The organism is Scytonema sp. PRP1, assembly GCF_036697665.2.
GTDB classification, from domain to species: Bacteria; Cyanobacteriota; Cyanobacteriia; order Cyanobacteriales; family Nostocaceae; genus Kalymmatonema; species Kalymmatonema gypsitolerans.
On sequence record NZ_JBAHYJ020000066.1, the window covers coordinates 1 to 57,671 of the forward strand.

Here is a 57,671-nt window from a genome sequence, read left to right on the forward strand (position 1 = left end):
GATGTCAACGGGAGGTGCTGCTACGAAGGCGATGATGAAGCAGGTGGTTGCTGCAAGCAGGGTGGGGATCATGAGGACGCCGAACCAACCGATGTATAAGCGGTTTTCGGTGCTGGTGATCCACTCGCAGAACCGACCCCATACGTTGGCGCTTTCGCGACGCTGTAAGGTTGTGGTCATGGTTTTATAAGTGCTTTGTTTTTTATGTTCTGTGTAGGTCTTTTTGCCTACCTGTTTATTACATTAAAGGCATTATTGAGATTTGTAAAGATATTTTAATTAAGTATTTCTTATCTAAGCTATTTGATTTGCTTATCAATACCACAGGTTGTTTGTAGAACATGAAGATAGGGTGCGTTACGCTGACGCCCACGCAACCCTACGAGCCTTATGCTGCTTATTTCTTGATCAACCAGGGGGCCATGTCATCTGCCGTCCACCTAGGATATGCAAATGCAAGTGGTAAACGGTTTGACCAGCATCAGGACCAGTGTTGATGACAAGGCGATAGCCGTTTGTGAGTCCAGCTTGTTCGGCAACTCGCTTGACTGTTAATAAAAGATGCCCAAGCAGGGCATCATCCTCAGATTCGGCATCAGCTAGTCTGGGTATGGGTTTTTTAGGAATCACGAGGATGTGAACGGGAGCTTGGGGGTTGACGTCTTTAAATGCCAGCGCTAAATCATCTTCATAGACTATGTCAGCTGGAATTTCCCGACGAATGATTTTGCTGAAAATTGTCTCTGTGGTTTCACTCATGCCAATTTACCTGTTCATCTGCTAGAGATTCTATAGGTTTAGTGTTCTTGATGAAATATTTCGTACATGCTTGCCAGAGTTTGGAGCGCGTCAATTGTCGGCATCGACGCTGTAAAAGTGGGCGTTGAAGTAGATGTGTCGGGAGGTTTGCCGGGAATTGTCGTCTTGGGACTTCCGGATGCAGCAGTTCAGGAAGCACGGGAAAGGGTTAAGGCAACCCTGAAGAATGCTGGTTTTGCCTTTCCTATGCGAAAGATTGTCATAAATTTGACACCTGCCGATTTACGCAAGGAAGGTCCATGTTTTGATTTACCCATTAGCGTGGGAATTTTGGCGGCTTCTGAGCAAGTCAGCGCTCATTTGTTGGGAGATTATCTTTTCTTGGGTGAGGTGTCTCTTGATGGCAGTTTGCGCCCAGTTGTAGGTGTCCTACCTATCGCTGCTACTGCCGAAAAGATGGGAATTGTAGGTTTAGTGGTTCCTGCTGATAACGCACAAGAAGCTGCTGTGGTGCAAGGATTGGCTGTTTATGGTTTCAAAAATTTGTCTGATGTAGCTGATTTTTTGAATCATCCAGAGCGTTACAAGCCTGTGCAGTTGGATAATACTGTAGAGACGCGCCATGATGGGTTTCTACAAACAGCAGATTTGCAGGATGTGAAAGGACAGGCTCATGCTCGTCGTGCCTTAGAAATTGCAGCGGCTGGTGGACATAACTTAATATTTGTAGGACCGCCTGGAAGTGGCAAAACTATGCTGGCACGACGTTTGCCTGGTATTTTACCTGCATTGTCATTCTCAGAAGCTTTGGAAGTCACTCGTATCCACTCGGTCGCTGGGTTATTAAAGAATAGAGGATCATTGGTGCGCGATCGCCCTTTTCGCAGTCCCCACCACTCAGCATCTGGTCCTTCTCTTGTCGGCGGTGGTAGCTTTCCGCGTCCAGGTGAAATTTCTTTATCACATAAAGGTATACTTTTCCTAGATGAGTTAACAGAATTTAAAAGAGATGTTTTAGAATTCCTGCGTCAGCCTTTGGAAGATGGCTACGTGACGATTTCCAGAACGAAACAATCTGTCATGTTTCCTGCTCAATTTACTTTGGTTGCAAGTACCAATCCCTGTGCTTGCGGCTACTACGGAGACACGATAGCGCAATGTACTTGTTCGCCAAGGCAGAGAGAGCAATATTGGGCAAAGCTTTCGGGACCTTTGATGGATAGAATTGATTTGCAAGTTGCAGTGAATCGCCTCAAACCAGAGGAGATTACCCAACAACCTACAGGAGAATCATCAGCAACTGTCAGGGAACGGGTACAACAGGCACGCGCTCGCGCATCATGCAGATTTAAAAATGAACAAAATCTATCTTGCAATGCCCAAATGCAGAGCCGTCATCTTCAAAAATGGTGCAAGCTAGATGATAGCAGTCGCAATTTATTAGAAGGGGCAATTAGAAAATTGGGTTTGTCGGCAAGGGCAAGCGATCGCATTCTTAAGGTGGCACGAACCATTGCAGATTTGGCGGGGGATAATGACCTGAAAACCAACCACGTTGCTGAAGCCATTCAGTACCGCACAATCGATAGAATGCAGTAGTTTTCTCTTGGTGGAGGACTCCTCGCCACGACCAGTTGAGTAATTTTTGGGCGTTGCAGAATAGAAATATGAATTAGAGCGCTCGCTATGCAATTTTTATGTTACACGAGGCTTCGCAGTTTATCCATGTTTTATTGATTCGGGTGATCACCTCGTAAGTAAAACATATATGACACGGGTCGAAGGTGAAAATAGTCGTTTTCAACATTACCTCGCTCGCTTACACCGTAAAACTTTTTGTTACTCTAAGTCCGAAGAAATGCTTAAACTATCCATTCGATTGGTAATACATTATCTCAAATATGGCTCTGTGTCGGTGCGGGCGCTACGCGCCCGCAACGTTGAGGCGATCGCATGATTCATATTTTGATTCAGCAACGCCAAACTAATAATATTTATCAAATAACTGCATAGGTTGATTTCACTTACACTTATTAAGTATAGAAACGGAGGGTAAAGCTTTTGGTCGTCGATCCTTTGGCTGTGTCTACTGCAGTCTTATAACTTTTAGGACTTACGCACTGTACAAAAAGACTGCATTATGAATAACGTGCGCGATGGCACGGAGTGCCCGCCGTAGGCGATCGTCAGGGAAGCATTGTCTGTATCTGCAGATCAATTGCACTGCGGCGGCAAAATTTTTCAGCTATCTACAATCCACGTTCCATCTTCCGCAGATGCATAAGTTGATTTCACTTACATTTATATAAGAAGTAGAAGGAGGGCTTATATCCTCACTAGTTCAAAACCCCGACTTTGTTGAGGTGATTTCTGTCTACTATGGTATAATCCACACAATCAAAATTTTATCAATGCGTAAGTCCTAACTTTATCCAAATCAGGTGGCTTTACTATAAATTCATGACTAACTAAGCTCCAGTTTCCAGAGTGCTTACTATCACAATTGAAAAACGGAGTAAATATCACATGAACCAAAGTGTTTTACCATCTACACAGTTAGAACATGTGTCAACTCAGCAAACTCTAAACTTTGAATATAGTGTTCTAGATGCCGAAACGCGAATCGTTGTTCAACAGCACGCTAACGAAATCAAGGCTTTAATGCGTCGTACTTCTCAAGATATTATCGATATTGGACAGAAGTTAATTGAAGTCAAGCAGCATCTGGGACATGGAAGTTTTATAAATTGGCTCAAATCTGAATTTAATTGGAGTGTATCAACTGCAACAAAATTCATGCAAGTTGGAGAACAGTTCAAATTCGTAAAATTTACGAATTTGAACATCACCGCTTCAGCTCTCTACCTCATCGCTGCTCCCTCTACACCTAAACAGGCTAGAACAGAAGTCCTAAAACGCGCAAGTTTAGGCGAGAACATTAGCTACACTAAGGTCAAGGCAATTGTCTGCGAATATAAGAAAACTGCAAAGTTAAAGCCTGACGAGCTAGCCAGTGTTGAAGTGTCTCCAAATACTACAAAGTGTAATGTTTGCACATCTATAGAAACAACGCGATATGATAAAGCTTTAAATATTACCTCTGCAATGAAGGATTTGACTGGAAAAAAGGCAGGGTCAGAAATGTGTTCACTATTATCGAAAGATCCGCTGCCTTGTACCGCGATTGAAGATAAGGAGATTGCAACTACTGTCAAAAACGTATATAACGAATCCGCACACGTATCAAGCGATACAGTAAATTCTGCTACGATTTCCAACGAGATATTGGATGCAGAGATTAGTGAAATAGCAAGTTGCATCAAAAACTTGACGCCAGAGCAACTGTTTTTGGCCATTAAAAACTCTGCCAACAGTGGATTAAGTGATCTCCATCTAGAAGCTATATTCATAGCATCTCAACAGGCACTCAAGTCTCGTCAAATCTGAGCCTTTTGGCTAACTGCCTTGACCAAGCTGACGACAGTTTCATAAGTCAATTGGGTAATGCAGCTTAAGCCCCGCAGACAACTGCCTTTCACATGAAATTGTACAAGTGTGTGGACTTGGTTTAGCGTTAATCGGCGTTGGTAGTAGATGGTGTCAAAGCTATGTGTGAATGTTTGCTCACATAATTCATACTCTCATTCAGCAACGCCATTTTTCCAGTTATACCAATCCCACTTTTTTTACTGTCAGTAGATCACAAACTTTTGGAAATTGACGGAAAAATGAAGGTTTCAGCCCTCGCAACAAGGAGAATGTGCCTCAAGTTTTGGCTCACCGTTGCGCTTATCTGAATGGATTATTGACTGTTAACCTCACCCAAAAAGGTGACATGATCCCGCCTTAAGTGAACCGTACTGATTTATATTTTTACCCTTTAGACCGTCGATTGATAAGGCAACAAAATTGACTTTATGTTGAGCGCAAGCCGTGATAAAAGGCAGCTGTCAGATTCTTTTGCAAAGCCTTAAAATTAACAACATATCAGCAATCCCGTGTCATAATATTTACGTTTACTTATCAGAAATGATTAGGGTTTGTCATGAAAGAGCATAAGATTAGAGCAATAGTATGGGGTTGTGGTCAGATGGGTCAGATAATCATTAGATACTTGCAGGAGAAGGGCGTTGAACTTGTGGGTGCAATTGATCGCAATGCCTCTCGCGTTGGTAAAGATGCTGGAGAAATCTCGACACTGAAGAGGTTCTTGGGGATACCCATATACCATCCTGATAAGGCGGAGCAGGTGTTTCAGAAAGCGAATGCCAATGTCTGTATAATCTGCACACGCAGCTTGCTAACAGAAATCTACGATTCTCTAGAAATGGCGGCACAACATGGTGTCAATGCTATTACGCTTGGCGAAGAGGCGTTCTACCCTTGGACTACCTCCCGTGACCTTAGTGAAAAATTGGATACTCTCGCAAAAAAGCATAACTGTACAATTACAGGTTCTGGTTATCAAGATGTCTTCGGAGGGCATTTGATTACCAGTGTGGCTGCTGCTTCTCACCGCATTGATCGCATTCAAATTCTTACGCGCTACAACATAGCTCAATATGGCAGCTTTGCGCTTGACCTAAATGGTGTGGGTCTCAGTGTGGATGCTTTCAAGCAAACAATCGCAACCAGTAAAGAACCTTTCGTGAATTGGTATGTCAACGAGTGGTTGTGCTCCCGTTTAGGATGGAGCATTCGCACTCAAAACCAGGAGCTTTTACCTACCACAAATACAGAGATTATCCATGTGACCAGCGCGGGCATTGATATTCCAGTGGGTGATGTGACAGGAATGGAAGCCGTTGTGACCACTGAAACTGAGGAAGGGCCAATCATTGAAAGTCATTTGATGGGAAAGGTCTATACGCATAGTGATATTGACATTTATGAATGTACTCTAATTGGCGAACCGAATACCACGCTCACTATTCGCCAACCCGGTACACCAGAGATTACCTGTGCTAGCCTTGTCAACCGATTGCCACAGTTGATTGATGCACCTCCCGGTTTCCAGACTACAGATAAAATGCCATCGCCCAATTACTGGACTTTACCATTGCATAATTCGTGAAAAGTTAAGGTCGATGCTTATTTGTTAGCAGGCTACTTAATTATGTTCTACATTCCACACCTAGTAATCCGCCACAGAGATTATGACAGGTAGGCAGTTGGATAAAGACTGCTGAGTTTAACTCGTGCATCTTTAGCTGTTGCATTGCAGTGATGCTTTATCCTTTCCGTCAAGTTTACGCCCTTTGATTAATTTGCCACCATCAAATCCATACATATCCTACGAGAGAAAGACTGGAAAAATTAGCCAGTCTTCATGGTTGGTCTGTCAACGAACAGGCTAATCGAGTTGCTAAAAAAGGCTGGCTGTTTTTTTTGTTCCAATCGAGGAAGCCCACCTTCATCTTGATAGCGATGAAGGTTACGGTTCAATACCGTTCAGTTAAGAAGAATTGTAGGTTGGGTAGAGCGCATTAGCGAAACCCAACAAATGCCTTGTACGGTTGGGTTTCGTCCCTCAAACGCCAGTCGCCTGCCTTTGGGTTACCCTCCAAAGGGCGCTGGCTCCCCAACCTACACCCTTTTCTGTTTTTAGCTCTAACTGAACCGTATTGGGTTACGGTTGGGCAATTAACTTACTTTTCACGGTATCTAGAAAACCTCTCTCTAAATCTCTCTCCTTATAGGAGAGAGACGCAAGAATTTTGGGTTTGAAAGTTAGATTTTTTGTGGACTTTTCCACATGACGTGAAAAGTCAGGGCCAATTAAAGGTCTTACTTTTCACGGTATCTAGAAAACCTCTCTCTAAATCTCTCTCCTATAAGGAGAGAGACGCAAGAATTTTGGGTTTGAAAGTTAGATTTTTTGTGGACTTTTCCACATGACGTGACAAGTCAGGGCCAATTAAAAGTGAACGTTTTTGGATTAGTTCCAATTCCCCTGGAAGAACCAAGGTTTCTTTTTATGGAGTCTATGTTTACACCTACGCCAACATCAAACTTTTTCCCTATTTCAAGGATGAGAAAAACTACGGTTTTCAAAGTGAACGTGGTTTTACTACTCAAAGAAAATCAAGTAATTTTGATGGTAGATGTGAGTCATATGACTTTTTTATAAATTACCTCTTCCACTCTAAATTATTTTCTGCTAGAGTATTCAGTAAGAATACCTTTTCCTGACTTCTTGACTACTCACGCTCCAAAAAAAATCTTAGAAGTCATGTAAAAAGTTCAAGTATGGGAGACTTAGACAATGATATTTTTCCGTTTCTTAAGCTTTTTTGTCCTAACTATTGGTTACTCCTTTGGTTATTTGCTGAGTTCAATTGGCAAGAATAAAGAGCAACGTCAGACTCTTCGTGCAAAATGGATTTATAAGTACCTGCTCAGAATGGGACCTTTGTATATCAAAATGGGTCAAATTTTAGCAACTCGCTCCGATCTGATTGACGATGAGCTATCTTTGCAGTTACGCAATCTTCAGGACAATGCTCCCCCTACAAGTGAAAAATATATACGGCAGGTCTTAAAAAAAGAACTTGTCAAACCAACTGAAGAAATTTTTGAAGAATTTTATTTTCAGCCTATTGCTAGTGCATCAATTGCTCAGGTTCACGAAGCAGTTTTAAAGACTGGGCAAAAAGTAGCAGTCAAAATTGTCAAGGAGAATGTTCAGGAGCGACTTGAACAAAATTTGAAGCTAGTTAGGTTCCTCGTATTAGCGATACACCGCCTCAATCCATCTGTTAGATACCTAAACCTTCCTACAAAATTCGAGCAATTGTACGCTTTATTGATTGTTCAAACTGACTTGAAACAAGAAGCAGAAAATCAATTGACTATATACACTAACTTCAAGAATCACCCATATGTACGTATCCCAGCATTAATTCCAGAGCTATGTACCTCTAATATGATAGTGATGGAGTTTATGGAAGGGATTAAAGGAAAGAATGCTCATCAGGTTGAACTACCTCCCTCTCAGCTAGCACGGCGATTACAAGAGACCATTTATTCCATGCTTTACTTTGATGGTCTTTGTCATGGAGACCCTCACCCCGGAAACATATTGTTCAGTAAAGATGGCAAAATAATCCTACTTGACTTCGGGATAACTGTTCAATTAAGCGAAGATGAAAAATGGGGCTTATCTTCATTTTTCTATGCGTGTATCCGTAAAGAGTGGGATATCGCTATTAACCGCTTTACAAAGCACTTTGTAACTGATAAGGGCAATATCCTCAAAGAATGGGCATGTTATCAACAAGATCTTTTGCCTGTCTTGAAGTTCCATCTTGATGTTTCCAATAATCGATGGTCAACCATCTCTTTCTTCAAAGATGTTATTAATGTTCTCAAAAAATATAGTGCACAAGCTACTACGAATTTCACAAAAGTTGACCTGGTTTACTTTTCACTCGAAGGGTTTTTAAATCAACTCGATCCTACTATAGACATTTGGGCTAATGCACGTAAGTTTAATGACAGATTTTCTCCCTATATGAACTTAGAAGTTAAGACAGAGTTCGATAGGTATTTTTCTCAAGCTATTCCTTCTTCACTTGAACTACGTGACCGTGCTGACAACTTTCTTGTTGCCCCTACTCACCTCAATCGGTATTTTTTCCCAAGTACTTATCCCCTCTTCATCAAGAAAGCTGTGGGAAGCAAAATTGAAGACGTTGACGGTAACGTTTATGTAGACCTCGCCTGTGGCTATGGTCCTCATATTCTAGGTTATGCCCATCCTGCTGTTACTACTGCATTAAGTGAAGCGGTGCTCATGGGAAGTGTTAATGCTATTGGTAATTTACCAGAAGTGCAATTAGCAGAAATACTTGTAGATGCCTTCCCAGGTGCAAAGAAAGCCATATTTTCCAACTCTGGTACAGAAGCAGTCCTTCATGCTATAAGGTTGTGCAGAGCTTATCGAAAACGCGATGTAGTGGCTAAGTTTGAGGGGCAGTACCACGGATTTTCTGACCAAGGTATGGTAAGTTCATGGTTTCGTTTTACTGGTCCTAAAGACCGACCGGAGCCTATAGCTGGAACTGAAGGCTGCCATAAAGGCGTTGTTAAAGAGACACTTGTTTTGCAATACGGGCATCCTGCTAGCTTGCAACACCTTCTTGAGGCAAAAGATCAGATTGCAGCTGTGATTTGTGAACCAATGCCTTTATTGCTGGCTATGGAATATAAAACGTTTTTGACGGAGCTTCGGGATCTATGCACAGATTTGAATATTCCCTTGGTTTTTGATGAGGTAGTTACAGGTTTTCGAGTTGCTTACGGAGGAATTCAAAATGTGCTAGGCATTACTCCTGATTTAACTTGTTTAGGTAAAATTATTGGAGGAGGACTTCCATGCGGGGCTATTGTGGGCAGGCAGGAATTGCTGAACATTGCGAAAAGTTCAGGAGATCCATTTATCGACTATGAAAGCAAAGCATTTATTGGTGGAACGATGAGCGGTAACTCTCTGAGCTGTACTGCAGGTTTAGCTGCTTTGACTTATCTTAAAGAGCATCCAGAAATTTACACACGTTTGGAGCAGCAAACAAACTGGTTAGCTCAAGAATTTCTAAAAATTGCTCAGCACCATAATGTTCAATTTAAAATCAAAGCAAATCGGTCCATTTTCTCGATGTCATTCAGTTCTAAAGACATGAATTTTTTACGAGATAAGCAGGCTGGTAGTAACTATAAGGCTAACTTATCTCTAGCCTATTATATGCGTAAGCATGGCGTCTATATGCCGGAATTACATACATTGTTGCTCAATGCTGCTCATACTCAAGAAGACTTAGAAAAGGTTTGTACTGCTTTTAATAACAGTTTGGAAGAAATGGTTAAGGATGGCTTTTTTGTAATGTAGAAAAGCTTGAGGAGCAGTTTTTATTTTCAGTTTGCAAAAGTGCCTGGGGAGCATCTGCGCTTTGTAAATTGACAAGATTGTGGGGTAGGCTTTCCAGCCTACCCCAGATTTAGGACAAGCGAAGTACTGATTGGCCCATTATCAACCCTATTCAGGATTCCGAAACAGAAAAAGTGGTAAAAAGCATAGATACATAATAACTCAGAGCAATATCTATATAAGACAATACGGTTCAGTTAAAGCTAAAAACTCTAAACTAACGTAGGTTGGGGAGCGTAAGCTCCAGGAGGGTAACCCTGCCGCAGGCGACTGGCGTTTGAGGCACGAAACCCAACATCATTAGGCATTTGTTGGGTTTCGCTTACGCTCAACCCAACCTACAATTATTCTTAACTGAACCGTATTGCTATAGAAAATTTAAATATATAAGGAATATAAAAAATATACTAAAATATTTAAAATAATACTAAGAAGCTTGACAGTTTTGATATTAAATACGACTATCCATCAATTGAATATATTTATCTCAATATTTTTTGTATTTTAGCTGATTTGTATGAATATAATTTGCATTAATAATTATTTTAAATAATATATTCTTACAATTTTCAGGTAGAAGATTGTAAGAATATAAAATAAAAATATTTCAATCATTAATATACAAGTGAAATTAATTTTTTGTTTTTTACTTAAACTTTCATGTCATTGATGGCAATTTTGTAGTAAAATAAAAATGAAAAATCAAACACCTACTGATGGGATCATAAGCTGAAAAAGTTACGCATCTAATTTATCGTTCGATTCAATTGAAAGCTGAATAAACATTCAAGACAAGTTTGAAAAAGCAAGAATATAAAATCTTGCTTGTAAGACTTAAGTAGCTCAAAGATTTTTCAACTTGCATAGGTAAGTTTTGCGTGTCTATCGTAAATCACAACTATGTGTGCATAAAGTGTGCAGAAAAACTTTTGCAGGTTCTGTAGTAGCTGGTAGAACTTATCTTCCTGAATTCAGGAACTTACGTGCGCTCTACATGGAGATCATCCAAAAATCAACTAAGAGAATTTGCGCTGCATCGATTTTCCTTAATGTGTAAATAGGAGTATGTCAGAAGATGGAACTTCATCAAAATACCTCTGCAACCTTAGCTAACGATTCTAAAATTTATTCTTTAGAAGAGATTCAGAACTGGTTGAGAACTTATGTAGCTACACAGTTACAGGTTGGCTCAAAGAAAGTGGATATTACTGTTCCATTTGACCGTTATGGATTGGATTCTTCAACCACTGTAGGTATGTTAGCTGACCTAGAAGATTGGTTAGGTTGTCAACTAGCTCCAACGCTAGTTTATGACTATCCAACGATTCAGAGCCTAGCCAAACATCTGTTTTCTGTTTTAGCAACTGCAAAGTAATTGAGGCAAATAAATTCTTTTTGTAACAACTGTAGCAGTCAGCCTATACATGAAGATGCCCAAAAAATTCCCGGAACAATCTTCATTTACCTATTGCCACATTCATTAGAAGACAAACTTGAAGTACATTTGTACACCTTAAGCTGTTCTTAAACACTTTTTAGGAGTAGCGTTTGGCTTTAGTATGTCCGGGTTAGTCGCTGAAACACACCTTATCTTTATCACAAAACAGAACTTCAAACAAATGACTTTTGGTTTCAAATATTCGCTTGAACAATCGCGTGATATGCTGTCTTTGGTAGACATCTTGATCTACAGAGCGCAGCACCAACCTGAGCAGACTGCATATACTTTTTTGGGCGATGGGGATAAAGAAACTGCCCGACTGACATATCAGGAGTTGGACAGGCAAGCCCGAGCGCTCGCTGCATACTTGCAATCTTTAGGCGCTACTAACGAGCGGGCTTTACTGGTGTATCCACCTGGTCTAGAATTTGTCAGTGCTTTCTTTGGGTGTCTCTATGCCGGCGTTATAGCTATTCCAGTAAACCCCCCGCGTCCGAATCGCTCAGTATCAAGACTGCAGGCAATCGTAGTTGATGCATCAGCATCAATTGCGCTCTCCACAGAATCCTTTATAGACACCATAAAACGTCAAATTACCGAAAATCCTAATTTGGCGAAATTAAATTGGGTAGCTACTTGTACAATTGCAGACGAGCGGTCATCGGCTTGGCAAGGCTCAACAGCAAGCAGTGATACCTTAGCATTTCTCCAGTACACCTCTGGCTCTACCGGAAAACCAAAAGGAGTCATGGTCAGCCATAAGAATTTGCTGTCTACTTCAGCAGACATTGACTGTAGATGGGAGCATAACTCAGAGAGTGTTATGGTGACATGGTTGCCGACTTTTCATGACATGGGACTCATCTACGGCGTGCTTCAACCCCTGTATAAAGGGTTTCCAGTCCACATGATGTCACCTCTATCCTTTATAAAGCGTCCGTATTTATGGCTGAAAGCGATGTCACGCGTGCGGGCAACTCACAGTTGTGCTCCCAACTTCGCGTACGACCTCTGCGTACGTAAGGTGGCTCCAGAGCAACGAGCTACTTTAGATCTCAGTAACTGGGGCGTGGCTGTCAATGGATCTGAGCCAGTTAGAGCAGATGTTCTCCGACAGTTTGCTCAAACCTTTGAACCATGCGGTTTTAAAATGACTAGCTTTTGCCCAGGCTATGGCTTGGCTGAAGCAACCCTTAAAGTGACTACTGTACGAAAAGGAGATTTGCCAACATTCTACAAAGTTGACGCAGAAGCATTAGAGCAGAATCAGGTGATTGAGGCAACTGAATCTCAGGAGAAAGCATATACACTTGTTGGATGCGGATATTCTGAGATTGATGCTAAGATTGTAATCGTTAACCCTAAAGAGTTGACCTGTTGTGCACCCTCTGAAGTGGGTGAGATTTGGGTATCAAGCGCAAGTGTAGCTGGTGGCTACTGGAGGTACCCTGAGGAGACAGAGAAGACCTTTCATGCCTACCTTAAAGACACAGGTTCCGGTCCATTCCTACGCACTGGAGATTTAGGTTTCCTCAAAAATGGCGAGCTATTTGTAACGGGGCGCATTAAGGATGTGATTATCATTCGGGGTAGTAATTATTATCCCCAAGATATTGAACTGACGGTTGAACAGAGTCACCCAGCACTGCGAGCTGGTTGTGGAGCAGCTTTTGCAGTTGAGGTTCAGAGTCAAGAGCGGTTAGTCGTCGTTCAGGAAATTGAGCGAAGCTATCTCCATAAGTTGGATGTTGATGAAGTCGTGGGAAATATTTGTCAAGCATTGAAAGCTGAGCATGAGCTGGAGCCTTACGCTACAGTGCTGCTCAAAACTGGCAGCCTTCCCAAAACCTCTAGTGGCAAAATTCAGCGTCAAACCTGCCGAACGCAGTTTTTGGAAAAAACGCTGGATTATGAGCACCTAGTGTTTGGAGGAGGGTTTCTGAAAGAAGAATCATCAAACCGCGAATTATTGATGCAACCTGAGATGAAAATCTAGTTTAGTGCATTATTTCATCTACTAGCTTTGATCTCATCGCCGATATCGAATTATGTCAACTAACCTTTCGTCTTGTAGTTGGGTTACTTGTCCCGAGCCCAATTCTAGAGCAAAGCTGCGCCTTTTTTGCCTTCCTTATGCTGGTGCAAACGCTAGAGTGTTTGGCTCGTGGGCTATGAATTTACCGACAACGGTAGAGGTTTGTCCGATTGAGCTACCTGGACATGGTTCGCGTTGGATGGAAACAGCTTTTACTCAGTTGCAGTCGCTAGTGGAGGCGATCGCTGCTGCTGTTATACCCTACCTAGACAAACCCTTTGCCTGCTTTGGTCATACCATGGGTGCACTTCTCAGCTTTGAGCTGGTTGTTCTCCTGCGGAAGCAGTATGGTATGAATCCGAGGCACCTGTTTATTTCTGGTCGCCGAGCTCCCGAGATTCCCAGTCCGGTTGCTTCCATTCATGCTTTAAATGATAATGCCTTCATTGATGGGTTGCGCCACTATAATGGTATGCCTGAAGCAGTACTACAAAATACCAAATTTATGGAGTTGTTACTGCCTACGCTGAGAGCAGATTTTGCCTTAGTAGAAACTTATGAATATGTTCCTCAGCCACCACTAAACTGTCCCATTACCACCTTCGGTGGTCTGGAAGATTCGACAGTGAATAATGGCTCCCTCAAAGCTTGGAGAAAACATACCCATGCTGCATTTACAACCGAGATGCTTCCTGGCAATCACTTTTTTATCCATTCATCTCAGCAACTGTTGCTACAGTTACTGAGTCGAATTTTGCATACCATCTGTTGAACTGTAAATTGACCGTATCTCAGTCACAATACACAGCTTTCTTATCCGCAGGAACTACGAGCTATCAACTAAATTGAGTTAGACTTCTAGCTTTTTCGTCAATTTTGTATATTTTTTTGTATAAAAAAAACTATGGAAAAGCAAATTCCGCAGACAATCACTACTTGTTCTACAGAAAATAATTCGGTAAAACTACTTAATTACAACAAGACAGAGCAAAGTGCAGATGAAGTACTCATTTGGAGCGATAAAAACCAGTATGTTGAGGATTTACAGTTGGAGATTTGGAATTTCCACACTGTAAGTTATCAGATTTGTAAAAATTGGCTGAAAAATCGTCAAGGCGGTCTCCTTAACAACGAGGATACTCAGCACTACCAGCATATTATTATGGGATTGCAGGAGATAGCTAAGTTAATAGAAGAAATTAAAATGGGGATTCAGTTGGAAAAGTTAAAAAAGCTGAAAGTTTTTGAAAAAGTACGATCTATTGTTGCAGAGAAATTAGAAATAGAGCCAGAAAAAGTCACTCCAGTAGCAAATTTTGCTACTGACTTAGGAGCAGATTCTTTAGACATGGTAGAACTAGTTATGGCTCTGGAAGAAGCCTTTAAAATTGAAATTTCTAATCAAGTTATAGAGCCACTTTTGACGATACAACAGATTATCAATTACATTAGTCAAAAAGTTGATTTTGCTCTTTAATTTTGCTTTTTGACTAACTTGACATTAAACTGAGCTATGCTCATACTCAAGTTAACTTGACAAGCATAGACAAGTACGCCTTTTCCTACTCGTTGAAAATATATAAATTAAATTGTATCAGCTTAGTATGGAACCTGTAGCAATTATTGGCATTGGCTGTCGTTTTCCTGGCGCTAGAGACCCAGAATCTTTCTGGAATTTGTTGAGGGAGGGTCAGGACTTAATCACTGAGGTGCCGTCAGATAGGTGGGATATTGACGCGTTTTATGACTCAGATCCAGCTAAGCCAGTCAAAATGAGTACTCGATGGGGTGGCTTTCTTAAAAATGTAGACAAATTTGATCCCAGTTTTTTGGGATCGCCCCCCGAGAAGCACAACAGATTGATCCCCAGCAAAGACTAGTGTTGGAAGTCGCTTGGGAAGCCCTAGAAAATGCCGGACTGATGTCGGACAAGCTAGCTGGTAGCCAAACTGGGGTGTTCATTGGAATTAGCAACGGTGACTATCATCAGATTCTGTGTCAAGATTTCATTAACTTAAGTGCACACAGTGGCACTGGTATTAGCCGCTCAATTATAGCCAATCGCCTATCCTATGTACTAGACTTGCGTGGACCCAGTTTAGCTATAGATACTGCTTGCTCCGCTTCTTTGGTAGCAGTACATTTGGCTTGTCAGAGTTTACGCAGTAGAGAGTCTCATCTAGCACTAGCTGGAGGCGTAAACCTGATTTTGTCTCCACACCTGAACATTATTTTCTCTAAAGCAAAAATGATGGCATCTGACGGTCGTTGTAAGACCTTTGATGCCAGTGCCGATGGTTACGTGCGGGGGGAAGGCTGTGGTATAGTAGTTCTCAAGCGCCTTTGTGATGCTCTTAGAGATGGAGACAATATTCTGGCGATTATAAAAGGCTCAGCAGTTAATCAAGATGGTCTGAGCAATGGGCTCACGGCACCTAATGGACTTTCTCAACAAGCAGTCATTCGCCAAGCTTTAGAAAACGCTCAGGTGCAACCAGGGCAAATTAGTTATGTTGAGGCTCATGGCACTGGTACTGTTTTGGGAGATCCAATCGAAGTTCAATCTTTAAAAACAGTGCTCATGCAAGAACGCTCAAAAGACCAGCCCTGTTGGATTGGTTCGGTGAAAACCAATATTGGTCATTTGGAAGCAGCTGCTGGCATTGCTAGTTTAATTAAGGTAGTACTGTCTTTGCAACATCGGGAAATCCCACCGCACTTACACCTCAACCAGATGAATCCGTATATTTCTCTGGAAGGAACGCCCTTGTCCATTCCTACTAAATGCCAACCTTGGTCTGCTGGTACGGATTGCCGATTAGCAGGGGTAAGCGCGTTTGGCTTTGGCGGCACCAATTGCCATATTATTCTGGAAGAAGCACCTGTACCTACTGCAGTAGCAAGTGATATTGAACGCCCTCTGCACCTTCTGACCCTGTCAGCAAAAAGTGAAAAGGCACTACAGGAGTTAGCACAAGATTATAAAGATTATTTTCAGTCCCATCCACAAGCCTGTTTGGCTGAAGCTTGCTTTACGGCGAATACAGGGCGATCGCATTTTGCTCACAGACTAGCCGTCGTCGCTGAATTTACTGAGCAGTTACAACAGGTACTGAGTGATTTTGCCAATGGAAAGCCGACTGCTGGGCTAGTAAATGGAATGGCTCAAAGCTGTGATCCCCCCAAAATAGCATTCCTATTTACGGGGCAAGGTTCACAGTATGTGGGCATGGGACACCAACTATACGAAACACAACCCACCTTCCGGCAAACTCTCGACTATTGTGATGAAATTCTGCGACCATATCTGAAATTGCCACTGCTGGAAGTTTTATACCCAGCAGATGGAGAGAATTCTCCCCTGAATGAAACTGTTTACACCCAACCTGCCTTATTTGCTCTCGAGTATGCCCTGTACCAGTTATGGCAATCCTGGGGAATTATCCCACAGGTGGTGATGGGTCATAGTTTGGGGGAATATGTTGCTGCAACTGTCGCAGGAGTATTTAGCTTAGAAGATGGTTTGAAGCTTGTTGCCCAGCGGGCGCTTCTTATGCAAGCCTTGCCTCAAAATGGTGAGATGGTAGCAGTGTTTGCCCCAGAGGTAGAGGTGCAAGCAGCCATTCAACCCCACTTAAAACAGGTTTCGATTGCCGCCATTAACGGTTCAAACAATATAGTAATTTCAGGTCAGCGTCAGGCTGTGCGGCAAGCACTGACCACTCTGGAAAGCCAAGGCCTAAAAACGATAAAGCTTCCAGTGTCTCATGCGTTTCACTCACCGTTGATAGAACCAATGCTGGCGGAGTTTGAGGAAGTTGCTCGACAGGTAAACTACTCTTGCCCACGCATAGATTTGATTTCCAATGTAACAGGGAATTTTGTGAATGCAGAGATAGCGACTGCTGAGTACTGGTTAACTCACCTGCGTCAGCCGGTGCAATTTGCTGTTGGCATGCAGACCCTTGCTCAGCAAGAGTATGAGGTATTTTTAGAAATTGGTCCAAAGCCAACCCTACTAGGAATGGGTCGCCAATGTCTACCAGAAAAAGCGCAAGTGTGGCTTCCGAGTCTGCGCTCTGGCTATAAGGACTGGCAAGCTATGCTCCAAAGTTTGGCGGAACTTTACGTGCATGGTGTGCCAATGAACTGGTCTGGCTTTGACCAAGACTACTCACGTCGTAAAGTTGTGCTGCCGACTTATCCATTTCAACGGCAGCGCTATTGGGTCAAAACAACTGAAGATGAACACCAATTTTCAGTGTCTTGTCAAGAGAATGCCTCAACCTCAATTATTAATCTTTTCAATCAGGGCAATACTAAACAGTTAACTCAGCAGTTAGAAAAAGTAGGAAAACTTTCAGAAGAGGAAATAAAAGTACTACCTAAGCTGTTAGATTTATTAGTTCAGCAGTATGAACAACAGCAAACAGCATCTGTTATTAAAGATTGGCTTTATCAACTAGAGTGGCAACCCAAACCACGTGACTTGAAAACTGTTTTAAAGACTACCAACGACTTGGAATCTCACCATTGGTTGATTTTCGCTAATCCAGATGGGATAGGGCAAGCGTTAGCAAAATCTTTGCAGGAGCAAGGTCAAAGCTGCACTTTGGTCTATGCTGGAGATGCCTATCAAAAGCTGGAAACAGGAATTTTCTGCCTCAACCCTTCTAGTCCAACAGATTTTGAGCAGTTGTTCTGTGAGATTACGAGCAAAAGTGAGTGCTTTTTAAAGGGAATTATCCATCTGTGGAGTCTAGAGGCGACATTTTCGGATGAGTTGACTATCTCTGCCTTAGAACAGGCACAGAAATTAGGATGTGGTAGTGTGCTGCATTTGGTGCAGGGGCTACTCAAGCATTGTCAATCGGTTTTACCTCGATTGTGGTTAGTAACGCGAGGATCTCAGCCAGTTGAGCCAGATACGAGATCAAGAGCGTTAGCTCAAGCTCCCTTGTGGGGATTGGGTAAAGTCGTTGCCCTAGAATACCCCGAACTGTGGGGAGGAATGATTGACTTAGCTCCTGAAACATCGAAAGATGAAGATGAAATAGCAATGATAATAACAGAGATGCAAGACTCTCTTGGTGAAGACCATCTTGCTTTTCGTCGAGGACAGCGATACGTAGCTCGCCTGGTGCAGAGTCAGTTGTCAGTATCCCAGGAAGTGTTGTTTCAATCAGATGCTACCTACTTAATTACTGGAGGTTTAGGATCTTTAGGTCTCAAAGTTGCTGAATGGATGGTCGAGCAGGGTGTCCGGTATTTGGTTTTAACTGGGCGTCATGGAGCTTCTGCTCAAGCCAAGGCATTTGTCACCCGCATGGAGCAAGTCGGAACCAAAGTTTTAGTGATTCAGGCTGATGTATGTAATCAGGGAGATATGGTTAAGGTGCTGGAGGATATAAATTCCTCTATGCCATCTTTGCGAGGGATTATACATGCCGCTGGCCTCGTTGCACAGCAAGCCATAAATGAGATAGATCTCAACAGCTTAGAGTCGGTATTGCGTCCTAAGGTTGTGGGGACTTGGATTTTACATCAACTCACACAGAAAATCAAGTTGGATTTTTTTGTAAGTTTCTCCTCAATAGCTTCAGTATGGGGTTCTAAGGGACAAGCACATTATGCAGCAGCAAATCATTTTCTAGATGTGTTTGCTCATTATCGTCAGGCGCTTGGGATGAAGACTTTAAGTGTGAATTGGGGTCCTTGGACTGGCGGTGGTATGGCGGTACCAGAAGCTCAGACTTGGTTATCTCGGATGGGAGTAAAAGCCTTGCCACCACAGCAAGCGGTTAGTGCCTTAGGTTATCTGCTTGGGGCTAGTTGTATTCAGACAACTGTGGCTGACGTTGATTGGACCTTGTTTAAAGACCTCTATCAAGCAAGGGGACAAAGGTCACTCCTGGAACATATTGCAACACAGCTACAGGAAACTATAAAGCGGCACTCAGATCAAAAGTCGAAGATTTTAGAACGACTGGAGGCAGCAAAACAGAGCGACAAAGAAGGCATTTTGATAACTTACATTCAAGGAGAAGTTGCTCAGGTGCTAGGGTGTGACCCATCCCAGTTAGATCCACAACAAGGTTTTTTCGACATGGGCATGGACTCTTTAATGGCATTTGAACTTAAAAAACGACTCGAAAGCAGTTTCAGTTCTTCTCTTCCTTCCACTTTAACCTTTGAATCGCCGACCATTAAAAAACTATCTAGGTATTTAGCCCAAGAGGTGCTGGGTTGGAAGTTACCGAAAACACCTGATGCAGACCAACTTCAAAGTAAAAACGAGAAAGTTAAAGCTTTGTCTGCAGTAGAAGAACTTACCGACGATGAAGTCGAAGCATCAATAATATCCCAGAAATTAGCAAAGCTGGAATTCTTAGTTAAAGGTAACTAAAATGACGAATTTTTCTGAAAGTACGCACCAAATATCTTCAAAAAGACTGGTTGTTGCCCTAGATAAAGCAGTTGCTCAACTTGAGGCAGTTGAGCGTTCTAAAAGGGAACCCATCGCCATTATTGGCATGAATTGTCGGTTTCCTGGAGGTGCCAATGACTTAGAATCTTTCTGGCAGCTATTAAAGGATGGGGTAGATGCTATCACGGAGATTCCTTCACAGCGCTGGGATATTGATAGTTACTATGACCCCGATCCTGGTACTCTAGGCAAAATGTACATCCGCCACGCTGGACTTTTACAACAGGTAGACGAGTTTGACCCTCTCTTTTTTGGAATCTCCCCTCGAGAAGCAGTGAGCATGGATCCGCAGCAGCGCTTGCTGTTAGAGGTCAGTTGGGAAGCCCTGGAAAATGCTGGAGTAGCACCAAATCAACTTACTGACAGCCAAACTGGTGTTTTCCTTGGAATAGGTCAAAATGATTACGCAAGATTGCAACTAAACTCTGGCGATCATGCACGCATCAACGCTTATGATGGCACAGGAAATGGCTTTTGCTTTGCCTCTGGTCGATTGTCGCATATTCTGGGTTTACGAGGTTCTAATATAGCGGTAGATACAGCTTGTTCCTCTTCTTTAGTAGCAGTGCATCTGGCTTGTCAGAGCTTGCGTGCTGGCGAGTCTAACCTTGCCCTAGCAGCTGGGGTACAACTCATCTTGTCACCTGAAGTTACAATTTTTTTATCTAGAGCGCAAGCTTTATCTCCTGATGGTCGCTGTAAAACCTTCGATGCTGCTGCAGACGGTTACGGGCGAGGCGAAGGATGTGGGGTTATTGTACTAAAACGTCTTTCTGATGCCATTGCTGATGGTGATAACATTCTGGCACTGATTCGAGGTTCAGCAGTTAATCATGATGGACAAAGCAGTGGGCTAACAGTTCCGAATAAAGAAGCACAACAAGCACTCATTAGTCAAGCCCTGGCAAATGCCAAAGTAGAGCCATCTCAGGTGAGTTATGTGGAGGCACATGGTACAGGCACATCTCTAGGAGATCCAATTGAGCTCAGAGCTTTAGCAGCAGCATTAGGTGAAGGGCGATCAAAAGACCAACCTCTGATTGTTGGTTCAGTCAAAACTAACATCGGTCACTTGGAAGCTGCTGCTGGTATAGCGGGTTTGATTAAGGTAGTGTTATCCCTTCAAAACAAAGAGATTCCACCGCATTTACACTTCCAAACTCCTAGTCCCCATATTAACTGGAATAAACTCTCACTAAGGGTGCCTGAATCACGAATGCCCTTACAAGGAAAACCGCGCATTGCTGGGGTGAGTTCCTTTGGCATGAGTGGCACCAATGCACATGTGGTGCTGGAAGAAGCACCACATTTAGAGCCTGTCACACAAGCAGTGGATCGGCCCCTGCATTTGCTGAGCTTATCAGCAAAGACTGAAGAAGCTCTTAAGCAGTTGGCTCTTCGCTACGAGCAATACATAGCTGCTAACCCAGCTTTAGCCATCCAAGATATCTGCTTTAGTGCTGCTACAGGTCGCTCGCACTTTTCGCATCGACTGAGTGTAGTCGCCGAATCAACGAACCAACTCCGGGAAAAACTGGCTGCTTGGAAAGCAGGACAGGACGTCACAGGAATAACGCAAGCAATAGTACCAAATACCCGTCAGCCCAAAATAGCCTTCCTGTTTACTGGTCAAGGGTCGCAATATGTAGGTATGGGACGCCAACTCTATGAAACCCAACCCACCTTCAGACAAACTCTTGACTACTGCGATCGCATTTTGCGTTCTTATCTCGAAAAGCCCCTGCTGGCAGTTCTGTATCCCGAGCCGGGAATGAGTTCGCTACTTGATGAGACCGCTTACACTCAACCAGCTTTATTTGCTATAGAGTATGCGCTTGCCCAGTTATGGAAGTCCTGGGGCATAGAGCCTTCTTCTGTCATGGGTCATAGTGTAGGAGAATATGTCGCCGCAACTATAGCGGGGGTGTTCAGCCTAGAAGATGGTTTGAAACTAATTGCCGAACGGGCGCGTTTGATGCAAGCCTTGCCTGAGGAAGGTGCGATGGTGGCAGTGTTTGCTCCTGTAACGCAGGTGGAAGCAGCTATTGAAATCTACTGCCAAGATGTCTCGATTGCCAGCATTAACGGTCCGGAGAATATAGTGATTTCTGGTAAGCGTCAGGCAGTAGAGTTAGTGGTTACTAACCTGAAAGCAAATGGAGTTGAGACGAGACAGTTGAGGGTTTCTCATGCCTTCCACTCGCCCATGATGGAACCAATGCTTGCGGCTTTTGAGCAGATTGCAGCACAGGTAACTTTTTCATCCCCGAAAATCGACTTCATTTCCAATGTAACTGGTGGGTTAAGCACAACTGAAATCATCACTCCTGAATATTGGTGTCATCATGTACGGCAGCCAGTCAGATTTGCTTCTGGCATGGAAAAACTTGCTGAGCTAGGTTATCAGGTGTTTGTAGAAATCGGACCAAAGCCGACATTGTTAGGAATGGGACGCAACTGTATCGCAAATTCTCAAAATCAGGTGGAGCACTTGTGGTTACCCAGTTTGCACCCAGGACAAGATAACTGGCAACAGCTACTCCAGAGTTTAGGGGAGTTGTACGTCAGAGGATTGCCAGTAGACTGGTCAAGCTTTGAGCGAGATTATCACCGACGCCGCCTGCCACTGCCAACCTACCCCTGGCAACAACAGCGCTACTGGGTGGATACCGCTGACCTTGTCAATCGTAAAACGAGATTACTTTCCACAACCAACAATGGTGCTAGCAGCCTTCACCCCTTACTAGGTCGGCCGCTGGAATTAGCAGGAAATTCGCAGCAGATTTATTTCGAGTCCCAAATCAGCCAAGAAGTACCTGCTTTTTTAGCTGACTACCTTATCTATCATAAAGCTATTCTTCCAGCAGCCGCGTACTTAGAAATGGCTTATTCGGCTGGGGTGAGCGTTTTCAAAACAAATAATTTGGTAGTAGAGGAAGTCCTCATCCAGCAGCCTCTGATTTTGCCAAAAGATTATCTTAAAACCATCCAAGTCATTTTGGCTCAAGAGGGGACTTTAAAGTATTCTTTCCAAATTTTTAGCCTTAATCAGTTGGATGAGGACAACACTAAGTCGTCTTGGACACTTCATGCTACTGGCAAGGTGCTTGTGGCGGAAAAAGACCAACAAATACCTCAAACGAACTTAGTTACTTGGCAAACACGGTGTTCGGAAGAGATTTTGGTTCCACAATACTACCAACAGTGGCGAGACTACTCAATTGACTATGGCTCGAGTTTCCAAGCTTTGAAACAGATTTGGCGATCGCCTCAAGGCAGCCAAAAAGATCAATCTACAGGAGAAGCCCTCGGCGAGGTTCGCTTACCAGAAGCCTTGTTCTTGGAAGCCGGGGACTACCAGTTGCACCCAGTCTTACTAGATGCCTGCTTCCAGGTTGTTGGAGCAACTTTTTCTGATTTGGGCAAGGAAAATATTTATCTACCAGTGAGTGTAAAACGTCTGCAGGTCTACAGTCGTCCTCACCTGTGTTTGTGGAGCTATGCTCAAGTACATCCAGTTAACAGCTCAAATCAGCAGACCCTGAGTGCAGATGTACGCCTGTTTGCACAAGATGGACAGGTGATAGCAGTAGTGGAGGGACTGCAGTTCAAGCGTGCCAATCGTGAAGTCTTGCTGGGAAGCACACAACAGTCCCTGTCTGATTGGCTCTATAAAGTTGAGTGGCGACCCCAGGTGCTTTGGGGTAGGCAATTACCATCCAACTACTTGCCTACTCCCAAACAAATCAGCGATCCCCTAGAGCCGTACTTCACTGAGTTGATGACCCAACCTGATTTAGAAATTTTTTATGGAGAAGTACTCTCACAATTGGAAGATTTAAGCCTTGCTTATGTCGTAAGCGCTTTCCAGCAAATGGGATGGGAGTTTCATCTAGAACAGCGCTTCTCAACAGCAGCGTTCGCCGCACAGTTGGGCGTGGTTAGCCAGTACCAACGCTTGTTGAGCCGCCTGCTGGAGATGCTGACCGAAGCTGGTCTGTTACGCCAAAGCGGTCAAGAGTGGGAAGTCACTCAAGTACCTCCTCTTCAAAACCCCCAAGAGCAAATAAGTACCCTTATAGCCAAATACCCAGTGGCTGTAGCAGAGTTGACTATGCTAGGGCGTTGCGGGTTAAACTTGCCATTGGTACTACGGGGAGAGTGTGACCCGCTACAGTTGTTGTTCCCTGAAGGAGATTTAATCTCTGCTGCTCAGATTTATCAAGATTCACCAAGGGCAAAGGCCATCAACACTTTGGCTCAAAAAGCGGTTTTATCAGCATTGGAGAAATTACCTAAAGGGCGAGGGGTGCGAGTGCTAGAAATTGGAGCCGGTACTGGGGGGACAACCTCTTATATTTTGCCGTACCTAAACCCCGAACAGACAGAATACGTATTTACCGATGTGGGGGCGTTCTTTACGACTCAGGCCCAGAAGAAGTTCCAAGACTATCCTTTTGTACGCTATCAAATTTTAGACATAGAACAAGATCCTTCTTCCCAAGGATTTGAAAATCATCAGTATGATTTGATTGTGGCAGCTAATGTGCTGCACGCAACTGCAGATTTGCGACAAACCTTGCAGCACATACAGCAGTTGTTAGCGCCTGGGGGAATGGTACTCTTAATAGAGATAACCACTCGCTTGCGCTGGGTGGACTTATTCGCTGGGTTAACAGAAGGTTGGTGGAGATTTGCTGACTTGGATTTGCGACCCAAACACCCATTGCTGTCTGTTTCTCAATGGTTAAAACTGTTTCAAGAAGTGGGATTCCAAGATGCTGTTTCCGTTGGGTCTGAGCTAGAAAATCAAGGAATTGTATCTCATGAGTCAGTTATACTAGCACAAGCATCCCAGTTTAAGCAAGAAGAGGTTAATTCTGAGCCAAGAAGCTGGCTAATTTTCGCGGATGAGCGCGGGGTGAGTCAGCAGTTGGTCGCAAACCTACAGTCCAAAGGAGAAGAATGCACCCTTGTCTTCCCTGGGAAGGAGTATGAACAGTTAAGCAAGGGAGAGTACAAGATAGATCCTATGTGCCCAGCCGACTTTAAGCGGGTGTTAAAGGAGGTCTTGAGGACAAATAAGCCTCACTTACAGGGGGTGGTACACTGCTGGAGCTTGGATGCAGTGAAGGCAGAAGAGTTAACTAGTTTGGACTTGGAAGCGGCTTCAAAGCAAGGATGCGGTAGTACCTTGCACTTAATTCAAGCTTTGGCAGAAACAGAATTTACCCAACCTCCTTCTGTTTGGTTAGTAACCCAGGGCGCTGTACCAGTCACAATCTCAGCGTCTCAATCGCCATTTACCAATGACTATGTTCCTGGGTTAGCTCAATCTCCCTTATGGGGAATGGGGAAAGTAATTGCCAAAGAAAACCCAAAACTCAAATGTGTGATGGTGGATTTAGATCCACAGGCGACAGGGGATCGGGCACAAGCTCTCTTTGAAGAAATATGGTCAGAGGCTACGGAAGACCAAATAGCTTTCCGTGGGCAGAGTCGTTATGTTGTTAGGTTAGTGCGTAACCGCCAAACTCAAGACACTACAATTCAATCTGGCAAGATTGTGGGTTCTCAGCACTCAACAGCAACAGACACAAATCCCGATCTCCCTTCGATAGCAGGAGACAGCACCTACTTAATTATCGGTGGTCTGGAGGGCTTAGGTTTGCTTGCGGCTCGCTGGATAGTGGAGAAAGGAGCGCGGCATTTGGTGCTCGTAGAACACACTGAAGCTAGCTCAGTTGTCAGGAGTCAGTCAAGGGAATTCAACCTCTCCGGTGCTGAGGTCATTGTGTTCCAAGCAGATGTGTCTGACGTTGAGCAAGTCGCCCAAATACTGGCAACAATTGAGGAATCTCTTCCACCCTTGCGGGGAATTATTCATTCTGCCAATGTGCTGGACGATGACATTTTACCACAGCAGAACTGGGAACGCTTCAAAAGGGTCATGTCTCCTAAAGTGCAAGGCTCCTGGCATCTGCACACTTTGACTCAGAATTTGCCCTTAGACTTTTTTGTGCTGTTTTCTTCTGTTGCTTCTGTATTGAGTTGTTCAGGTCAAGCCAACTATTCAGCTGCTAATGCTTTTCTGGATGCCTTAGCCTATTATCGTCGAGCTCAGGGGCTAGCTGGATTGAGCATTAACTGGGGAGCGGTGGCTGAGGTAGGAGTCGATGCCAACCGCCAAGCAGGCGAGCGGATGAAGGCACAGGAAATCCCAACTATAGCTCCACAACAAGTCTTAGAAGCGCTGGAACAATTGTTTTCACAGTCTTCTGTCCAGGTTTGTGTAACACCGATCGACTGGTCGCAGTTCAGGGAAAAATCTGCTGCCACACCATTCCTAGCTGAATTCTTGCAAGTATCGCGGCAGCCGTTGGAGCAGCAATTTGAGTTTCTTAAACACTTGGAGACAGCGACTGCGGAGGAGCGCCGTACTTATCTACTAGCTTATGTCCGCTCTCAAGTTGCTAAAGTTTTGGGTTTAAATCCATTACAATCAATAGATTCACAGCAAGGGTTTTTCGACCTTGGAATGGATTCTCTGACTTCTGTGGAGTTGAAAAATCGCCTTCAAGCGGATTTAGGATGCTCCTTGCCTTCAAGTTTAGCCTTTAACTATCCAAACGTGGAAGCTTTGGTGAATTATCTAGACAAGGAAGTACTTGATTGGCAATCACCTGTTATCAATGACACAAACTTACAAAAAGGTGAAGATGAGCGAACTGCAGTTTTAGAAGAAGTAGAACAGCTTTCCGAAGATGAAATTGAAGCATTGCTTGCTCAGGAACTCGCAGGACTAGAAACGCTACTAAGGTAAAATTAAAATGGATAATCTTTCTGAAAGAATAGATAAGCTTTCTTCATCACAACGGTTGCTTCTTTCTGTTAAGGAAGCACGAACCAAACTTGAGGCAATTGAGCGTGCCAAGACAGAACCAATAGCGATCGTTGGCATGGGTTGTCGATTTCCTGGAGGAGCGGATAACCCAGAGGTTTTCTGGCAACTACTACATAATGGAGTGGATGCCATCACCGAGGTGCCAAAAGACCGATGGGATATTGATGCCTACTACGATCCCGATCCAGAGATTCCAGGCAAGATGTACACCCGGTTTGGTGCGTTTGTCAATCAGATAGATGAGTTCGCTCCGTATTTCTTTGGGATCTCGCCTAAGGAGGCTGTCAGTCTTGACCCTCAGCAACGTTTGCTTTTGGAGGTAAGCTGGGAAGCCCTTGAAAACGCAGGTCTGGTACCCCAGCAGCTTACTGGGAGCCGAACGGGGGTATTTATAGGCATCTGTAGCAATGACTATTGCCATCGCGCCTTTAGTAGAGATATTACTGAGATAGATGCTTACTTAGCTACAGGGAATTCCCATAGTGTGGCATCGGGTCGCTTGTCTTACTTTTTAGGTTTACAAGGACCGAGCCTATCAGTGGATACAGCTTGCTCTTCATCATTGGTAGCAGTTCATTTGGCTTGTCAAAATTTACGCAATGAAGAATGCGATTTAGCTCTAGCCGGGGGTGTAAACCTGATCCTTTCACCAGAAACTAGTGTTAATTTCTCAAAAGCCCGAATGCTAGCTCCAGATGGTCATTGCAAGACCTTTGATATGGCAGCTGATGGCTTTGTTCGTGGAGAGGGGTGTGGGGTGATAGTACTCAAGCGTCTGTCGGACGCTGTGGCTAACAAAGACAACATTTTGGCGCTGATTCGAGGTTCTGCTGTTAACCAGGATGGTCATACTAGTGGTTTAACAGTGCCTAATGGATTGTCACAGCAAGCAGTGATTCGCCAAGCTTTAGAAAAGGGTGGCGTGAAGCCAGCAGAGTTAAGCTATATAGAGGCTCATGGCACTGGTACATCTTTGGGAGACCCCATTGAGGTAGAAGCTTTAGACGCTGTATTCGGCAAAGAGCGTTCCCAAGACCAACCGTTAGTGATTGGTTCACTAAAGACTAACATTGGTCATTTGGAAGCAGCAGCAGGCATAGCGGGTTTGATTAAGGTAGTACTTTCGCTACAACACAAAGAAATTCCACCCCATCTGCATTTTAAACAACCTAATCCTCATCTTAATTGGGATCGATTGTCAATGACGATCCCCACTCAGCCAATGCCGTGGCTTGTAGGTGAAAAAAAACGAATTGCGGGAGTCAGTTCATTTGGCTTTAGTGGTACCAATGCTCATATTGTGCTAGAAGAAGCACCAGTATCCGAGCCTGTGCAAACGCAAATTGAACGTCCTTTACATCTGTTAACCCTATCAGCTAAAACAGAAGAATCTTTAAAACAGTCGTCATTGCGGCATGGTAAATACTTAGCTGCCAATCCAGCTTTAAGTATAGGGGATATCTGCTTTACAGCAAATACAAAGAGATCGCATTTTACCCACCGACTAGCCGTAGTTGCTGAATCGACTCAGCAGTTGCATCAGACACTAAGTGATTTTGCCAATCTCAAGCAGGCTGCTGGGCTGGTAAGTGGAATTGCAGATAGTGAAACTCCTCCCAAAATAGCCTTCCTTTTCACGGGACAGGGATCGCATTACGTTGAGATGGGACGTCAACTCTACGAAACTCAGCCAATCTTCCGTCAAGCACTTGAACGCTGCGATGAAATTTTACGTCCTTACTTGGAGCGGTCCCTCCTGTCAGTCCTCTACCCGCAACCGGGTGAGACTTCGCTACTAGACCAGACAGCTTATGCCCAACCTGCCTTATTTGCGCTTGAATATGCTTTGGTAGAGCTTTGGAAAGCTTGGGGTGTTCACCCTGATGCAGTCATGGGTCATAGTGTCGGGGAATATGTTGCCGCAACTGTAGCAGGAGTCTTGAACCTAGAGGATGGACTCAAACTGATTGCCGAGCGTAGTCGCTTGATGCAAAACCTACCGCAAGAGGGTGAGATGGTAGCAGTGTTTGCCAACGAGGCTGCAATTCGTGCAATCACTGAAATTGATGAACAAAAAGTAGCATTTGCTGCTCTCAATAGTCCTCAAAATACTGTAATTTCTGGAGAATTGCAAGCAGTGAGGGCAACTTGTACTGCGCTGCATAAGGCAGGAATTAAGACGAAAAAGCTTGCAACTTCCCATGCCTTCCACTCACCACTGATGGAGCCAATATTGGCAGATTTCCGCCAAGTTGCTGCCAGCGTAACCTACGCATCTCCTAAAATTGACGTCATCTCTAACGTTACGGCAGAGCGACTGACTGCAGAAACTATTACGCCTGAATACTGGTGTCGCCACCTGCGTCAGCCTGTGCGATTTGCTGAGAGTCTCAAAACACTTTACCAGCAGGGCTATCAGGTGTTTGTGGAGATAGGACCCAAACCAACCTTGTTGGCTATGGGGCGTGAGTGCTTACCAGCCAAAGAAGGTGTTTGGCTCCCCAGCCTGCGTCAAGGTCACTCGGATTGGCAGCAAATGCTACAGAGCCTAGCAGAATTGTACGTGCAGGGGACACCTATAGACTGGACGAACTTTGATTGTAACTATTCCCGTCGCAAGGTAGTATTGCCGACGTATCCCTTCCAGCGTTCACGGTATTGGATTAAAACTTCTGAAAAACCTTTAATCCAAAAACCAAAATCTCTCCTCCAAAATCAACATCATCCCTTGCTCGGCCAACGGCTGCAATCACCTGTTAAAGAAATTGTGTTTGAGAACTGGCTCAACCCAAGTACACCAGCTTTTCTAAAGGATCACCGCGTATATGAAAAAGTTGTGCTACCAGGCGCTGCTTACCTTGAAATGGCATGGGCTGCCGGGGCTACTGTCTTCAAGTCTGAGAATTTGGTTATGGAGGACGTTGCGATTAGGCAGGCATTAATTTTGCCAGAGAATGAAACTCAGACAGTTCAATTCATTCTTAACTTAGAGTCCCCAAGGTCTTCATTCCAGATCTACAGCCTTGTTACAAATCAAGAGAATTCGGAAAATTCGTATTGGAGACTGCATTCTTCCGGGAAGATTGGTGTTATAGAACCAGAGCCAGAACCAGAACGGGTAAACCTAGCTCAGTTACAACTTCGGTTTGAGCAAGAGTTATCTGTCAAAGATTACTACCAACAGTATCGAGAGCAAGGCATCGATCATGGCCCGATCTTTCAAGTCATCGATCGGCTCTGGGGGCAAGAAGGAGAAGCTCTAGCCCAGATTCGGATGCCAGAAGGATTAGCTAATGAGGTAGAAGACTACAAACTGCACCCAGTGCTGCTCGATGCCTGCTTACAGTCTATTATGGCTGCCTTACCTCAGTTGGCAAAAGAAGCCAAAACAAAAACCTATTTGCCAGTGGGTTTGGAGCGCCTGAGGATCTACCGTCGTCCTGGGCTGAATGTGAATCTATGGAACTATGTTCAAATGCGGCCAGCTAAGGGTTCAGAACAACAAAGCCTGAGTGCTGATTTATTGCTTTTTGATGAAACCGGGTCTGTTGTGGTTCAATTAGAGGGACTCACCATAGAGCAAACCAGTCATGAATCTTCAGTGTGGGGTGCCCAGCAAGACATACAGGACTGGTTGTACGAAGTGACTTGGCAACCAAAGGCTCGTGAAAACGATGAAGAGTCAATGCTTTCAGAGCAACCAGGGAGTTGGCTGGTATTTGCTGATACTCAAGAAATCGGGATTAAGCTGATCCAACTACTGGAAAAACGCGGCGAACGCTGTGTTTTGGTTTCTCCCGGTCAAACCTATAAGAGTTTTTCTCAAAAAGAATACCACATCAACCCATCTCATCCAGAAGACTTCCAGCATTTGCTCGAGGATATCGTTCGGGATAATCAACTTCCTTACCGTGGGATCGTTCACCTGTGGAGTCTAGAGGAGAAAATACAGGATTCTTCCTCTATGAGCGCTTTACAAAACGTGCAAGTTTTTGGCTGTGGCACCGTACTACATCTAGTTCAAGCCCTATCACAAGCCGGATGGAACCATCTTCCTCGTCTCTGGCTAGTGACTAAAGGCTCCCAAAAAGTAGGTAAAACAACGGAACTATTGCAAGTGCAACAAGCACCCATATGGGGACTAGGTCGAGTCATTGCTAATGAGCATCCGGAACTTCATTGTGTGTGTTTAGACTTAGACCCAAATTCGGAGGAACCGGATGACATTCAAGCACTGGTTAAAGAATTACAGTTTCCTGACAAAGAAGACCAGGTTGCTTATCGTCAAGGGGTTCGTTATGTTGCCAGATTAGACCATAGTTCCCAAACTTCCCAAAGTGAGGGACAACTTCAGGTGCCAACAAACCAGCCCTTCCAGTTGAAAACATCGAGCTACGGTAGTTTTGAAAATTTAATTCTGGAACCGACCGCACGCCGTCAACCAGGGCTTGGTGAGGTGGAGATTCAAGTTTGCGCTACAGGTCTTAACTTCAGGGATGTCCTTAATGCTCTGGGACTTCTTAAAGAGTATTATGCACAATATTTAGGCATCACCTCTGCCACCGACATGACATTTGGGTTTGAGTGTGCGGGGAAAATAGTGGCAGTAGGAGAAAATGTCTCAGACTTCACGGTTGGTGATGACGTTATAGCGGTGATGGCTCATGATGCTTTAGGGAGCTATATCACTATCCGCTCTGATTTGGTTGCCCACAAGCCGGAAAATTTGAGCTTTGAAGAAGCTGCTACAATTGGGCTCACCTTTTTGACAGCATACTACGGGCTGCACCACCTTGCGAAAATTCAACCCGGAGACCGTGTTTTGATTCATGCTGCGGCTGGGGGTGTAGGTCAAGCAGCAGTGCAGTTAGCTCAACGAGCAGGTGCAGAAGTTTTTGCCACAGCCAGTACAGCTAAGTGGGACTTTCTCAAGTCAATGGGAGTGAAACACGTTATGAACTCCCGCACCCTAGATTTCGCTTTGAAAGTGATGGAACTTACCAACGGGGAAGGGGTAGATATTGTTTTTAACAGCTTGAACGGAGAATTTATTGCCAAAAGCTTTGAGGCTCTGGGCAAGGGAGGTCGATTTGTCGAAATTGGCAAAATTGACATTTGGGATGAACGCCAAGTCAAAGCCAATAGACCTGATGTCTCTTATTTTCCTTTTGATTTAGGGGAAGTGGAGCAGCAAAACCCTGGTTCCACTGCAGCTATGCTTAAGGACTTGATGTACCAGTTCAAACAAGGTAATCTAAGACCGTTACCTCACAAGGTATTTCCCATCAACAACGTGGTAGAAGCTTTCCGCTACATGGCAGGTGCTAAGCACATCGGTAAGGTGGTGGTTTCAATGTCAGAAATGGCTCCCGATACTGAGACTTCAAAGATTTCGATCCAGGAGCAAAGCACCTACATGATTACAGGAGGTCTGGGGTCATTAGGGCTCCAAATCGCTAACTGGCTGGTGGAGCAGGGAGCTAGGTACTTAGTACTCATTAGTCGTCGTGGCATTGAAACAGCACAGGAGGCTGTTAGCCAATTGGAGCGTGCTGGATCTCGGGTTTTAGTTGTTAAAGCAGATATTTCCAACTTTGAAGATGCAGCCCGTGCCTTGGAAACAGTAAAAGCATCAATGCCTCCTTTGCGAGGTGTGGTGCATGCTGCTGGTGTTTTAGACGATGGAGTTTTGTTGCAGCAAAACTGGGAACGTTTTCAACGGGTGATGGCTCCGAAGGTAGAAGGAACTTGGAATCTGCACACATTAACTCGGAATTTGTCGCTAGATTTTTTTGTCTGCTTTTCATCAGTCGCCTCAGTGTTGGGTTCACCCGGTCAGGGGAACTATGTGGCAGCTAACGCTTTTATGGATGCCTTAGCTCATTATCGTCAATTCTTGGGATTACCGGGGCTGAGTATTAACTGGGGACCGTGGATAGAGGCAGGCATGGCGGCAGAACTAGATAGTAAAAACCAGCATCGATTAGCGGAACTGGGATTAGGTTCTATTCGGTCTACACAAGGGCTCCAAATACTTGGTGAATTACTCAGACAGAACAAAACCCAAGTGGTCGTGCAGCCCATGAACTGGTCGAAGTTCTTACAGCAAGCATCAACACCGTTGTTTGAGAATTTCGCACAAGCGTCTGGGCAGCGCCTAGAGCAACAACCTGAGTTGCTACAACAATTAAAAGCAACTCCTGCTCACAAGCGTCGAGATCTGCTAGCCACTTATGTTCGCTCCCAAGTCGCAAAAGTTTTAGGTATGAGTTCACCGGAGCAAATTCTGCCACGCCAAAGGTTATTTGACTTGGGAATAGACTCCCTAAGTGCTGTTGAGTTAAAAAATCGACTAGATAGTGCTTTAGGGCGCTCTTTACGCTCAACTTTGATATTTGACTATCCAACATTGGATGCACTAGTTGAGTATTTGGCTTTGGAAGTGCTGGAAATGGGGTTTGACAATGAAACGGCTTTAGAGTTACAAGAACCAGACGAAAAAGTTGATAGTCTTTCTGATGCCTTAGACTCACTATCCCAGGACGAAATCGCAACATTGCTAGCCCAAGAATTAGCACTACATAAGGATAAAGCTTAATGAGTAAGAATCCAGCCAATACTGACTACCAGTCTTTGATGAAGCAGGCGTTAATCGATCTCAAGGAGATGAGGACAAAGCTCGACTATTTCGAGCGTACTAAAACCGAACCGATTGCTATCATTGGTATCGGGTGTCGATTTCCAGGAGGATCTGACAACCCAGAGGCTTTTTGGCAACTGTTGCACAATGGGGTGAATGCTATCATCGAGGTGCCAAAATCTCGGTGGAATATTGATAGCTATTATGATGAAAATCCTGATGTTCCAGGCAAGATATCCACTCGCTACGGTGGGTTTTTGGACCGGGTATGTACCTTTGATCCCCAATTTTTCGGCATCTCGCCCAGGGAAGCAGTGAGCCTTGACCCGCAGCAACGCCTCATACTAGAAGTGAGTTGGGAAGCGCTAGAGAATGCTAATCAAGTACCCGAACAATTGTTTAAAAGCAAAACAGGAGTATTTGTCGGCATCTGTAGCAGTGACTATTCCCAACAAAACTTATTGACCAGAACGCCTGCTGAAATTGATGCTTACCTGGCTACAGGCAATAGCCATAGTATGGCATCGGGTCGCTTGTCTTACCTTCTGGGTTTCACTGGACCAAGCATATCAGTAGATACAGCATGTTCTTCATCGTTGGTAACAGTGCATTTAGCTTGCCAAAGTTTACGCAATCGAGAGTGTGATTTAGCCTTAGCAGGAGGAGTCAACGTACTGCTCTCGCCAGAACTTAGTATTACTTTCTCAAAAGCCCGAATGCTCGCTCCAGATGGTCGTTGCAAGACCTTTGATGCTGAGGCAAACGGTTATGTTCGAGCAGAAGGCTGTGGAATGATAGTTCTCAAACGCTTGTCGGATGCTGTGGCGGACAAAGACAATATTTTAGCTTTGATTAGAGGGTCAGGAGTTAACCAAGATGGTCCTAGTGGTGGTTTGACGGTACCTAGTGGTCCGTCTCAAGAGGAAGTCATCCGTCAAAGCTTGGCTAGTGGGAACGTAGAAGCAAACGAAGTAAGTTATATAGAGGCTCATGGTACCGGCACTTCTTTAGGAGATCCAATTGAAATTGGAGCTTTAGCAGAAGTCTACTGTAAAAAGCGACCTCAAGATCAGCCCTTAATGGTTGGTTCGGTAAAGACCAACATCGGTCACTTAGAAGGAGCCGCAGGAATAGCAGGTCTAATTAAGGTAGTGTTGACACTGCAGCATGAAGAAATTCCTCCTCATCTCCATTTCAAACAGCCTAATCCTCACATTCCTTGGAACCAGCTACCTATAGTAGTGACAACACAGAGAATTCCCTGGTCTAGAGGAGAAAAGCGCCGTCTTGCGGGAGTCAGTTCCTTTGGCTTTAGTGGCACTAACGCTCATATTGTGTTAGAAGAAGCACCAGTATCAGAAGCGATTTCAGTGGACATGGAACGTCCCCTGCATCTGTTGACACTATCAGCGAAAACTGAAGAGGCGTTAAAGCAATTGTCAGAGCAGTATAATAGTTATCTCGCAAACAATCCGACCTTAAGCATAGGAGATATTTGCTTTACTGCCAATACTGGACGCTCGCACTTTAATCATCGACTGAGTATCGTAACTTCTTCATCAGTTGAACTACGTGAACAGCTAGCGGCCTTTACCACTGGGCAAGAAGCCACAAGAGTTTTTACTGGGTGCGTGCAGGGTACAAGTCAGCCCAAAATAACCTTTTTGTTTACAGGTCAAGGTTCCCAGTATATAGGCATGGGACGCCAACTTTATGAAACCCAACCGACTTTTCGCGCCTCCATTGACCTAGCAGATAAAATTTTGCGTTCTTATCTCAAAAAACCTCTGCTTGAAGTTCTCTATCCTGAGCCGGGGATGAGTTCTCCTCTGAATGAAACTGCTTATACACAACCGGCTTTATTTGCCCTAGAATATGCTCTGTTCCAATTATGGAAATCTTGGGGCATAGAACCCTCTTTTGTTATGGGTCATAGCGTGGGAGAGTATGTCGCAGCCTGTGTTGCAGGGGTCTTTAGCTTGGAAGATGGTTTAAAATTGATAGCTGAACGTGCCCGTTTAATGCAGTTACTGCCTCCTGATGGTGAAATGGTAGCAGTGTTAGCTGATGAGGTGCGAGTGACAGCAGCCATTCAACGCTACGGTCAAGAGGTTTCAATTGCTGCCTATAACGGTCCAGAAAGTCTTGTCATTTCCGGTAGGCGTCAAGCAATATGCAGCGTTGTTACTGCTCTCGCAGCGGAAGGAGTCAAGACAACCACGTTGAAAGTTTCCCATGCCTTCCACTCTCCTTTAATGGAGCCGATACTAGCAGATTTTCAGCGAGTCGCCCAGGAGATATCCTACTCCCTTCCAAATATAGAAGTGGTTTCCAATGTGACAGGTAAAGTAGTTGCTGCTGAGATTGCAACTCCTCAATACTGGTGCCGTCATATACGACAACCAGTCAAGTATGCAACTGGAATGGAGACGCTGCAACAAATGGGTTGCAAGGTGTTTGTGGAAATAGGTCCAAAGCCAATCTTGTTGGGTATGGGACGCCAGTGTTTACCAGAAGGAGTAGGAGTTTGGCTCCCCAGCCTACGTCAAGGGGAGGAAGATTGGCAGCAAATACTACAAAGTTTGGCAAATTTATACATACTTGGTGTGAGAGTAGACTGGTCAGGCTTTGACCAAGATTATTCACATCACCGCCTTCAACTGCCAACTTATCCTTGGCAGAAAGAGCGTTACTGGTTGGAGGGGACTCAAGAAGAACAGCGAGATGAGAACTTAGAAGCCTTGCATCTCTGGGAGTCGGCAGTATCAGCCGGTCGTTATCAAGCCCAACGAGGTCCGCTGGATTTGGCACTCCACACATACCCAGCCAAGCAACAGTGTTTGGAAGAGTTGACAATCGCATACATCACAAATGCGCTATCTAATTTTGGCGCTTACAACCAACCCGGTGAAATACATTCTCTAGACAACTTACTGCATCAGTTCAAAATTTCATCGGCCTATAGAAAACTTCTATCCCGGTGGCTAAATAGACTAGTCAGCGTTGGTTTCCTAAAGCAACAAGAAGAGGAAATTTTTGTCTGCGATCGCCCCTTACCCACACCTCAAATTAACTCTCTTGTCAATAATGCTAAAGAATTCTTCACGGATGCACCTTTCTTACTGGATTATTTACAGCGCTGTGGCAACCAGTTAACTAACATCCTGACAGGTAAACTTTCTCCCTTAGAAACCCTGTTTCCTGAAGCTTCCTTAGAGACAGCCGAAAATATTTATGAAAAGTGGGCTGTGGCTCGATACTTCAACGATATAGCCAGACGTATTACCGAAGCGGTAGTGAAAGCCCTGCCGCCTGGTAAGCATCTACGGATTTTAGAAATTGGAGCCGGAACCGGGGGAACGACAACATCTCTACTGCCAGTATTACCGCCCGAAAGAACGACCTATTACTTTACGGACATCTCCGACTTTTTCTTTATTCGAGCTCAGCAAAAATTCAAGGAATATTCCTTTGTCCATTATAGTCTACTAGATATAGAGCAAAATCCTCAGGACGCGGGCTACAATCACCAAAGCTTCGACTTGATCGTAGCTACCAATGTCCTGCATGCCACCTGTAACCTGGGAAAAACCTTAAAGCACGTTCAATCTCTGTTAGCTCCTGGTGGTTTGCTCCTGCTGAATGAAGTCACCGAGCATGCATCTTGGTTAGAAATTTCCGTGGCATTGATAGAAGGTTGGCAGTTATTTGACGATCCACTACGACAGGATAACCCCCTTCTCTCACATGAGCAGTGGCAAGAAGCTCTTCGCGATTCTGGGTTCGAGAAGGTTGCGACCTTCCCTGAACTTGGTTCTTCAGCAGAAGTGTTGGGACAACATATAATAATTGCTCAAGTACCAGTATGTGAAGCACATCCAGAGGCTTGCACCACTTCTGCTGTTGCAAAACCAAACATAGTTTCCAACACAATTGAAGAATTTTTCACCTCACCTATTGTTGAACAAAAACTTGAACCAATTCTAACTTTCAAGCAATTTTTAGCAGCAGAACCACAAGAACGTTATGAGATGCTTGAATCTTATTTGAGTGAACAAGCTGCTAGGGCGCTCGGGCTTTCTACTTCAAAGATAAGTCTAGAGCAGCCTTTAAAAGAAATGGGGTTCGACTCGCTTATGGTAGTAGATATCAAGAACCGGATCGAAACAGGTCTAGGGATAGTTATGCCGACAGTAAATTTCTTCCAAAGCATTAAACACTTAACAACAGAAGTGTTTGAAGAACTACAAGCGTTATCTTCTACGTCTTGCACATCTAAAGACTCAGGACTGGAAATTGCAGTTGAACATCCTAGTTCAGTATCTAAGTTATTGGTTGCAATTCAGCCTAGAGGTTCAAAAATACCTTTTGTATGCGTACATCCAGGTGGGTTGGATATTTCTTGCTACGCTAATTTGATACCTTACTTTGATAAGGAACAACCGTTTTACGCACTGCAACCATCTGAGCTTGACAACTATCGAAGTTATGAGAACCAATTGCTGTCTTTTCCCTCCATCAAAGATGTAGCAGCTCGTTGCATCGAAGCTTTGCAAACCCTTCAGCCACAAGGTCCATACCTTTTAGGGGGTTGGTCGTTCGGAGGTTGTGTAGCCTTTGAAATGGCTCAGCAGCTACAAAAGCAAGGCCATAAAGTGTTGTTGCTAGCTTTGCTGGACGTTATAATCCAGGGTATAAATGAAGTAGATGATTCAGCCTTAGTTTACTGGTTTGCCAGTTACCTGGGAGCTCGCCGCAACAAGGAACTACCACTTCACTGTGAGGAGCTTAAAAAGCTGGATTTCAAAGAACAATTGAACTATGTTTTGAAGCAGGCAATAATAGCGGAGGTCTTGTCTCCGAATACCGATCTCTCGCAAATTGACTATCTTTTCCAAGTTTACAAAGCTGGTGTTCAAACTTCCTTACAACAAGTGCAAAACTACGAAATGCAAAGCTATCCAAACCAGATTACCCTATTTCACGCCAGTCAGTGGTTAGATGGATTTGTCCACAAATCTAAACTTGATTGGGAAGATTCGGACAAATTCTCTAGCCAACCACCAGACGTTCACATTGTTCCAGGCAATCATTACACAATGCTTATCGAACCCTACGTCCAAATTCTGGCAGACAAGTTGAAAAATTGCCTTAATCGTGTCCAATGAGATGAAATACAATGAACACAAATTTGAGAAATAATGACATAGTACAAAACCAGTTTATAGGAACTTGGCAGCTAGTATCCTCTGAAACCAGAGATGCTGATGGTCAAGTAACCTACCCATTAGGTCCAGATGCGGTTGGCTACCTGATGTATACTTCCGACCTATATATGTCTGCGACCCTCATGAAAGCCAATCGACCTAAGTTTGCGGCTGGAGACGTTGCGGGAGGAAGCACAGAGGAGATGGCAATGGCAGCTCAAACTTACCTTGCTTATTGTGGGAAATATGAAATCCGGGACAACAAAGTCATTCATCACATTGAAGCAAGCCTATTTCCTAACTGGGTTGGTGTAGACCAAGAACGCTTTTTTGAAATTACAGATGATAGGCTACAATTGCGTACACCTCCCCTTCTTTTATACGGTAAGCAACAGGTTAGCTATTTAATTTGGAAACGTATTTCAATAGCCTAACATCATACCTTATTGCTCCCGGTTCGCCCATTTTTTCATGAGTTAGGAAAAACAAGGGAAAATAAGTATACCCAGTGACATATTCTCAAAAACACTGAGTAGGTACATGTTCTGTCTTATGCCTACAGAACCTATGAACTTCTTCTTGCTGTGTTCAAGGAAATCACCCTGCTATTGATTGAGGTTAAAAACGAAGTTTATGCCCATTTAACTCCTCTTTCACCGTTACAGCAGCGTATTCTTGTCTTACTTGGCTTTCCAACTACTATTTACACTCAACTTGGTGGTCAATCTTTTACCCCTGAGTAGGCTTTTTTCGCGCCTCCCAAAAAAATGGGCGACCCCGGAGTAATAAGGTTTACGCTGCTTAATTGGATAAAGTCGAGCTAAGCTGAGTTTAAAATTAGGATAGCTACAGTTTAGAACTATTAGCTTTAGTACACCTTGTAGTTAAGGTAACATTTATGGCTTTCAACACACTTGTCTTTAGTTCACTCCTTGCCCTTCAAATTCTGCCACCATTACCAAGTGAAGATAATGCAAATAGAATTGTTTTTTTAGGAAATGTTTTTGAAAATGAAGGGAATCTTGGTTTCAGTAGTCTAGATCCATCTGCTCGAGATTATGGTCATATAGAAATCAGTAAGACTGCTGAAAAAGGTGTCAATACTTCCTATTATATAACTGGTCGAGAGGGAAGCCCCGAACCTTTTAATCAAGCTGTCAGATCGGCAAGTGCGATTGGAATCAGTGGTTATACTAACTTCAGTAAGTTCCTAAGCAGTAATGGGATTACGTTGAAGGATATTGGCTTTGGGTTCAGTCCAAAAGGCGATCTTAGTGTTACTAAAACGTGGAACTTAGGTAATGATATTTTAGGAAAGGATTGGTATGGTAGTCCTGATTCACCTGTTGAGGAACTTATTTATCGAGCCAATCCAGATGATGTAGATATTAGTTTATTTTACAAAGAAACCAAGATAGTAGATTTTAGTTATTCCGATATTTTTGGAGCTATTGATGGAGGAACGACAACGTTATTTGATGATAATAATTTCCTCCTTTTTACTAACCCTATCACAGCAACAAAAGAGCCTGGCTTAGAACAATTAGAGGACAGCTTTGCTGATGCTTTTTTGCGAGACATTACTGATGTAGATGGCAAAGTCAGGATAATTTGGAACAATGCCGGCGCTCCGGTACCACTTGATCTCATTACTACAGATCAATACCGAGTACAGTATTTTACACTACCTATATCTATTCAACCATTAGTAAAAGCAATACCAGAACCCTCTTATGTGGTAGGTCTATTGGCGCTTGGGTTTATGGGAAGAGTCTTTTTGCAAAAAAGAACAGAAAGCAGAAAGAACTTCTTATAAGGACGGCTAGCTGAAAACCCATGAGGATGTGACCGACCCAGGGTAAGCGCATCTCAATTTGAGTTGACAAGTATGTAGTATGCTCTGTTTGAAAAGCATCTATTTTATATCGGGGGCAGTCTCATGGCATTAGGATTTAATTGGCGTTGAGATAGGAAACGCACAAAAAACAACGCTCGACGTATAATTCTTGAATCTCCATCTCTTGACACTCCCCAGCTATCGCGGCATGGGGATTGTTGCTTCATCCGTCCGGACTAGATACCCAAATGCAAGCATTCAAATATCCCCGGAGCGGATACGTCGACAAGCGCACACGGACTGTCCGACCGCGTTTGAAAGGATTTATTCAAATTTTTTTATTTCTCATTCCCACAACAAGAGCACGTAGCTGAGCATTCTGGATGGCGAGCCACCAACCTTGGCTATCTAGGCGTATTACCGCATTGCCATAAGTGAAACAACATATCATGCTAAAAGTCAATAAAGCCGTCAAACGAAGGACGGGGCTTTAAACCCAAGTTTTCGGTAAGCTAAAGCAGAATAACGGGACTGAGACAAAAATTAAGTCCAAATAAAGCCCAAACTGGCTTTGTAGGCAGCAAATACGTTACGATTATGGGTTAACCAATCAAAAAATCTAAAAGACATAGCGGTTCTAAAGGCATCTATTGCGTCAACAAAAGTGTTCAAAGGTTTGTTAGCCCACCTACGTCTTATATCAAATTACATTGAGCTTGCACAGAATGTTAAAGCTTTAAGATGCTTATCAATTAAGGTTGATCACGATGAGAGTGATTTCCTATTCTATGCAGCCTCATTGTAAAACGATATTAACCCATTTTTCAAAGCATGGAGGCATGGCTGTGGGAGTTGTCTTTTTCATCGGATCATTTTGACGTGAAAGCTATGCTGAGAAAGCATTATACCCTTTTTTCTTCTTTTGTTTTGTCTAAGTCCTGATAAGAGATAGAGCTAATTACGCGAGCAAGGCTCTAAGTTTTCTCGTTAAAGCGATTTTTGATTATACGTCAAGTTTTTTAAATGATTGCACTACGATCCCCTAGAGTCCAAGCTAAAATACCTGGAAGACTATTATTTACCGCTGTCCATAACCAAATGAGCGTTTTTTTTTACCCACAAATGTCTCAAGTTCATTCACCTTAGCTACTTGGGGAATTTCTGAATGTTCAGGCGCATCTGGTAATTTTTCTGCGACTTCTTTCACCCAATTTATTACCGTATTATGATTGACTCCAGTCAGCCGCGAGGGGGGCGCGAAAACCAATGCTATTTACATACATGGTTAGACATTGTTGTTTAATTTCGTCGTTGTATCCGCGTTTTGAATATGATTTTATAAATTGGCGATCGCCCTTGGCGGGCACTCCGTGCCATCGCAATCGACACAGATGTAGTTCTGTTTACCACGACGATGCCCGTTCTTACGGATATGGTTGGATGCACAATATGGACACTTCATCCCTTAATTATGCAACGCCGCTAAAATTAATTGACTTTTTTATCAGAAAGACTAGCTCTTACACACTCAGAAACCTTAGAAGAAGTTCTTGAGTGTTTGAGAAAAAATGTTTCGATTGAAACTCACCGAGCTTGTGACTGGAGTTTAGTGGGTGCTGAACTTTCAGTTCAGCACCCACTAAACTCCAGTACTTAGCGATCGCATTCTTAAAGTAGCGCGAACCATTGCAGATTTAGCAGGGGATGATGAACTGAAAACCAACCACGTTGCTGAAGCAATTCAGTATCGCACAATCGATAGAATGCAATAAAATATGTTAGGGTTCGACCGAATGATTTGAATTCACTTTGAGTGTTTGGTCATGTTTTGAAGAATTTGTGCCATTCTGAGAATGTTTCGGCACCAGTGTCATCAAAGAAATCAGGGTTAGCTGCATCAGTTCCATGTATGCGTCAATGTCAACCTGATCTGATAGCAGCATATGTCGATACTGCTGCTTAATATAACTGAGCTTTTGTAATGCGGCTTCTGGATCTGTCTGTAACGTTGCCTGCCATTCATCAAGTAGCAGGAGAGTGTCCATAACAAATTTTTTGCGCTGCTGCTCTAGAAGTCTACGACACTGATCTGTAAAAGTTTGTGTTTTGTGCCGCAGCTGCTCGTAGACTTCGGTTGTCACCGCACCCTCAACAAACATCAGCCGATGCTCTTGGCTGAGGTCTTCGATACCGTCTAATGCCTGTTGCGGGTGATCTGGCAACAGTGACTTGAGTTCATTAATCCGGTTGGCAGTTGTAGTCACCATCTTCTTAGACCGTTGTCTGTGCCACTGTCGCAGCACTAATCCTAGTATGCTGCTGGTGCCCAAAATAAAAACTCCAGCCTGCAAGTCACTGTTACTTTCCCAATAATGCATCAGCGCCATGCGGGGATCACCCTGTTCAAACACCTCCTCTGCTGCTGGGTGGATGTAAAACAGCCCTTTTCTCAGTAGATTTTTAGGATCTTCGTTTTGCAGTGCAGGATAGAACTGGGAATAAGTACGGGCAGTAGAGAGAATAGACCAGGTAACCAGTGCAACCTTCTGCCTATTCATGTCAGGGCGAGTCACTAAAACGGTAGGAGTTGAGAGAGTTAGTAAGTTTCGGTCTGGAATGGGCGGACGCGATGTATAAGTTCCGGTAGGCAACTGTGCACTTTGATAGGAACCGGGGTCGAAAACAGTCAGCTGGTTGATTAATGCAGGTTCGATAGGAAGCAGCGTTAAGTCAGGATTGTTTACAAATTCTTGCCGTAGATTTTTACTTGCCCCCAAACTTCCCACATACATAACTGCATCCACTTGTCGAAATTTCAGTTTCTTGAATGCTTCATCAAAACTAGAGTTATCTGATTGAACAGTTATTTTATCTGTTTTTAGCAATTGGTCAGCAGTGAAGCTTATCCCACTACCAGGAGTACCAACAGCAACTCGCTTCCCCTGAAGGTCAGCGAACGTCTTTAAGCCAGAATCTTTCTGGGAAATAATGTGGACGTATTCGTTTGCCAGAATTGCAACTGCTTTGACCTTTTGTTGGCGCATTGCCTCATTAGCAACATCTAACTGTACTATGGCAAAATCGACTTGGTGATCAAGCAAGCGTTTTAAGTTTTGCTGAGAGCCTTGGGATTTGATATTTTTAACAGAGAGTTTTACCGTAGCTTTGGTAGAATTATTAATTTGCTCACCTAGGCGATTATAGTAACTACCAGTGATGCCACTAGAGAGAGTGACGTGACTTGGCTGTGAACTGCAACTACTCAAAGTTAGTATGGCTCCCCCTGCTAAACCATTAAGCAAAAGGACAACAGCTTTCGGACGATGGAGAAATTGAGCACACTTTGATATAATATTTTTCGGTAAATTTGCCCAGGTTCGCTTGCCAGATAATTCCGGTATCATCTCATTTACTAGCCTTTATGGCTTTGTTATCTTGAAAGAATTTTATAGATAAAGACCAGCCTGTCAAAATAATTCTCTTCTAGTCTTCTTCAGTTTCATTTATTGAGATTACGCCAAAGGCTAACAGTCTGCAACATTAATTAATAATTTCAGTAGCCATCATGAACTGCGTACACCCTTCGGGTATGCACCAGGGCGAACGCATCTAAATATAGACGAGCCGGAATATTAGAGCTTAAAACCCTTACTATTTGTATGTTTCCAGACTTAACGGAAAAATCAGGTCAAATAACGTGGTATTCTCACACAAGCAGCAGCAAAAAGAAGAATTACGTTCTCCCACCTCCTGTTTATGAAGCTCATACCTAAAATCACGATTGCTGACTACTTTGGTGTGATAGAAGAACCACGCATAGATCGTACCAAACGACACAAGTTAATTGATCGTCCTGCCACAAATTTCAATCGTCTAACAAACTCATTAATGCTTGAAATTGTGGGTCTTGCAACTCTGACAATTGATGCTGTAACTTTGACAATTGACTCTGTAATGCTTCAGCTACGTAGAGCATATTAAATTCTTGTGCAATTTTTAGCTGATTTTCTTTGATTCTGATTTGTTGGAGTAGGTGGTTTTCAACGCGTGTTGAATCATGATATTGAACAATCATAGTTGCACCTCTGTTGATAAATCGATGCACAAAATTTGGTATTATTATTTAGAATTGATAACATAATTTTGGCAGCGACATTTAAAAGTCAGTATAGATAAATGCCTGATTATTCTGACTGGGCGACCAAAATGCCTATGATGGAGACAGAATAAGCCTCATAGCTCTCAAGCCCTGTTGATAATGCTTCAACTTATTGCGATTTAATATCATTATTGTATTCACTAATTCCATGCAAGATTCCATAAAATGGACCCAGGTTTGACCATATAAGCCGATATAAAAACTGCTATGCCGCCTTTCAATACGCCCATATTCTTTTACGCGACCAACGTATTTACCCTGCTGCAATCAATTAAAAAAGTTAGTTTGGAAGCCTTGGCTACAGTTCTACCTATTCCAATTAGATTTGAAAGCAGAAGAAAGCTGACGGGGTGACAGGAAGGCTATAATGCTGACTGAATAAGCGCCATAGCGCGTAAACCTTTCTGAAAATGAGGCAGCTTATGGGGCTTGAATCACATAAGAGCGATTGCGCGGAGCGCAGTGCCCAAGGGGCAATCGCCAAATCTGACCAAAATTCCATTGCACCCACCCATAAAAAACCGTATAAACCAATCCAAAACGCACTATGTCGGCGCATAGAACGTTTTAATTCTTGAAGACGACCAACATATTTTTGTAGACCAATTTGTCGTGATGTACGACCAGTTAAGACTGCACAACTGTAGGCGAGAGCGCTTCGTGCATGCTTCGCGATCGCCATCAATAAAATAAGTGCGATTAAACGTTGGCTAGTTGCATAAGTAGATTCCAAATTGTAATACCAATTCTCTGTAAACTTGCACTAAATAATTACCTCTCTCTTCCGGGCGCGTACTTGGCGTACTTGGCGGTTCATTTTTTAATATTAAGTGCATCTTCATGGAGAATTGGTATAACCGCCAGTTTTACAATTCGTGAAACTAGCCTCAATACCACTACGACATTTAAACGCTTTAATAGCTGCTTTCAAACTATCCAAGTTTGTGAGTCAATACCATCCAGAGGATTCAACCTTGCCCCGATATTTCCGTGGGTAGTACCCAGCAAGATTAAATGTTCCAAATCCTTTTTGTTTCGTAAATTGGACATTCTGGATAAAGAATGATAGTCCAGGTTTTAATCCTAAAATTTGTAATCGTTGGTATGATTGCTCACCCTGGCGAATACTTGAAACCTTGATAGTTTCGTAGGTTGGGTTGAAGGAAGACAAACATAACATGTGCCGTCTTCATAGGTTTTTCGTGAGATTCCTAATGTTAAGAAATATTTCGCCAACAAAGTCGCAATAATCGCGAATAAGCTTGGGTTCCCCTTTTACCCGCTTTATTTTATCTGTTTCTAAGCTTTCAATAAAGATTCTCCCCCATCAATCCAGACTTCGGTACCAGTAATGTGGCTGGAAGCATCTGATGCTAAAAAGAGAACTAATTGTGCTACCTGTTCCGATGTTCCTGGTTTACCATCAGTCAAAGGAATGTGCCCTTCAGGAAACTCAACAGGTTCTTGAACGCTTTCTAAATCCCGTCTTTGAGTATTTTCGTTAATATTTGTTTCAATGGCACCAGGGCAAATTACGTTAACACGAACGCGGTGTTTAGCTAGCTCCAAAGCCACCATTTTTGTGAAAGCCACTTGTGCCGCTTTTGTGCAAGAATAAGCAGTAGCGCCAGTGTTACTAAAAATACGCGTACCGTTGACAGATGAGGTGATAATCACAGAACCGCCCTGCTTTTTCAAATAAGGCACAGCGTATTTTACTGTGAGAAATGTTCCTTTTAAATTGACATTGATTGTTTTATCCCACTCTTCGGGTGCCAATTCCTCGATAGGTGCCCATACGCCATTAATACCGGCGTTAGCAAACACAATATCCAAGCGTCCCCACTTATCTACAACTTGTTCGGTTGCTTGTTGCATTTCTTCTGGATGTGAGATATCGGCAACTAGCGGTATTGCTTCACCATTATCATTTTGAATTTCAGCAACAGTGTCTTCTAGTTCCTCCTTTGTTCGCCCCAAAGCAGCAACTTTTGCACCTTGTTTTGCAAACAATTTTGCTGTCGCTTTAGCTATACCTGAACCTGCTCCTGTTATTAGAGCCACTTTACCTGCTAGTTGCATAAATACATTCTTTATTTTTCTTTACTAACAGTTGTGTAACATAAAGTTCAGTCTTAATTCATACCGCTACTGGGAGAAAGATTTTCTCTGTCTAATTGCATAGATAATTAGACAGAAGAAAAGTGATACTGTGTGATTTAAAATACGCTTTAACTTGTCTGTCGTAAGAGTGATGACGGTACTATGATGTCTCTTCGATACTGCTTTCGATATGACAGCAATTGCAGTTCCGTTGGACATAAGAAATAAATGACAGCTTTATTAACTACCACTGCACAATTTGAGCGAGTTGCCAAAATAGTGGCGCAAAGGGTGGCGCAGCTATTGTGCGCGGCAGTTTTTGTGATTGACCAGCATTCAATAGCAATTGCCAGTAGCGATCGCAAGCTTGTTGGGCTTTCCTTCAACCATATCTGTGGACAACTCACTTTTGATTACCTGCGAGTACCGTTTAATTTTGATACACAAGTAGGTGAAGTGATTATTGGCAAACCTGACAATGGTGAGGAAATTTCTCCTCGCTTAGCACAGGTCATCGTGGAACTGGTCGTTAATCAGACAGCAGTCATTGATGCTTTGCCTAACCAACATCACTTAAAGAATAAGTTTATCTACGACTTACTTAACGGTTTAATAGATGACGAGGCAACTGTCCTACACCATAGTAAACTTCTAAGTTTAGATTTAACACCACCCCGTGCAGTGATTTTAATCGATGCTGCCGATTACATTTTAGGAAATGGAGTTTCGGATCAAGGCTTGGAGAATGTCTCAGCGTCACTGCGTCCCCGCGTCGCCACCTCCTCTCTAGCAGAGGCGCAAATACGGCGACGGGCTACTTTAGTTATTGGTAGTGTCGTCAGCTTTTTCCATCTGCCTAACGATACAATTTGCGCTTATCTCGGTGATGGCGAGGTGGCTGTCCTTAAAGCAAGCGATACGAAAAACTTGGGGAGTTGGGCAAATCGTGGCGATGTTCCAGATCAGTGCAGTTCTTCTTGGGCAAATCTCACAGCGCTAAAACGGGCAGCGGAGGCTTTATTATCAAGGTTACGGGCTGATACCGACGCATCGATTAGCATTGGCATTGGTCGCTATCACCCAGGAATGCGCGGACTTGCCCAATCATACCAAGATGCACGGGCAGCTTTGTCTTTGGGCTGTCGCTTTCGCGATCGCAATCAAGTACACTGCCTAGATAGATTGGGAATTGCAGCTTTTATTGGGGTTGCGGATGAACAGACAAAAATCGAATTGGCAACATATCTATTGAGTCCTCTCAACCACGAACCGGAATTGCTCACAACCTTAGATACATTCTTTTCTGAAGACTGCTGTCCCTCTTCCACAGCAAATCGGCTGTCGATTCACCGTAATACTCTGAGTTACCGATTAGATAAGATTACCTCGCTCACTGGGCTTGAGCCACGCCGCTTTGATGACGCGGTGCAGATTCGTTTGGCTTTGCTGATGCGAAGACTGCGGTGAGGGAGTGGGGACAATACGGTTCGGATAACGCAAACCTCACCTCCCCAACCCCCTTTTCCTTGTAAGCTACTCCCTAGCAGCAGTAGGTTCGATAACTGTAAGCCTTGAGGAAGTGGTAGATCCTTTAGCAGGCAGTGTAAAGGCTGCAAGAACGGGATCATGGTCGCTGACCGGCTTCTTAAAGCCAACGTTGACATGTACAATGTCAATCTGAGGCTGAGCAACAACAGAAAGGTTTTTACTCACCAACAAGTGATCAATTAATTGAAGATCTCCACGGAAATCGAAAGTATAGCGATCGCTTTGAGGTAAACGTTCTGTCAGATTCTCAAGAATATTTCCCTTCAAAGTCTTCAAAGGTTGGGAATCTGGTAAATCGTTCAAATCACCCAGTACAATCACGTTGGCATTAGGGTCAACCTGTAATAGTCGCGCTGTAAATTCATTAACAATTTGGGCTTGATTGTCGCGTTTACCGTCGTCTGGCGGACCTCCTTTTTTGGAAACAAAGTGGTTAGCAACGACGAACAGTTTTTGGTTGTTAAATAAAAATTCTGCTGCAAGTGGCTTACGGCTGTCATCAAAAGCATTATTTGTGGGGTCAATACGACCTGGATTCAGGGAGAGATCAGGATCATTTGAATCTTCACGAATAGCCACAGCATCTAAGGAACCACCTCTTTTAGGCAGTTTATCCAGGGTTATCCGGCTAGGTCGAAACAAGAAGCCGACACGGATATTGCCTCCAGGTTCTCCACCATCTTGATCATCGATGGGTACAATATCAACAAAGTCGTATGCTGGGCCACTGATATTTTCGATAGCAGCAATAAGTTTTTGGTACGTCCGGTTTGCATTCACAACCTCATCATTGGTTGGACCGTTGTTATCCTGAACTTCAACTAAACTCATGATATCAGGTGCTTTCAAATTATTGACAATAATTTTGGCAATATTCTCAAAGCGTTGGTCTTTAGGATCTAAATTCTCAACATTGAAAGTTGCAACGGTCAGGACATCCTGTGAACTGTTTAGGGGTGTTATTTCACGTTCTTGAACTAAAGGTATTGGCACTTGAGCTAATGGACTAGCTTGCAGTGGACTCATCCATGCAAAGAAGATGAAAGTCATGCTAAGTAGTAGCAATTTGATAGATTTCATTCACTCCTCCAATGAAGGTATTTTCTAGATTAGTCTTCTTGGTTTTGGGTTTGTGTTTTGTCAAGATATCTTGAGCCAAAGTAAAAGAGAGTAATGGCACCCATCAGAGTAGATAAAGGCGACATTACAGTTTCAATAATTTCCTAGCTGTGTTGGCTTTCGGTAGAACCAAATCCTGATGAAACAAACAGTGCCAAGACCAAGATATAAAAAATTAGAAATGAGCCAGTAATAGCTTTCCTCATCTCTTCATTTTTGAAGTCACTATTGCCATGACACCTTTTCGTAGTGCATCCTTAATTTTGTCTTAACTTGCGTGTTATTGTTAAAGCATTTACACGCAAATACATTGTTAACTGTTTGACAAAAAAAACCAAGTAGATTTAATGTTTCCTTTAGAAAATTCTCAATAATCTCTGAGGCTCTTGATTATGGTGGCGATCGCCACTTTTAAGCCTCGCCTTTTATGTGCTACTCGCTACATCTAAGAGCTTAATTCCGTAGCAGGAAGGCAGTGCTTTGAGTCCAAATCCAACATAGACTTATTAGGATAAGGACTTAAGTATGGCTAAGCAGCGCTCAAAGCAAAAGCAGATTCAAGGCATTGCACAAAAAACTTTTGGTTACGACAGCTTACGTCCTGGACAGCAACAAGTCATCGAAGCTGTTGTTGATGGACACGACACCCTAGCTGTGATGCCTACAGGTTCTGGTAAATCAGCAATCTACCAAATAGCAGCCTTGTTACTTCCTGGTGCAACTGTAGTTATTTCTCCTTTAATTGCCCTTCAGCATGACCAAGTAGAAGCGATTGAGGAGCAGGATGTGGCGGAAGCTGCTGTTGTTAACTCTGCCATACCGAACGCAGAACGAGAGGAGGCGTTTGCAGACTTAGAAAAGAAAAAGCTAGAATTTTTATTTCTCGCCCCAGAACAATTTAATAATGAGGAAGTCCTTGCACGATTGGCGGATGCAAAACCTTCTCTATTTGTAGTAGACGAAGCTCATTGTATCAGCGAGTGGGGACATGATTTCCGTCCTGATTACTTGCGCTTGGGTGGTGTGATTGATACGCTTGGTCATCCTACTGTACTTGCTTTAACTGCTACCGCTTCACCGATTGTGCGGGATGAAATTGTGGAACGCTTGGGAATGCGGAAGCCGCATATATTCGTACGTGGATTTGACCGTCCGAATATTTGGTTAGGTGTGGAGGCTTTCCACGACGAAGCTGAGAAACAAACTGCTTTGCTCAAGCGTGTTGTCGCTGCCGAAAAGCCTGGTATAATTTACGCTGCAACTCGTAAACATACTGAGGAAATAACTGAAAATTTATGTAAAAAAGGTATCAAAGCCGTCCATTATCATGCAGGAATGAAAGCATCAGAACGCGAGCAAGTTCAAGCTGCATTCATGACTGATGAGGCAGAGGTTATTGTTGCGACTACTGCTTTTGGTATGGGGGTAGATAAATCGAATGTGCGCTTTGTGTTTCACTACGACATTAGCGATTCTATTGACTCATATTATCAGGAAATTGGACGCGCTGGACGCGATGGGGAGGAGGCGAAAGCGATTCTGTTTTATCGTTCAAATGACCTCAATATCCGCCGTTTTTTTGCCAGTGGCGGTAAGGTAGATTTTGAGGAAGTTTTGCAAGTTGCAGAAGCAGTACAAAAGGCTGATGCGCCACTTCAGCCGGAAGATTTACAGGAACAAACAGAACTCTCTCAAAATAAACTCACAAAAGCTCTCAGTCGCTTGGAAGAAGTGGAGGCGGTAGAAATTTTGCCGACTGGCGAGGTTATTAAAAGCGAGGCAGAAGTCAATCAAGAATCAGCAGCTGCTTCAGCAGCACTGGCTGAGGAACGACGAGAACAATTTGTGCGATCGCGCTTAGAAATGATGCGAAACTACGCCGAATTGCAAGATTGTCGTCGCCAGTACCTGCTCAACTATTTTGGTGAACCAATACAGAACAAGTGTGGATTTTGCGATAATTGCCAAGCTGGAGTCACTATTGAGGAGACTGCCTTTCAACCTTTCCCTATCAACAGCAGTGTCATTCACACCAAGTTTGGTAAAGGGCGGGTGATGCGCTACGAAGGCGATAAAGTGGTGATTTTGTTTGACAAGGTGGGTTATAAAACCTTCGCTGTTGAGCTTGTGCAGGGACTGCTGAAGCAAGTGGAGTAAAACATGGCGTTGCTGAATCAAGATATGAATTTCAAAATTCTCATTGATGTAGAGACGTGCCATGGCACGTCTCTACAGGTATTTGCTCTTTTTTATCATCAAAAAGTTAATTCCATAGGATTACCAAGTTTTATAAAGGTAATCCAGTATTATTACTGACGCTTTCTAAGTATCCTTGTGAATAAGATCTAACAGTTTCCAGTGTAATAAATTACAACAATCCCAGCTTTTTTTCTTAGTGATTGACTGAATTTTTACTCTTTTCACTGGTACATAGTGTTAGACCTTGAGGAGGATAATTATGGCTAAAGTGAATCTAGGGCAGCTAGAAAAAAACTTGAACGAAGTTAACTATCCCCTTAGCAAAAAAGACTTGATTAAGTATGCTGAAGAAAAAGGTACCGACGAACAAGTGCTTCGAGCTTTGAAACAGTTACCTTCAAAAGAGTATGAAACGCTAGCAGATGTCACCAAAGCTATCAACAAAAGCCAATAAACCTCTCCAGAAATTAGATAATTTCTCAAGCAACACAAAGGTGTCAGGCTTCTGCTTGAGATGTCTAATAGTGGATGAGCCTAGAAGAGCAGTGAGCAATACCAGGAGTAAGATATGAGCAACAGCGTACTAACTGCAACCACAACCGTCAAAACGCTCTCGCTAGCAGATTGGCTGGTTATCGCCGACACTCTCAACTACGAGCGGTTGTGGGCATTCGATAAATTTAACCAACACTCATCATCAGAAACATACGATCTCAGCGCCCTGACTCTGAAAGATTGGGAAGAGATAGCAGAGCTCATTGGATGTGACACATATTGGGCTAACCGCAGATACCGCGCTCACACTGTTGGCTCAAAAAGCAGTCGATAGTTATTGAGTTGCTTCTCTATAATGAAATGAGGGGATTAAAAAAGCCTTCAGTAGCTACATGGTGCGCGTTTCCAGCGTAGTGAAGTGACACTTTTTTCTCGCGATCGCGGCTCAATCTTACAAGAAGCCGCGATCGGCACTCAATCAAATTTCAGTTACAGCAGTTTTCAATTGGTTCAAACACACAGCAATGTTCTTTCAGGTACAGTGGGGGCTCATACGTGTCAATTTAAGGTGAAAGGCTATTTAAGCCATACTCTGGCTAATTTGTCAATCACCTCTACTGGACAGGCGCTCTAGCTTTCATCCACAGATTTTTCGTAATACTACAAATTACTATATTTGTAGTCAGGAAGGCAAGCAGTTAATTGAGTGGCTCTTCCTATACCACTACTCATCAATATCCTTAACCTAACATCTGCCAATATTTTCAAAGACAACTAAACTCTAAACACCAACGCAAGCTTCGAGTTATCGCTCAACCCGTAACTCAGCAGCATAACACCTCGCTTGAGGGGCTGCAAACAACCTCAAACTCAACACCAATGACTTTCCGCAGTCTGCTCCTTTGCGAATTGTTATGCGCTTTTGCAAGCTGAGACAGCAGATGGTGCGAAACTACCAAAAGTTACTGCTTTAAGAATTACATCTCGGATTGCATTGTTATAAAACCGAATGTTTGTCATGCCACGAAGCTCAAAATATTTTGCATACTCAACCTGATGGACGATGTCTGCCAGGACAACCATACCATTAGGTTTGAGAACTCTAATAATTTCATCTAGTGCTTTTTTCCGATCAGTTTCTGCTTCTAAGTTATGAACCGCCCAACTTGAGATCACAACATCAAAGTAGTTTTCTGGAAAAGGCAACTGACGCATATCGGCTGTTTTGACTTCAACGCGCTCTGTAACACCTTCAGTTGCAGCATTTGATAGTGCAGCAGCAGAACTATTGTTGGCTTGATCGTGCTGATGCCATAGGTCAATGCCAATAGCCTTGCCAGAGGTAAGGCGCTTTGCAGCCCCGACTAGCATTAAACCTCGTCCGCAACCAACGTCAAGCACAAGCTCACTACCTGACCACTGAACTAGGTTCAGTAGTTTCTCTGTGTCTTTTAACTTCATGACTTTACTGCCATAAAGCATGAAGCAACCCATGCCAAGCAAGTAGGTGGCTGCAATACCCAATAGCGCACCGACAGTTATTTTCGGAATTTGCCCAAATATCGATGAGAGTAGCACCACAAGAAAGATGAAGAGTGCAACTGCACCAGCTATAAAAAAGAAACGCACTAGACCTGGCGCATCAATCCCATAATTCGGTTTGCTTTGAACATTCTCAGCCGCCATTACCCTTACGTCTCATCAGAAACAACTGAGACAAAACTAGTACATTTGTTCATATTGGCCAAGTGCCGATATCACAAATGTTCTGCTGATAGCCTCATAGTTTTCTCAACGGCTCATGTAATTCCTCAACTGATTCTAATATTTCTACTTTAGTTACTCTAGCTATCTTTACTCTTTCATACTTATTCCTTAACTATCTCTATCATATTTTTCGTGAAATGGTATAAGTCACCAGATGAGTTGTATTGGATTTGTGTTTACAATTCTTGCCCTGTTTTTGTGCATTTGCACAATTGCAATGACCAACAGGAAAAACTTCTTTGGTCAAATGCCCAATGAACTGGAGTTCGCGACAGAGTAATGTTAAAACAGTCGTCCAGGAGGTGAATGCGTGTCCCACACAAATCGACTCAGCAAGCATCTACCCATCGCTCGTATAGCTATCGTGCGATCGCTTCCCGGATTGGGCGATTTACTGTGTGCTGTACCTGCCATGAGAGCATTACGCGCAGCTTTCCCACAGAGCCACATTACCCTGATTGGTCTTGCGTGGGCAAAAGCTTTTGTGGAGCGCTTCAGCCATTACCTTGATGAGTTCTTAGAGTTTCCCGGCTATCCAGGAATTCCTGAAGTTGCACTACCTGTCCACAAAATACCACAGTTCTTGGCTAGCGTACAACAACAACACTTTGACTTAGCATTGCAAATGCATGGTAGCGGTATCATCAGCAATACTTTCACCGTCTTACTTGGTGCGCGTGTCAACGCTGGTTTTTATCTCCCTGGTCAATACTGTCCAGATGCAGATTATTTCCTACCATACCCAGATCACGAACCAGAAGTATGGCGTCACCTGCGGTTGATGGAATATTTGGGAATACCACTCCAAGGAGATGCGCTGGAATTTCCCCTAAGTAAAGAAGATTTTTCGGCTTTGCACAAAGTCGAGGAATTCCAAGCTCTCCAGAAAAGAAAGTATGTCTGCATTCATCCTGGTGCAAGTGTGCCAGAAAGACGTTGGTCTGTGGAAAATTTTGCGGCTGTCGCTGATGCAATTGCTGCTCGTGGTTTCCAGGTTGTGCTGACTGGCACAGCACCAGAAGCAAATCTCACGCACTCAATTGCCCAGATGATGCAAGCATTGCCGATTAATTTGGCGGGAAAGACCAACTTGGGTGCATTGGCAGCGCTTTTGAGTCAGGCAGAATTGCTGATATGTAACGATACTGGTGTATCGCATTTAGCAGCAGGTTTGGGAGTGAAAAGTGTTGTGATTTTTACGAACTCTGAGCCGCATCGTTGGGCACCGTTAGACCGCGATCGCCATCGCATCTTGTATAACAACAAGAAGGAACAAAACCCGTCTTCTTTGTTCAATTTTCACTCTTCTATCTTTACCATATCCCCAGAAATGGTTATGGAGCAGGTGGATGAGCTACTGTCAAAGGAGGTAGCAAATGTTACCTAAATTGACGAATGTGCAAAAAGTTTTGGTGATGCAAGTCGGTAGTCGCCAAGATTTAATGCTAACTATTCCTGCGCTCCAAAAGTTGCGCGAACTGGTAGGAGATGCCACCATCACATTGATGGTTTCTCCGTGTAGTAGGCAAATAAGTATAGAACTGCCTTGGGTAGATGAAGTATTTGTCTATGAGGGTGGTGACACATTTGTAGATGCTGAACGCGAATTGGCGTTGATATCCAAGCTTCGCCAAAGCGCTTTTGATGCAGCTGTCATTTTCACAAATCCTGGAGAGTCGCCTTACCCCCTAGCATATATCTGCTATTTGGCAGCAATTCCCATACGTATCGGTCAATCGCAAGAGTTCGGTGGTGGCGTTCTTTCGGAATGGGTGAAGCTGTCATCAAAAGATTCTCACCCAGTAGATAAACACCTTTTTTTAATAGAGTGCAAATGACTAATGTACAGATGTGCCATGGCACGTCTGTACAATTTATGACTAATAACTATGAAACCATTACGCATCCTCACCTGGCATATCCACGGTAGCTATCTCCACTACTTAACACAGAGTCACCATCACTTTTATTTGCCTGTCAAACCAGAACGACCGGAAGGATATGGCGGTCGTTTGGGGGGTTTTCCTTGGTCAGATAATGTTCATGATGTTCCCGCAGAGGAAGTCAGAAATCTCCAGTTTGACTGTATTTTATTTCAGTCGCGCAAGAACTATCTTGAAGACCAATACGAAATTCTCTCTGAGTCACAGCGACGACTACCCCGAGTTTACCTTGAACACGACCCACCACGGGAACACCCAACAGATACACGTCACGTTGTAGATGATTCAGATGTGTTGCTGGTTCATGTGACGCACTTTAACCAACTCATGTGGGATAGTGGTCGCACTCCGACTCGTGTGATTGAACATGGAGTGATGATACCCGATGGTGTTCGCTACACAGGTGAACTAGAACGGGGACTGGTGGTGGTGAATGGTTTGCGATCGCGCGGTCGTCGTTTGGGTGCAGATGTCTTTGAACGAGTCCGCCAAGAAGTTCCCCTAGATTTGGTTGGTATGGGTGCAGAAAAACTCGATGGACTAGGCGAAATTCCACATCACCAACTACCAGCATTTGCCTCACGCTACCGCTTTTTCTTCAATCCCATCCGCTACACCAGCTTAGGGCTTGCTGTGTGCGAAGCAATGATGGTGGGTTTGCCAATCATTGGACTCGCAACCACAGAAATGGTCACGGTAGTAGAAAACGGAGTTTCTGGTTATGTCGATACTGATATTGAAAACCTTATTTCCAAAATGCGTCAACTTTTAAACGACCAAACTCATGCACAAAAGCTGAGTCAAGGTGCAATAGCAACAGCGCAAAAACGCTTTAACATCCAAAGATTTTCTCAGGACTGGGACGAAGCATTTCAATCAGTCATTAGTCCTTTGTCTTCTGTTCTTAGTAAAGGACTAATGACCAATGACTAATGACTAATGACTAATAACAAATGACTAAATCAATTGCCTTAATTAGCGAACACGCCTCACCTCTTGGTACCTTTGGGGGTGCAGATAGTGGTGGTCAAAATGTGTATGTAGGACAGATCGCAAAACATCTGGCTATTGCTGGATACACAGTTGATGTTTTTACGCGGCGCGATAGCCAGGAATTGCCAGAAATTATCGAATGGATGGATGGCGTTCGGATTGTGAATGTCCCGGCTGGTCCTCCCATGTACGTCCGTAAAGAAGATATGTTGCCGTATATGGAAGAGTTTACGGCATATGTCCTGAATTTTTGTCAAAATCCTTGGTCTTTTCAAAGCAAAGCGCACAAAAAGTACGACTTGATACACGCAAATTTCTGGATGTCAGCATTGGTGGCGGCAGAAATTAAGCAAGTGTTGGGGATTCCTTTTGTTGTGACTTTTCATGCTCTTGGTCGTGTGCGCCGCTTTTGGCAAGGTGAGGCGGACGAATTTCCAGATGAGCGATTTACCATTGAAGACCGCATCGTTGCCGAAGCCGATCATATTATCGCTGAATGTCCGCAGGATGAGGAAGATTTGCTGCGTCTGTATCATGCCAAAAAAGAGAAAATCTCTATTATTCCTTGTGGTTTTGATGCAAGTGAATTTTGGCAAGTTGATAAAACAACCGCTCGTAAAAAGCTTGGTTTACCACCTGATGAACGTCTCATTCTCCAGTTAGGACGTTTAGTACCTCGAAAAGGCGTTGATACGGTGATTCGTGCTTTCGGTCATCTTCTGCAACAGTATCACATCCAGGCAAAGCTGTTGATTGTAGGCGGTGAATCAGAACAACCAGATCCCCATTTGACACCAGAAATCGCTCGTTTGCAAACTATTGCAACTGAAGAAGGCGTTGAGTCGCAAGTGACATTTGTCGGACGCCGCAGCCGGGAAATGGTTAAATATTACTACTGCGCTGCTGATGTTTTCGTGACAACACCTTGGTATGAACCGTTTGGCATCACACCTTTAGAGGCGATGGCTTGTGGAACGCCTGTGATTGGTTCTCATGTCGGTGGTATTAAATATACCGTAAAAGACAGTGAAACTGGGTATCTTGTACCGCCAAATCAGCCAGAGGCGATCGCCGAACGCATTGCCTATCTTTTCAAAAATCCTCAAGCA

General features: G+C 43.6%; 30 protein-coding genes and 8 pseudogenes (1 of these 38 running past the window's edge). 27 read left to right on the forward strand and 11 right to left on the reverse strand.

Translation table 11 applies throughout. From position 1 onward, the window contains the following. Together V5G28_RS13245 and V5G28_RS13250 are read right to left on the reverse strand one after the other, a co-directional pair. A pseudogene (locus V5G28_RS13245) lies at positions 1-180 on the reverse strand (photosystem II q(b) protein); the annotation flags it as partial. 228 nt (positions 181-408) lie between these two features. After that, on the reverse strand, positions 409-759 hold the full coding sequence (locus tag V5G28_RS13250) for a histidine triad nucleotide-binding protein (protein ID WP_332987368.1): 351 nt from the start codon (positions 757-759) through the stop codon (positions 409-411). 66 nt (positions 760-825) lie between these two features. Between V5G28_RS13250 and V5G28_RS13255 the strand changes: the two genes are divergently transcribed. The 17 genes and pseudogenes from V5G28_RS13255 (at position 826) to V5G28_RS13330 (ending at position 40,215) form a co-directional block, all read left to right on the forward strand. Continuing rightward, entirely contained in the window at positions 826-2,358 is a 1,533-nt protein-coding gene (locus V5G28_RS13255) for a YifB family Mg chelatase-like AAA ATPase (RefSeq protein WP_332987369.1), read from the forward strand. An 88-nt stretch (positions 2,359-2,446) separates the two neighbouring features. Beyond that, positions 2,447-2,716 (forward strand): annotated as a pseudogene (locus V5G28_RS13260) (IS1 family transposase); the annotation flags it as partial. Between the two features lie 569 nt (positions 2,717-3,285). Next, positions 3,286-4,206 carry a DUF3102 domain-containing protein gene (locus V5G28_RS13265; RefSeq protein WP_332987370.1) on the forward strand — a complete coding sequence of 307 codons (921 nt, stop codon included), beginning with the start codon at positions 3,286-3,288 and terminating at the stop codon, positions 4,204-4,206. Between the two features lie 598 nt (positions 4,207-4,804). Continuing rightward, the gene (locus V5G28_RS13270) at positions 4,805-5,833 is read left to right on the forward strand and encodes an NAD(P)H-dependent amine dehydrogenase family protein (protein ID WP_332987371.1); all 1,029 of its coding nucleotides are present in this window, start codon (positions 4,805-4,807) and stop codon (positions 5,831-5,833) included. Between the two features lie 1,191 nt (positions 5,834-7,024). After that, on the forward strand, positions 7,025-9,646 hold the full coding sequence (locus V5G28_RS13275; RefSeq protein ID WP_332987372.1) for an aminotransferase class III-fold pyridoxal phosphate-dependent enzyme: 2,622 nt from the start codon (positions 7,025-7,027) through the stop codon (positions 9,644-9,646). A 1,114-nt stretch (positions 9,647-10,760) separates the two neighbouring features. Continuing rightward, a complete protein-coding gene (locus V5G28_RS13280; RefSeq protein WP_332987373.1) occupies positions 10,761-11,060 on the forward strand; it encodes an acyl carrier protein in 300 nt (99 codons plus the stop codon). Between the two features lie 244 nt (positions 11,061-11,304). Further along, on the forward strand, positions 11,305-13,122 hold the full coding sequence (locus V5G28_RS13285; protein ID WP_332987374.1) for a fatty acyl-AMP ligase: 1,818 nt from the start codon (positions 11,305-11,307) through the stop codon (positions 13,120-13,122). Positions 13,123-13,174: 52 nt separating this feature from the next. Continuing rightward, a complete protein-coding gene (locus tag V5G28_RS13290; protein WP_332987375.1) occupies positions 13,175-13,933 on the forward strand; it encodes a thioesterase II family protein in 759 nt (252 codons plus the stop codon). Positions 13,934-14,365: 432 nt separating this feature from the next. Then, positions 14,366-14,638, forward strand: coding sequence for an acyl carrier protein (gene acpP / locus V5G28_RS13295; protein WP_332987400.1), 273 nt, complete (start codon positions 14,366-14,368; stop codon positions 14,636-14,638). 127 nt (positions 14,639-14,765) lie between these two features. Continuing rightward, positions 14,766-18,823, forward strand: a pseudogene (locus tag V5G28_RS13300) (type I polyketide synthase); the annotation flags it as partial. Between the two features lie 105 nt (positions 18,824-18,928). Further along, positions 18,929-19,567 carry an acyl carrier protein gene (locus tag V5G28_RS13305; RefSeq protein WP_332987401.1) on the forward strand — a complete coding sequence of 213 codons (639 nt, stop codon included), beginning with the start codon at positions 18,929-18,931 and terminating at the stop codon, positions 19,565-19,567. A gap of 1 nt (position 19,568) precedes the next feature. Beyond that, positions 19,569-26,471: an SDR family NAD(P)-dependent oxidoreductase gene (locus V5G28_RS13310; RefSeq protein ID WP_336230540.1), complete on the forward strand. Its 6,903-nt coding sequence runs from the start codon at positions 19,569-19,571 to the stop codon at positions 26,469-26,471. Between the two features lie 7 nt (positions 26,472-26,478). Further along, on the forward strand, positions 26,479-33,150 hold the full coding sequence (locus V5G28_RS13315) for a type I polyketide synthase (protein WP_332987379.1): 6,672 nt from the start codon (positions 26,479-26,481) through the stop codon (positions 33,148-33,150). Beyond that, positions 33,150-38,360: a beta-ketoacyl synthase N-terminal-like domain-containing protein gene (locus V5G28_RS13320; protein WP_332987380.1), complete on the forward strand. Its 5,211-nt coding sequence runs from the start codon at positions 33,150-33,152 to the stop codon at positions 38,358-38,360. The genes V5G28_RS13315 and V5G28_RS13320 overlap by 1 nt, the downstream gene beginning before the upstream one ends. Positions 38,361-38,371: 11 nt before the next feature. Further along, entirely contained in the window at positions 38,372-38,833 is a 462-nt protein-coding gene (locus tag V5G28_RS13325; protein ID WP_332987381.1) for a lipocalin-like domain-containing protein, read from the forward strand. A 129-nt stretch (positions 38,834-38,962) separates the two neighbouring features. Then, positions 38,963-39,142: pseudogene (locus tag V5G28_RS36710) on the forward strand (IS1634 family transposase); the annotation flags it as partial. Between the two features lie 155 nt (positions 39,143-39,297). Next, positions 39,298-40,215, forward strand: a complete 918-nt coding sequence (locus V5G28_RS13330) for a hypothetical protein (protein WP_332987382.1) — start codon at positions 39,298-39,300, stop codon at positions 40,213-40,215. Positions 40,216-40,779: 564 nt separating this feature from the next. On the opposite strand, the pseudogene V5G28_RS13335 reads toward V5G28_RS13330, so the two are convergent. Further along, a pseudogene (locus V5G28_RS13335) lies at positions 40,780-40,935 on the reverse strand (IS701 family transposase); the annotation flags it as partial. Between the two features lie 329 nt (positions 40,936-41,264). Further along, a pseudogene (locus tag V5G28_RS13340) lies at positions 41,265-41,698 on the reverse strand (IS1 family transposase); the annotation flags it as partial. A gap of 193 nt (positions 41,699-41,891) precedes the next feature. On the opposite strand from V5G28_RS13340, the pseudogene V5G28_RS13345 reads away from it, so the two are divergent. Further along, positions 41,892-42,008, forward strand: a pseudogene (locus V5G28_RS13345) (hypothetical protein); the annotation flags it as partial. A gap of 6 nt (positions 42,009-42,014) precedes the next feature. On the opposite strand, the gene V5G28_RS13350 reads toward V5G28_RS13345, so the two are convergent. The 5 genes and pseudogenes from V5G28_RS13350 to V5G28_RS13370 all read right to left on the reverse strand — a co-directional run bounded on the left by V5G28_RS13350 (position 42,015) and on the right by V5G28_RS13370 (position 46,477). Next, complete coding sequence (locus V5G28_RS13350; protein ID WP_332987383.1) at positions 42,015-43,640, reverse strand: TAXI family TRAP transporter solute-binding subunit; 1,626 nt, start codon at positions 43,638-43,640, stop codon at positions 42,015-42,017. Between the two features lie 461 nt (positions 43,641-44,101). Then, complete coding sequence (locus tag V5G28_RS13355; RefSeq protein ID WP_332987384.1) at positions 44,102-44,311, reverse strand: hypothetical protein; 210 nt, start codon at positions 44,309-44,311, stop codon at positions 44,102-44,104. A 135-nt stretch (positions 44,312-44,446) separates the two neighbouring features. Then, a pseudogene (locus V5G28_RS13360) lies at positions 44,447-44,650 on the reverse strand (IS4 family transposase); the annotation flags it as partial. A gap of 64 nt (positions 44,651-44,714) precedes the next feature. Next, entirely contained in the window at positions 44,715-45,128 is a 414-nt protein-coding gene (locus V5G28_RS13365; protein ID WP_332987385.1) for a hypothetical protein, read from the reverse strand. Between the two features lie 566 nt (positions 45,129-45,694). Next, entirely contained in the window at positions 45,695-46,477 is a 783-nt protein-coding gene (locus V5G28_RS13370) for an SDR family oxidoreductase (RefSeq protein WP_332987386.1), read from the reverse strand. Between the two features lie 249 nt (positions 46,478-46,726). Here V5G28_RS13370 and V5G28_RS13375 point away from each other — a divergent pair, with 249 nt between their 5' ends. Beyond that, on the forward strand, positions 46,727-47,965 hold the full coding sequence (locus tag V5G28_RS13375; RefSeq protein ID WP_332987387.1) for a PucR family transcriptional regulator: 1,239 nt from the start codon (positions 46,727-46,729) through the stop codon (positions 47,963-47,965). A gap of 66 nt (positions 47,966-48,031) precedes the next feature. Here V5G28_RS13375 and V5G28_RS13380 read toward each other — a convergent pair whose 3' ends face one another. After that, positions 48,032-49,126 carry an endonuclease/exonuclease/phosphatase family protein gene (locus V5G28_RS13380; protein WP_332987388.1) on the reverse strand — a complete coding sequence of 365 codons (1,095 nt, stop codon included), beginning with the start codon at positions 49,124-49,126 and terminating at the stop codon, positions 48,032-48,034. A 564-nt stretch (positions 49,127-49,690) separates the two neighbouring features. On the opposite strand from V5G28_RS13380, the gene V5G28_RS13385 reads away from it, so the two are divergent. The 4 genes from V5G28_RS13385 to V5G28_RS13400 all read left to right on the forward strand — a co-directional run bounded on the left by V5G28_RS13385 (position 49,691) and on the right by V5G28_RS13400 (position 52,493). Continuing rightward, positions 49,691-51,322 (forward strand): RecQ family ATP-dependent DNA helicase, encoded by a 1,632-nt coding sequence (locus V5G28_RS13385; protein WP_332987389.1) that lies wholly within the window; start codon positions 49,691-49,693, stop codon positions 51,320-51,322. A 301-nt stretch (positions 51,323-51,623) separates the two neighbouring features. After that, positions 51,624-51,818: a DUF2795 domain-containing protein gene (locus V5G28_RS13390; protein ID WP_096562856.1), complete on the forward strand. Its 195-nt coding sequence runs from the start codon at positions 51,624-51,626 to the stop codon at positions 51,816-51,818. A 114-nt stretch (positions 51,819-51,932) separates the two neighbouring features. Next, entirely contained in the window at positions 51,933-52,193 is a 261-nt protein-coding gene (locus V5G28_RS13395; RefSeq protein ID WP_096562857.1) for a hypothetical protein, read from the forward strand. 84 nt (positions 52,194-52,277) lie between these two features. Next, the gene (locus tag V5G28_RS13400) at positions 52,278-52,493 is read left to right on the forward strand and encodes a hypothetical protein (RefSeq protein ID WP_332987390.1); all 216 of its coding nucleotides are present in this window, start codon (positions 52,278-52,280) and stop codon (positions 52,491-52,493) included. A gap of 278 nt (positions 52,494-52,771) precedes the next feature. On the opposite strand, the gene V5G28_RS13405 is transcribed toward V5G28_RS13400, so the two are convergent. Then, entirely contained in the window at positions 52,772-53,545 is a 774-nt protein-coding gene (locus tag V5G28_RS13405; protein ID WP_073635942.1) for a class I SAM-dependent methyltransferase, read from the reverse strand. Positions 53,546-53,936: 391 nt separating this feature from the next. Between V5G28_RS13405 and V5G28_RS13410 the strand changes: the two genes are divergently transcribed. The 4 genes in view from V5G28_RS13410 to V5G28_RS13425 are tightly spaced (at most 51 nt apart) and all read left to right on the forward strand, a layout consistent with a single transcriptional unit that may run on beyond the window. Next, complete coding sequence (locus tag V5G28_RS13410) at positions 53,937-55,013, forward strand: glycosyltransferase family 9 protein (protein ID WP_332987391.1); 1,077 nt, start codon at positions 53,937-53,939, stop codon at positions 55,011-55,013. Continuing rightward, positions 55,003-55,464, forward strand: a complete 462-nt coding sequence (locus V5G28_RS13415) for a glycosyltransferase family 9 protein (protein WP_332987392.1) — start codon at positions 55,003-55,005, stop codon at positions 55,462-55,464. Before V5G28_RS13410 ends, V5G28_RS13415 begins: the two co-directional genes overlap by 11 nt. Before the next feature lie 51 nt (positions 55,465-55,515). Next, on the forward strand, positions 55,516-56,502 hold the full coding sequence (locus V5G28_RS13420) for a glycosyltransferase (RefSeq protein ID WP_332987393.1): 987 nt from the start codon (positions 55,516-55,518) through the stop codon (positions 56,500-56,502). A gap of 20 nt (positions 56,503-56,522) precedes the next feature. Continuing rightward, positions 56,523-57,671, forward strand: partial view of a glycosyltransferase family 4 protein gene (locus V5G28_RS13425; RefSeq protein WP_332987394.1) — the 5' portion only. 189 nt of this gene lie beyond the right edge of the window; 1,149 of the gene's 1,338 nt are visible here — the first part of the coding sequence; it begins with the start codon at positions 56,523-56,525; the stop codon falls past the right edge of the window.

Coding starts and splice junctions, on each gene's coding strand:
- V5G28_RS13250 (WP_332987368.1), bottom strand. CDS start 759: ATGAGTGAAACCACAGAGACAATTTTCAGCAAAATCATTCGTCGGGAA.
- V5G28_RS13255 (WP_332987369.1), top strand. CDS start 826: ATGCTTGCCAGAGTTTGGAGCGCGTCAATTGTCGGCATCGACGCTGTA.
- V5G28_RS13265 (WP_332987370.1), top strand. CDS start 3,286: ATGAACCAAAGTGTTTTACCATCTACACAGTTAGAACATGTGTCAACT.
- V5G28_RS13270 (WP_332987371.1), top strand. CDS start 4,805: ATGAAAGAGCATAAGATTAGAGCAATAGTATGGGGTTGTGGTCAGATG.
- V5G28_RS13275 (WP_332987372.1), top strand. CDS start 7,025: ATGATATTTTTCCGTTTCTTAAGCTTTTTTGTCCTAACTATTGGTTAC.
- V5G28_RS13280 (WP_332987373.1), top strand. CDS start 10,761: ATGGAACTTCATCAAAATACCTCTGCAACCTTAGCTAACGATTCTAAA.
- V5G28_RS13285 (WP_332987374.1), top strand. CDS start 11,305: ATGACTTTTGGTTTCAAATATTCGCTTGAACAATCGCGTGATATGCTG.
- V5G28_RS13290 (WP_332987375.1), top strand. CDS start 13,175: ATGTCAACTAACCTTTCGTCTTGTAGTTGGGTTACTTGTCCCGAGCCC.
- acpP (WP_332987400.1), top strand. CDS start 14,366: ATGGGGATTCAGTTGGAAAAGTTAAAAAAGCTGAAAGTTTTTGAAAAA.
- V5G28_RS13305 (WP_332987401.1), top strand. CDS start 18,929: ATGGGAGTAAAAGCCTTGCCACCACAGCAAGCGGTTAGTGCCTTAGGT.
- V5G28_RS13310 (WP_336230540.1), top strand. CDS start 19,569: ATGACGAATTTTTCTGAAAGTACGCACCAAATATCTTCAAAAAGACTG.
- V5G28_RS13315 (WP_332987379.1), top strand. CDS start 26,479: ATGGATAATCTTTCTGAAAGAATAGATAAGCTTTCTTCATCACAACGG.
- V5G28_RS13320 (WP_332987380.1), top strand. CDS start 33,150: ATGAGTAAGAATCCAGCCAATACTGACTACCAGTCTTTGATGAAGCAG.
- V5G28_RS13325 (WP_332987381.1), top strand. CDS start 38,372: ATGAACACAAATTTGAGAAATAATGACATAGTACAAAACCAGTTTATA.
- V5G28_RS13330 (WP_332987382.1), top strand. CDS start 39,298: ATGGCTTTCAACACACTTGTCTTTAGTTCACTCCTTGCCCTTCAAATT.
- V5G28_RS13350 (WP_332987383.1), bottom strand. CDS start 43,640: ATGATACCGGAATTATCTGGCAAGCGAACCTGGGCAAATTTACCGAAA.
- V5G28_RS13355 (WP_332987384.1), bottom strand. CDS start 44,311: ATGATTGTTCAATATCATGATTCAACACGCGTTGAAAACCACCTACTC.
- V5G28_RS13370 (WP_332987386.1), bottom strand. CDS start 46,477: ATGCAACTAGCAGGTAAAGTGGCTCTAATAACAGGAGCAGGTTCAGGT.
- V5G28_RS13375 (WP_332987387.1), top strand. CDS start 46,727: ATGACAGCTTTATTAACTACCACTGCACAATTTGAGCGAGTTGCCAAA.
- V5G28_RS13380 (WP_332987388.1), bottom strand. CDS start 49,126: ATGAAATCTATCAAATTGCTACTACTTAGCATGACTTTCATCTTCTTT.
- V5G28_RS13385 (WP_332987389.1), top strand. CDS start 49,691: ATGGCTAAGCAGCGCTCAAAGCAAAAGCAGATTCAAGGCATTGCACAA.
- V5G28_RS13390 (WP_096562856.1), top strand. CDS start 51,624: ATGGCTAAAGTGAATCTAGGGCAGCTAGAAAAAAACTTGAACGAAGTT.
- V5G28_RS13395 (WP_096562857.1), top strand. CDS start 51,933: ATGAGCAACAGCGTACTAACTGCAACCACAACCGTCAAAACGCTCTCG.
- V5G28_RS13405 (WP_073635942.1), bottom strand. CDS start 53,545: ATGGCGGCTGAGAATGTTCAAAGCAAACCGAATTATGGGATTGATGCG.
- V5G28_RS13415 (WP_332987392.1), top strand. CDS start 55,003: ATGTTACCTAAATTGACGAATGTGCAAAAAGTTTTGGTGATGCAAGTC.
- V5G28_RS13420 (WP_332987393.1), top strand. CDS start 55,516: ATGAAACCATTACGCATCCTCACCTGGCATATCCACGGTAGCTATCTC.